Below are 56336 nucleotides of genomic sequence, written 5' to 3'. Positions count from 1 at the left end.
GCCGTGGCGCTCCTTGCGCACGACCCAGGCGTACATGTTCGCCGGCACGTGGCCGAGGGGCGGGACTTCGCCCAGCTCGTAAAGGTCTTTGCGCTCGGAGGAAGAGGCCATGTTCTCGTCTCTCGCAATCAAGAGAAAACCGTTCGATCCGCCGCGCAATATGACGCCGGCTCGAAAGGACGCAATGCGACGATGGCCTCATGTTGCGGCGCCAGATAGTCTAACGCCCGCGCCGCGCTAGTTTCGGCGCAATGCGGGAACAAGCCCCGCGGAACGCCTCAGGAGCGCGCCATGGAAGTCTTCGCCGGATACGGAATCCTCGCCATCCTGCTGATCGGCGGCGTCGCCGGATGGCTCGCGGGCCTTGTGGTCCGCGGCTACGGGCTCGGAATCATCGGCAACGTGATCGTCGGCATCCTCGGCGCGGTGATCGGCGCCTGGCTGCTGGCGAGGCTTGGAATTTTCGTCGGCCCCGGCGTGCTCGGCCAGATCATCGGCGCCACCATCGGCGCGATCGTTCTTCTGCTTATCATCGGGTTGTTCCGGCGCGCCTGACCGAAAGTCTGCTCGACGATCGGCCCATTGCGGCGCAGCATCGCTGGGCTAAAGACTGTCGCGGGCGGAGCGACCGCCTGCGACGAGGCGAGGCGAGCGCGGATCTATGGCGGACAAACCCTGGCTGATCCGGACCTATGCGGGCCATTCCACGCCTGCGGAGTCCAACCGGCTGTACAAGTCGAACCTCGCCAAGGGACAGACCGGCCTCTCGGTCGCCTTCGACCTGCCGACCCAGACCGGCTACGACCCCGACCACATCCTCTCGCGCGGCGAGGTCGGGAAGGTCGGCGTGCCCGTCTCCCATCTCGGCGACATGCGGGCGCTGTTCGACGGCATCCCGCTCGCCCAGATGAACACCTCGATGACGATCAACGCGACGGCGGCCTGGCTGCTGGCGCTCTACGCCGCGCTGGCCGAGGAGCAGGGCGCCGACAAGGCCGCGCTCAACGGCACGACGCAGAACGACATCATCAAGGAGTATCTGTCGCGCGGGACCTACGTGTTCCCGCCGGCCCCGTCGCTCCGGCTGATCCGCGACGTCATCACCTTCACCACGGCGGCGATGCCGAAGTGGAACCCGATGAACGTGTGCTCCTACCACCTGCAGGAGGCCGGCGCGACGCCGGTGCAGGAGCTCGCCTATGCGCTCGCGACCGGGATCGCGGTGCTCGACGAGGTCAAGGCGACCAATCCGAGCGAGGAGGTGTTCGCCCAGACGGTGCAGCGCATCTCGTTCTTCGTGAACGCCGGGATGAAGTTCATCACCGAGATCGCGAAGATGCGCGCCTTCGTCGACCTCTGGGACGAGATTACGCGCGACCGCTACGGCGTGACCGACGCCAAGAGCCGCCGCTTCCGCTACGGCGTGCAGGTCAATTCGCTCGGCCTGACCGAGCCGCAGCCCGAGAACAACGTCTACCGCATCCTGATCCAGACGCTCGCCGTGACGCTGTCGAAGGACGCGCGCGCCCGCGCCGTGCAGCTCCCCGCATGGAACGAGGCGCTCGGCCTGCCGCGGCCGTGGGACCAGCAATGGTCGCTGCGCGCCCAGCAGATCCTGGCCTACGAGACCGACATCCTCGAATACGCCGACATCTTCAACGGCTCCGAGGTCATGAACGCCAAGGTCGAGGCGCTGAAGCAGGAGGCGCGCGCCGAGCTCGCCCGCATCGACGAGATGGGCGGCGCGATCGCCGCGGTGCAGTCCGGCTACATGAAGGGCCGGCTGGTGGAGTCGAACGCCCGGCGGCTCGCGGCGATCGAAAGCGGCGAGCAGATCGTCGTCGGCGTCAACCGCTGGCGGGAGACCGAGCCCTCGCCGCTGTCGACCGGATCGGGCTCGATCCAGACCGTGCCGGAAAGCGTCGGACAGGAGGCGATCGAGCGGCTGAACGCCTGGCGCGCGCAGCGGGACGCCAAGGCGGTGGAGAAGGCGCTGGCCGACCTCGCCGCCGCCGCCAGGGAAGACCGCAACATCATGGAGCCGTCGATCGCCGCGGCGAAGGCCGGCGTCACCACCGGCGAGTGGGGCCAGACCCTGCGCGACATCTTCGGCGAGTTCCGCGCGCCGACCGGCGTCGGCCGCGCCGTCCGTCCGGACGCCGGCGGCGAGGAGATCGAGCGCGTGCGCAAGGAGGTCGAGGCCGCCTCGGACCGCCTCGGGCGCCGCCTGAAGCTGCTGGTCGGCAAGCCCGGCCTCGACGGCCATTCCAACGGCGCCGAGCAGATCGCGGTGCGCGCGCGCGACTGCGGCTTCGAGGTCGTCTACGAGGGCATCCGCCTGACGCCCGCCGAGATCGTCAACGCGGCGCTGGAAGAGGGCGTCCACGTCGTTGGCCTGTCGATCCTGTCCGGCAGCCACGTGCCGCTGGTCCGCGACGTGCTGGAGCGCATGCGCGCGGAAGGCATCGACGACGTGCCCGTGATCGTCGGCGGCATCATCCCGCCGGAGGACGAGACGCAGCTCAAGGCGATGGGGGTCGCGGCGGTCTACACGCCGAAGAACTTCGACCTGACCCGGATCATGGCCGACATCGTCCGCATCGCCGAAACCGCGCACAAGGAAGCGGCGTAAGCGGGCCGGGTCGCCTTCACCCTCAGCGCCGTCCTTATCCCGGCCTTGAGCCGGGACCCAGAATCCCGACGTTCGGCGCCCGCCCGCGCGCGGGCCCCCCATACTCGCAGCAGAGGTTGGCGTGTCTGGGTCCCGGCTCAAGGCCCGGACAAGATGAGGACGCTGTTCCGCGTCACTCCGCCGGAAGCGGCCGCGGCCGGCGATCGTCGTCGATCGCGACGAAGGTGAAGGTGGCCTCGGTCACCCGCTGCAGGTCGTCGCCCTCGCGCGGGCGGCGCCACGCCTCGATGTGGATGCGGATCGAGGTCCGCCCGCGGTTCACCACCGTCCCGTAGAAGCTGACCTCGTCGCCCACCAGCACCGGGCTCAGGAACGTCATCTGGTCGACCGCGACGGTGGCGCAGCGGCCGCGGGCGACGCGGGCGGCGACGTTGCCCGCGGCGAGGTCCATCTGCGCCATCAGCCAGCCGCCGAAGATGTCGCCCGCGGGGTTGGTGTCCGCGGGCATCGCGATCGTGCGGATGACCGGCGCGCCGGCAGGAGGCTGTTCCGCGCTCAAGACAACCCTCGCCCGAAGTTCAACTTTAGTTGAATTCCGATGTAGCAGCAGCCGCCCCGCTGCGCGACCAAATTCAGCGCCGGGGGCCGGCTTTCCGGATGCGCACATAGAGCGCGCCGACCCCGCCATGGACCGCGTCGGCCGTCTCGAAGCCGACCACGACGGAGCGCGCCGCCGGCGACGACAGCCACATCGGCACCGAGCGCCGCAGGACCCCGCGCTCCGGACCGAACCAGTCGCCGCCGTCTTCCGGCCGCCCCTTGCCCGTGATCACCAGCACGACGCGGCATCCGCCGGCCTGCGCGCTGGCGAGGAACGCGGCCAGCCGGCGGTGCGCCTCGTCCTGCCTCAGCCCGTGGAGATCGATGCGCGCGTCGATGGCGACGACGCCGCGGGTCAGGCGGCGGCGCAGCTTCGGCTCGAGCGGCGCGAGCGGCGGCGGGGCGGGAACCTTGGGCGCGGCGACGCCCCGCGGAGCCGCGGCGGCGGGGGGTGGCTTGGGCTCCGCCGCGGGTTTTGCCGCGGCCTCGACCGGCGGCGCCGGTTCGGGCTCCGGCGGGCGCGGCGCGAGCGGACGAACGGTCTTCGCGACCGCGTCCCACAACGCCCGCTCGCCCTCGCTCAGGCGGCGGGGGCGCCGGAAGCCGCGCCCGGTCATTGGTCCCGCCCGGACTCGCGCGGGATCAGCGCGAAGAAGCCCGTCTGTTCGCGCATGCCGCCGGCGATCGCGCCGGCGTCATCTCCTGAGCCGGCGAAATAATCGCCGCGCGCCTGTCCCAAGATCGCCGAACCGGTGTCCTGCGCGATCGTCAGCCGCCGGATCAGCCCGCCGCCGACCGTCGAGGGGAACCGGCCCTCGATCCAGAACGGCAGGCCGTAGGCCCAGAGCTGCCGGTCGACCGCGATGCTGCGGCCGGCGGTCAGCGGCGCGGCCTGCGCGCCGCGCGGGCCGTCCTCCGGCCGCAGCGCGTCGTCGACGCGGAAGAAGATGTAGGAGCGGTTCTCTCGCATGATGGCGCGGCCCTCGGCCGGACGCGCGGCGAGCCAGGCGCGCAAGGCCTGCATGGAGGCGACGTCCTTCGCCATCTCGCCCCGCTGCACCAGCAGCCGGCCGATCGGGGTGAACGGCTGGCCGTTGCGCCCGGCATAGGCGATGCGCACGATCCTTCCGTCGGGCAGCCGCACCCGCGTCGAGCCCTGGATGTGCACGAAGAAGGCGTCGACCCGCGACAGCCAGACGAGCGGCCGGGCGCGGGGCCCGAGCGCGCCGTCCTCGATCTCGGCGCGGGTCGGATAGGGCTCGAACCGTCCGCCGACCTGGCGCGCCGCCGTGAGGTTGTCGGGCACGCCGTCCGGCCGCGCCGCGCCGTCGGCGAGATCGACGAGATCGTCGGGCCGGGCGAGCAGCGGCGTGTCGAAGGTTTCGGTGCGTGTGAGCGCGCCCGCCGCCTCCGGCTCGTAGTAGCCGGTCAGGATCCCGCGCCCGGCGCGCACCGGCCGGAACCGCGTCTCGAAGAAGCGCCGCGCGTCCTCGGCCGTCGCTGGCGCGTCCTGCCCGAGCGCGTCGCGGCAGATCGGCTCGAGCGCGGGCGGCGGCGGCAGCGCGGCCCGCAGCGGCGGAACCCGGTCGATGAGGGCGCGGCAGGACTTTTGGAACGCGCCGAAGGCCGCGAGGTGGTCGTCCGCGGCCCAGCCGTCGAGCTCGGAATAGGCGACCGGCTCCAGCCCGTCGCCGATCTCCGCCCGCGGCGAGCCCGCGAACCACAAGCCGGCGAGGGCGGCCGCGACGACGGCGACGGCCGCCTTGGTGCGCGGAGCCATCCCCCGCCCCGAGGCCGCGGTCAGACCGCTTCGGTCGAGATCAGGCGCCAGTTCGGATCGCGGGAATTGATGTCGCGCGCGAAGGTCCAGACGTCGACGATGTCGACGATCGCGGTCGGATCGCCGTCGATCACCGTTCCGTCGCGGTCGCGGGTGGCGTTGATCAGCTTCGACACGAAACGCACGGTGAGCTGGGCGCTGCGGCCCACGACCTCGGCGCCGGTGAACTCGGCCTTCTCGATCGAGACGAAGTTCGATTCGACCGTCTCGCCGCGGCTCTCGCGCTCGGCGATCGCGGCGCTGAAATTGTCGAACACGTCCTTGGCGAGCAGCGGCTTCAGCGTCTTGCGGTCGCCGGCGGCGAAGGCGGTGACGATCATCTCGTAGGCGGCGCGGGCGCCGGTCAGGAACTGGCGGGCGTCGAAGCCGCGCTCGGCGGCCGCGATCTCGTCGAGGCCGCGCGCGACTGGGCTGTCCGGCGCCGCGACGCCGGCCCAGCGGTCGGCCGCAGGCTCGGCGGCGACCTCCGCCTCCCGGGCGGGATCGGACGGACGCTGCGGCAGATGCGTCACGTTGTCGGCTGGCGCGTCCGGCGCCGGCTGCGGCGAGCGCGGCGCGATGTCGGGACGCCGTTCGTTGCCCGTGCGCGTGCCGAGGACCGAGCGCAGGCGGACGAAGATGAACACGGCCAACACCAGAATGATGATCGTGTAGATGTCGAAGCCTTCGCTGCTCATCGGGTCTCGCGCTCGTGTGGCCTTGGCCGGCGGAGCCGCCGGCGCTTTCTATATGTGACGTCCGGCCGTTTCGATCCAGTCGCGCGGGGCGAATGCGACGACGTGACGGAGACGTGAGCCCGCAGGCCACGGAATCGTGCGAACGGCGGGAACCTTGGCGACTGGCCGAGGCGTTCCCACATGACGGATCGCGGCCCTTCCGCACAAGGACCCTCACGGACACGTCATGCCTCGACTTCTCGGACTTCTTCTCGCGCTTCCGGTGCTGGAGATCGTCGCCTTCGCGCTCGTCGCGTCGATGATCGGCGTCGGCAAGGCCATCCTGCTGCAGGTGGCGTTCTCCGCCATCGGCATCGCGATGCTCGGTTCGTTGATCACGGAAGCCCGCACCGAACTCAAGCGCGGCGGTCGGCTCACGACGCTGGCGCTCGACGGCTCCAGGGGCATGCGCGGCCTCGCCGGCCTGCTGTTCGCCGTTCCGGGCTTCATCACCGATGCGATCGCCGTGGCGGCGCTGGTGCCCGAGTTCCGCGGCCGCATCCGTCGGCTGTTCGCAGGCCCGCAGGTTCCGGCCGAAGCGCGCCCCCGCGCCGCGGCCCGTCCCGCAGGCGACGCCATGGTCGACCTCGACGCGCGCGAATGGCGCGAGGTCGAGCCGGCGCGACGCCCCGGCGCCTGAGGTCGTCCTACGACGGAAGACGGAGTCGGACGTCCGGCTCCGCAGGGTCCCGCGCGCTTGCCGCCTCGCGCGCCGCCATGGTACGCCGCCGCGTCTGAAACGCGGCTTGGTCGATCGGCCGGTCGAACTCATCACCGCCAGCGAGAGACCACCGACATGGCGAACACCAACGGCGCTCCGGATCCCAGCAAGCTGCCCGCGATCAACGTCCTCGCGCAGTACGCCAAGGACCTCTCCTTCGAGAACCCCAACGCGCCTCGCTCGCTCGCGCCGCGCCAGGGCTCGCCCAACATCGAGATCAAGGTCAACGTCAACGCGCGCAAGGTCGGCGACGCCGACTTCGAGGTCGAGCTCGCGATCGAAGGCCAGGCCAAGGACGGCGACGCCCAGATCTTCCGGGTCGACCTCTCCTACGGCGGCGTGTTCCGCGTGGTGAACATCCCCGAGGAGCAGCTCCATCCGGTCGTGATGATCGAGTGCCCGCGGCTTCTGTTCCCGTTCGCGCGCCAGATCGTGGCGGACGCCGTGCGCAACGGCGGCTTCCCGCCGCTGATGATCGACCCGGTCGACTTCGCCGCGCTCTACCGCGCCCGCGCCGAAGAGGCCGCCGCCCTGCAGGAGCAGGCGGGCGCTCCGAACTGAGCATGACGGCGTCCCGGTCCGCGGGAAGCGCGGGCCGGGCTCGCGCCTAAGTCGGTCTTAGAGAAGGCGCCGAGCGCCAGCGCGGAGATGGATGGTCCGGTCAAGCCGGACCATGACGGCGGGGCGGTAAGTGAGGGCGCTGGCCTCACTCCGCCGCGACGGCGTCCGGCGCCACGAGATATTCCCGCCAGATCGGCTCGCTCCCGAAGGTCGCGATGAACGCGAGGTGCTCCTCGACGTCCTTCGCCGACAGCCGCGGGGCGAGCGGCGTCGGGCGCGGGGCGAGCTTCTCGCGCGCCCCCATGCCGCGGCCGTCGAGCGGCGATAGGCCAAGCGAAGCCTGACGGCCCCCGAGCAGCTCCAGATAGACTTCCGCCAGGATTTCGCTGTCGAGCAGCGCGCCGTGCTTGGTGCGGCGCGAATTGTCGATGCCGTAGCGCTGGCATAGCGCGTCCAGCGAGTTCGAGCCGCCGGCGTTCTTGCGCCGCGCCAGCGCCAGCGTGTCGATAACGCGGTAATTGCCGATCTCGGGCTTGCCGACGCGCTTCAGCTCGGCGTTCAGGAAGCCGACGTCGAAGGCGGCGTTGTGGATGACGAGCGCGTCCTCATCGATGAAGGCGAGGAACTCGTCGACCACATCCGCGAACACCGGCTTGTCCGCGAGGAATTCTGACGACAGCCCGTGCACGCGGAACGCCTCCTCGGGCATGTCGCGCTCGGGATTGATGTAGATGTGGCAGTGCGATCCGGTCGGAATCCGGTTCAAGAGCTCGACGCAGCCGATCTCGACGATCCGGTCGCCCCTCAGCGGGTCGAGGCCTGTCGTTTCGGTGTCGAGCACGATCTCGCGCATTCGTGTCAGTCCTTCGGGCGGTCGTTGAGGCCGGCGAGCAGAGCGCGCACCTGCTCGCGCGCCGCCTCCACCCCGCGCGAGGTGTCGATCACCACGTCGGCGCGGGCGCGCTTCTCGGCGTCCGGCGTCTGGCGCGCGAGCACGGCTCGGAACGTCTCCTCGGTCATTCCCGGTCGCTCCAGAACTCTGCGCCGCTGCTCCTCGGCGCCGGCGCTCACCACCGCGACGAGATCCACGTCGCCAACGCGGCCGCTTTCGAACAGCAGCGGGATGTCCAGCACCACGGCTCCGGCGCCGCCGGCCCGTCGCGCAGCCAGAAACTCGGCCTCGGCCGCACGCACCAGAGGATGGACGATCCCTTCCAGCTTAGCGAGCGCTTCGGGCTTTCCGATGACCCTCGTCCCCAGCTCCTTGCGGTCGACCACGCCGTCGCGGGTCACGCCGGGGAACGCCGCCTCGACCAGCGGCGCCGCGGCGCCGGAGTAGAGCGCGTGCACGGTGGCGTCGGCGTCGTGCACGGGAACGCCCTCCTCCGCGAACAGCCTCGCGGTGGTGGACTTGCCCATGCCGATCGAGCCGGTGAGGCCGATGACGATCACCGTTCAGCCCCCGATGTCCGCCACGACCAGCGCGCGCAGTTCCGGGGTCACGTCGGGCCGCACGCCGAACCAGCGTTCGAAGCCCGGCGCCGCCTGGTGCAGCAGCATGCCGAGGCCGTCCACCGTCCGGAGCCCGCGGGCGCGGGCGTCCGCCAGGAACGGCGTTTCGAGCGGCACGTAGATGAGATCGGTCGCCACCGCCCGCTCCGGCAGCTCGCCGAGATGGACCTCCAGCGCGCCCTTTCCCGCCATGCCGAGAGAGGTGGCATTCACCACGAGGTCGGCGTCCGGAAGGAAGCGCCACAGATCGTCGAGCCCGCCGGCGACGCCCGCCCGGCCTGCGAGCGGGGCGATCGCCTCCGCCTTCTCGCGCGTGCGGTTGACCACGGCGACACGCTCGAAGCCCCGCGTCCCGAGGGCGTGCACCACCGCCCGCGCCGCTCCTCCTGCGCCGATGACCGCCGCGAGCTTCCGCTCTCCCTCCCAGCCCGGCGCCGCCTCGTCGAGATTGGCGACGAAGCCGACGCCGTCGGTGTTGCCGCCAACCAGACGGCCGTCCTCGAACCACAGCGTGTTCACCGCCCCGAGATCGGCGGCGCTGGCGTCCGCCTCGTCCACGAGCCGGAACGCGGCCTCCTTGTGCGGCACGGTGACGTTGCCGCCGACGAAACCGGCGCCGCCAAGGCCGCGGACGAAGCTTTCGAACTCGGCCGGCGCGATCTCGGCCCGCTCGTAACCCCCGGCGAGGCCGTAGGTCGCCAGCCAGTGGTTGTGGATCAAAGGCGAGCGCGACTGGCTGACCGGCCAGCCGAGCACGCAGGCGCGGGGGAAACCGCTCACGCCGCGACCGCTTTCGCCCGGCGGAGCGCCGCGAGCAGCGGCAGCAGCGGCAGGCCGAGGATCGTGAAGAAGTCGCCCTCGACGCGCTCGAACAGATTCGCGCCGACGCCCTCGAACTGGTAGCCGCCCACGCTGGTCCGCGCGCCCTCGCCCGCCGCGTCGAGGTAGCTCTCGATGAACGTCTCCGACAGGGTCCGCATCGTCAGCCGGGCTTCGTCGACCTCGGTCCAGAGCGCGACCCCGTCCATGGCGAGCGCGACGCCGGAGGACAGCGTGTGCGTGCGCCCGGACAGACGCGCGAGCTGGCGGCGCCCGGCCTCGCGATCCGCGGGCTTGGTGAAGCGCTCGGAGCCGAGCGAAAGCGTCTGGTCCGCCCCGACCACGAGCCGGCCGGGCGCCTTGAGCGAGACATTGACGGCTTTCGCCGCGGCGAGCGCGCCGGCGACGTTGGCGGGCGTCGCGCCGTCTCCGGTCAGCTCCGCCTCAACCGCGCGCTCGTCGATGTCGGCCGGCGTCGTCTCGACGGCGAGCCCGGCGTCGCTCAGCACCTTGGCGCGGATCGCGCTCTTCGACGCGAGCAGCAGCGGAGACGACGGCAACCAAAGGGTCATGAACGGGTCCGGATCAGAGAAACCAAACGCAGGCGGCGGAGCGCGGGTCAGGTGGTGGCGATCGACTCGGCGAAACGCTTCGCCCGGTGCTCGGTCAGCATCGCGATCACGGCGGCCGCGGTCTCCTCGATCGACCGCCGCGTCACGTCGATGGTCGGCCAGCCGTGCCGGGCGCAGAAGCGGCGGGAGGCGTTGAGCTCGGCCGCGACCGCTTCCGGGTCCACATAGGAGCCGTCCTGGAGCCGGCCGGGCATGGCGCCCTCAAGCCCGAGCACCCGGTTGTGGCGGATGGCGACGATCCGCTCGGGCGAAGCCACCAGCCCGACGATCAGCGGCTTCCGCAGGCCCTGCAGCCCGGGCGGCGGCGGAAGATCGGGGATGAGCGGGATGTTCGCGGTCTTCACCCCGCGATTCGCCAGATAGATGGAGGTCGGAGTCTTCGAGGTCCGGCTGACGCCGAGCAGCACCACGTCGGCGTCGCCGAGGTCGTCGGCGTACTGCCCGTCGTCATGGGCCATGGTGTAGTTGAGGGCGTCGATGCGCTTGAAATAGTCCGCGTTCAGCACGTGCTGCGCGCCCGGCAGCTTGTTCTGCTCGGCCCCGAGATAGGACCGGAGCAGGGTGAACACCGGCTCCAGCACCGAGAGGCAGGGGCAGCCGAGCTCGCGGCAGCGGGCCTCCAGCGTCCCGATCAGCTCCTCGTCCACCAGCGTGTAGAGCACGATGCCGGGCTCGTCGGCGATCTCGCCCAGCACCCGGTCGAGCTGTCGGGACGAGCGCACCAGCGGATAGACGTGCTCCAGGCTCGCGACGTCGGCGTATTGCGAGGCGGCGGCGCGGGCGACCGCGACCAGCGTTTCGCCGGTGGAGTCCGAGACGAGGTGGAAATGGAACGAACGGCGGTCCGGCGGCATGGGGCGGAACGGGCTTTCGCAAGCGGAGGAACCGGACGCGCGGAGCGGCGTTCGGACGGTGGCGGGCCGTGTGTGGAGCGGTGGACGACTGTGGATGATCCGGCCGCCGCGCTCGGGCTCACGCCGACTTTCGCCGAGACGGCCGAAATCATCAACACCGCTCGCATCCGGGACGGCGCCGGAGGTCGTTCGCGTGGAAATGGTGAAGAACTCGTTAACGCCCTGCTGGACGAGCGCCCGCCACAGGTCTTAACGGATGGTTAACGCGGGCCAAGATGTGGGCGGCTTGTGGACATGCCGGAACGGCTGTAATGCCCACCCCTAGAAAAAGAAGCAGAAGAGTCGATTCTAGAATCTAGAGAGGAGCAGGGCCGGTGGGCGGTGCTGTGATGAACCGGTCGGCGACCTCCGCCGCAGGCGCCGAATCCCGCTTCCTGAAAGCGCTCTCCGGCGAGGTCCAGACGGTTCCTCCCGTTTGGCTCATGCGCCAGGCCGGCCGCTATCTGCCGGAGTATCGCGAGCTTCGCGCCCGGGCCGGCAGCTTCCTCGATCTCTGCTACACGCCGGAGTTCGCGACCGAGGTCACGCTGCAGCCGATCCGGCGCTTCGCGCTCGACGCCGCGATCCTGTTCTCCGACATCCTCGTCGTGCCACACGCGCTCGGGCAGGAGGTCCGCTTCGTCGAAGGCGAGGGGCCGCGGCTCGACCCGGTGGCGTCGCTTTCCGAGTTCGCGCGGCTCCGCGAGGAGATCGACCTCGGCTTCCTCGCGCCGGTCTATGAGACCGTGGCGCGGGTGCGGGCCGCGCTCGACCCGGAGGTCGCGCTGATCGGCTTCTGCGGGGCCCCCTACACCGTCGCGACCTACATGGTCGGCGGCCGCGGCGGCGACGAGCAGGCCGCCGCCCGCAAGCTCGCCTACCGCGAGCCCGAGACGTTCCAGGCGCTGATCGACCGGCTGGTCGAGGCCTCCGTCGCGCATCTGCTGGCGCAGGTCCGGGCGGGCGCGCAGGCGGTTCAGGTGTTCGACAGCTGGAGCGGCGACCTGCCGCCGGCCGAGTTCGCGCGCTGGTCGACGGAGCCGATACGCGCGATCTGCGCCAAGGTGAAGGCGGCGGCGCCGGAGGTGAAGCTCATCGCCTTCGCCCGCGGCGCCGGCGCGAAGCTCGCCGATTTCGCCGCCGCCGTCCCGGCCGACGCCTTCGGGCTCGCCACCGCCGAGAACCGGATCGCCGCGCGCGCCGCCGTGCCGGCGGGCGTCGCGCTGCAGGGCAACGTGGACCCGATCGCGCTGGTCGCGGGCGGCGCGGCGCTGGACGCGGCCGTGGACGGCGTTCTGGCCGATCTCGGCCACGGGCCCCTGATCGTGAACCTCGGCCACGGCGTGCGGCAGGAGACCCCGCCGGAGCATGTCGCCCAGATGGTCGCGCGGGTGCGGCGAGGCTGACCCTCGACGCGCGGTCGCCTAAGGCCTAAGGACCTGGCGATGGACCTTTACCCCTGGATCAAGGCGCTCCACGTCGTCGCGGTGATCGCGTGGATGGCGGCGAGCCTCTATCTGCCGCGGCTGTTCGTCTACCATTCCATGGAGCCCGTAGGGTCTCCGACCTCCGAGACCTTCAAGGTGATGGAGCGCCGCCTGCTTAAGGCGATCGCGACGCCCGCCATGATCGTGACTTGGTTCGCGGGCCTCGCGCTGCTGTGGCTCGGCGGCTGGGGCGGTTCCGGCTGGCTGCACGGCAAGATCGCGCTGGTGCTGGCGCTGTCCGGCTTCCACGGCGCCATGTCGCGTTGGGTCAAGGATTTCGCGGCCGACCGCAACCGGCGCTCGACCCGGTTCTTCCGCATCGCGAACGAGGTCCCCACGCTGCTCATGGTCGCGATCGTCGTACTTGTGATCGTGAAGCCTTTCTAATCTCGCGCGGTCCGGCCGAATTCGCGCAGCCGCCTCTTGTCGCGGCCGCCGCGAATGGGTTAAGACGGTTGCGTTCCCACGCAGAGTCCAGGCGTTCGGTCCAGTCCAGCGGCCGGACAAACCCGCCTGCGGATACATGCCCGCCATTCGGCGAACGGCATGACGGCGAATGAGCGGCGACGTTTCGGCGCCGCGCGCCGGAAGCGCCTGAACTGATCCCCCTCCACGCGACTGCTCTCCGACCACCGCTTCCCGTCGGATTCAATCTCCCGAAGGCTCACGATGCCCGAAGTCAGGCTTTCCGATCTCAAGGCCAAGTCGCCGACCGAAATCCTCGTCCAGGCGGAGGAGCTCGAGGTCGAGAACGCCAGCACGCTGCGCAAGCAGGAGCTGCTGTTCGCGATCCTCAAGCAGCTCGCCGCGCGCGAGACCGACATCATCGGCGTCGGCGTGGTGGAGGTGCTGCAGGACGGCTTCGGCTTCCTGCGCTCGCCGGACGCCAACTATCTGCCCGGCCCCGACGACATCTACATCTCGCCCTCCCAGATCCGCCGGTTCTCGCTTCGCACCGGCGACACGGTGGAGGGCCAGATCCGCAGCCCGAAGGACGGCGAGCGCTACTTCGCGCTTCTCAAGGTCAACACGATCAACTTCGACGACCCGGAGAAGGTCCGGCACAAGGTCCATTTCGACAATCTGACGCCGCTCTACCCGGACGAGCGGCTGAAGATGGAGATCGACAATCCGACCAAGAAGGACATGTCGACCCGCGTGATCGACATCGTCGCGCCGCTCGGCAAGGGCCAGCGCGCTCTGATCGTGGCGCCGCCGCGCACCGGCAAGACGGTCATGATGCAGAACATCGCGACCGCGATCGCCGCCAACCATCCCGAGTGCTACCTCATTGTGCTGCTGATCGACGAGCGGCCGGAGGAGGTGACCGACATGCAGCGCTCGGTGAAGGGCGAGGTCATCTCCTCCACCTTCGACGAGCCGGCCCAGCGCCACGTGCAGGTCGCCGAGATGGTGATCGAAAAGGCCAAGCGCCTCGTCGAGCATGGCCGCGACGTCGTCATCCTGCTGGACTCGATCACCCGTCTCGGCCGGGCGTACAACACCGTGGTGCCCTCGTCCGGCAAGGTGCTGACCGGCGGCGTGGACGCCAACGCGCTGCAGCGCCCGAAGCGCTTCTTCGGCGCGGCGCGCAACATCGAGGAAGGCGGCTCGCTGACGATCATCGCGTCCGCCCTGATCGACACCGGCAGCCGCATGGACGAGGTGATCTTCGAGGAGTTCAAGGGCACCGGCAACTCCGAGATCATCCTGGACCGCAAGGTCTCGGACAAGCGCACCTTCCCGGCGATGGACATCACCCGCTCGGGCACGCGCAAGGAAGAGCTCATCGTTCCGGCCGACACCCTCAAGAAGATGTATGTGCTCCGCCGCATCCTGAACCCGATGGGCACCGTCGACGCGATGGAGTTCCTGCTGGACAAGCTGCGGTCGACGAAGACCAACGCCGACTTCTTCGAGTCCATGAACACCTGATCGGGCCTCCGGCGCGTCATCCCGGACGGCCGTAAGGCCGAGCCGGGATCGTTCTCCGGAGAAGACGCCACTGCGGAGTCTCATTTTTGGGGCGATCCCGGCTGTCCGCTCCGCTGCGGCCGGGATGACGGCTTGTCGGAAGCTTGCGGCCATGCTCCAGATGCGCTCATGGCGGCTCTGAGTTCCTTCGGTCGGCTGATCGCGGCATGTCTCGTCGGCGCCGCCCTGCTGCTGGCCGCGACGCCGGTCAGGGCTGAACTCTCGTTCCCGCCCTTCTCCGGCTACGTCGTCGACCAGGCCGACATCCTGCCGCCCGAGGCCGAGGCGGCGCTCACCGAGAAACTCAAGACGTTTCAGGACACGACCGGCCGCCAGCTCGCGGTCGCGACCGTGCCGTCGTTGCAGGGGACCTCGGTCGAGGATTTCGCCAACCGTCTGTTTCGGGCCTGGGGGCTCGGCGACAAGGCGCGCAACGACGGCGCGCTGCTGCTGGTGGCGCCGAACGACCGCAGGGTCCGGATCGAGGTCGGCTATGGGCTCGAGGGCGAACTCACCGACGCGGTCTCGCGCCTCATCATCGAGAACGCTATCCTGCCGCGCTTCCGCGCCGGCGATTTTCCCGGCGGCGTCATCCGCGGCGCGGACGACGTCATGGCGGTGTTCTCCGGCCATTCCGACGACTACAAGGCGCGCGCCGCCGCGCTCGAACGCGAGGACGAGACCGCATCGCTGATCTCGGCCGCGATCACCGTCTGCTTCATCCTCTTCTTCCTCTACGTGTTCTGGCGCGCGATCCGGAGCGGCGGAAGCGGCGGCGGCCGTCGCCGTCGCGCCGCGCCGTGGATCATCGGCGGACCGCCGATGGGCGGCGGCTCCTGGTCCGGCGGATCGTCGTCGGGCGGCGGGTTCTCCGGCGGGGGAGGCGGCTCCTCGGGCGGCGGCGGGGCCTCGGGCGGATGGTGACGCAGCCGGCTCTGTCCCCCGCCGACCGTGACCGGATCACGGCGGCCGTGCGCGCCGCGGAAGCGCGCACCTCCGCCGAGATCGTGGTGGTGGTCGAGACCGCGCCCTGCGAGGAGGCCGACGCCACCGTCGCGCTGATCGCCGCGGGCGGCGTCGCGATCGCGGCCGCCGGTCCGCTCGACTGGCTGGGCCTGCGGCTCGAGGCGATCGTGATCGGGCAGGCGCTCGTGTTCGCGTTGCTCGCGGCGCTGGCCTCGTCGTCAAGGGTTCGCCGCGCGCTTCGCGTCGGACGCATCGCCGCCCACAGTGCGGCCCATCGCGCCGCCGAGCAGGCCTTCGACGACCTCGGCCTCGGCCGCACGCTGGGGCGCACCGGCGTCCTGCTCCATGTCGCGGCAGCCGACCGGCGGGTCGAGGTCATCGCCGATTCCGGCGTGCACGACGCCGTCGCGCCGGAGACATGGCGCGAGGAAGTGGCGCTGGTGGTCGAGGCGGCGCGGGAAGGGCGGATCGCGGACGGGATCGTCGCCGCGGTGGCGCGCTGCGGCGAGGCCCTCGCCGACGCCCTGCCGCCGCAGCCCGGCGTCGGCGACGAACTGCCGGACGAACCGATCGTCCGCTGACGACGCCTGCGCCTCCAAATCGTCATGCCGACGCATGCGGCGGCCTGCGGGTTCGGGCGCGTTCCTCGCGCCGGCAGGTTCGGTACTGGCTCGCTCTCCGCCTGATCCTTCGTCATGGTCCGCCTCGACCGGACCATCCATCTCCGACGCGGAGCGTGACGTAGACGATGGGTCCTCCGGAAGCCGAAGGACGACGACGCGCGTTCGGCGCGTCTCTCATCCAGCCGGATTTCGCATTCGCAGCGCCGTCCCGAGCGCCGGGACCGCAGGCCGCCGGGTCGCATCTTTACGGAGCGCGACGCTTCCGCTATGAAATGCGAACGAACGTTCGCTCTCACTGGGATATCCGCCTTGAACGACATGAGCCCGGTGATCGGCCCGCGCGCGCGCCGGCAGCAGGACCAGCGGCGGCGGATTCTCGACGCGGCGGTGACGTGCTTCGCGCAAGGGGGCTTCCACGCCACCGGCATGCAGGCGATCTGCGCCGAGGCCGGCATGAGCCCGGGCGCGCTCTACCGCTACTTCCCGTCGAAGGAAGCCATCATCGAGGCGATCGTCGAGCGCGACCGCGCCGAGGCGCCGGCGATGCTGGCGCCGTTGCTTGAGGCCGACGACGTGGTCGGCGCGCTGGTGCAGGCGGGCAGGGATTTCCTGACCGGCAACCTGCAGACCGGCGGCATGCCGATCTTCATCGAGCTCTGCGCCGAAGCCGCGCGCAATCCGCAGGTCAACGCCATCACGCAGCGCTGCGAAGGCGAGATCCACGACCTGCTCGTCCGGGTGATCCAGCGCGGCCAGACGCTCGGGCAGGTCGATCCCGCCCTCGACGCGGCGGCGGCCGTGCGCCTACTGTCATCGCTCGCGGACGGCCTCCTTCTGCGCATGGGCCTGGAGGGGATCGCCGGCGTGGACGATCTGCTGGTCATGTTCGAGCGCGCGGTGCGCAGCTTCCTCGCCGCGCCTGCGGGGGCTCTGCGATGAACGCGCCGATGCGCCCGCGCCCGTCCGGCCAGCCAATGTCCGAGACGGCGCACGCCCCTCCGCCCGTTCGACGGCGGCGGCGATGGCCTTGGCTCGTGCTCGGCCTCGCCGTGGCGGTGGGGGCGGCCTTCCTGCTCAAGGACGAGTTCGCCCGCTACGCCGCCGAGCGGCAGACGCCGTCGCAAGCGGCCGAGTCCGCGGCGCCGGCGGCGAAGCCGATCTCCGTGACGGTCGCCATCGCCGCGCGGCGCGAGATCGCGCAGATCGAGACCGTCACCGGCACGCTCGTCGCCCGCGACGACGTGCTGGTGAGCCCGCAGATCGACGGGCTGAGGCTTGACGAATACCTCGTCGACGTCGGCGACCAGGTCGCCCAGGGCCAGGTGTTGGCGCGGCTTGATCGCGACATGCTGGAGACGCAAGCGCTCCAGAACGCCTCCGCGATCGCCAAGGCCGAAGCCGCCATCGCGCAGGTGGAGGCCGCCATCGCCGAGGCCGAGGCTTCGCAGGTGGAGGCGATCGCCGCGCTGAAGCGCGCCGAGCAGCTTCGGAGCTCGGGCAACGTCACCGGCGAGACGCTGCAGGCGCGCCAGACCGCGTCGGAGGTGGCCGCGGCGCGGGTGCGGGCGCAGAGGCAGAACCTCAAGGTGGCGCAGGCCGACAAGGCGCTGGCGGAGGCGCAGGGGCGCGAGATCGCGCTCAGGCTCGCCCGCACCGAGGTGAGGGCGCCGACCGCCGGCGTGGTGGCGAGCCGCACCGCGCGGGTCGGCCAGATCGTCGGCATGGGCGGAGAGCCGCTGTTCCAGATCGTGCGCGACGGCGAGATCGAGCTGAAGGCGGAGGCGACGGAGACGCGCCTTCACGCGATCAGCGCCGGCCAGCCGGCCTGGGTCATGGCGGCGGGATCGCCGAAGCCGTTCGAGGGCCGGGTGCGGCTGGTGGAGCCGACCGTCGACGCGGCGACGCGGCTCGGCGTCGTCCGCGTCGCGCTGCCGGTCGACGGCGTGCTGCGGCCGGGCCTGTTCGCGCGGGGCCGGATCGAGACCGCGCGCCGCCAGGGCGTGACCGTGCCGCAGTCCGCCGTGCTCTACGGCGCCGACAGCGCGATCGTGCAGGTGGTGACGGACGGCGCGGTGTCCGAGCGCCGGGTCACGCTCGGCCTGCAGGACGGCGACGGCGTCGAGATTCTCGAAGGCGTCTCCGCCGGCGAGGCGGTGATCGCCCGCGCCGGCGGCTTCCTGCGCGACGGCGACCGCGTGGCGCCGGTCGAGGCGCAAGGCGTGTCGGCCTCGGCGAGGAACTGACGGCGATGGCGCTCAACGTCTCAGCTTGGTCGATCCGCAAGCCGATCCCGCCGCTGGTGCTGTTCGTGGTGCTGACGGCGATCGGCCTGTTCTCGTTCGCGTCGCTGCCGGTGACGCGGATGCCCAACATCGACCTGCCGCTTGTCTCCGTCACGATCACGCAGACCGGCGCGGCGCCGACCGAGCTCGAGCTGCAGGTGACGAAACGCGTCGAGACCGCCGTCGCGGGGCTCGCGGGCGTCAAGCACATCACCTCGTCGATCAGCGACGGCGTCTCGCTGACGATGGTCGAGTTCCAGCTCGAGACCGAGGTCGACCGCGCGGTCAACGACGTCCGCGACGCCGTCACCAAGATACGCAGCGAACTGCCGCAGTCGATCGAGGAGCCGCTGATTCAGCGCATCGACGTCGAAGGCATGGCGATCGCGACCTACGCCGCCTACGCGCCGGCGATGTCGCCGGAGGAGCTGAGCTGGTTCGTGGATGACCGCATCGTCCGCGTGCTGCAGGGCGTGCGCGGCGTCTCGCAGGTGAGGCGCGAGGGCGGCGTCGACCGCGAGATCCGGGTGGCGCTCGATCCGGCCCGGCTTCAGGCGCTGGGAGTCACCTCGGCGGACGTCAACGCGCAGCTCCGCGCCACCAACGTCGATCTCGCGGGCGGCCGCGGACAGGTCGGCACGCAGGAGCAGACGGTGCGTACGCTCGCCGGCGCGCTGACCGTGGAGCGGCTCGCGGCCACGCGGATTTCGCTCCCCGGCGGGCGCGAGGTGCGGCTGTCCGACCTCGGCACGGTGCGCGACGGCGCCGCCGAGCCGCGCGCCGCGGCCCGTCTTGACGGCAAGCCGATCGTCTCCTTCGGCATCTACCGCGCCAAGGGCTTTTCGGACGTGGTGGTGGCGGAAGCGGCGCAGAAGAAGCTCGACGAGTTCGCCGCGGCGCATCCCGAGGTGGCGCTCACGCTGATCGACACCACGGTCCGCTACACCAAGGCGGACTATGAGAGCGCCATGCACACGCTGATCGAGGGCGCGGCGCTCGCGGTCGTGGTGGTGTTCCTGTTCCTGCGCGACTTCCGGGCGACCCTGATCTCCGCGCTTGCGATCCCGCTGTCGATCCTGCCGACCTTCTGGGTGATGGACGCGCTGGGTTTCTCGCTCAACGGCGTCAGCCTGCTCGCGATCACGCTCGTCACCGGCATCCTGGTCGACGACGCGATCGTGGAGATCGAGAACATCGTCCGCCACATGCGCACGGGCAAATCCGCCTACCGCGCCTCGATCGAGGCCGCGGACGAGATCGGCCTCGCGGTGGTCGCGACCACCGCCACCATCATCGCGGTGTTCCTGCCCGTGAGCTTCATGGGCGGCATCGCGGGGCAGTACTTCAAGCAGTTCGGCATCACCGTCGCGGTTGCGGTCGCGTTCTCGCTGCTGGTCGCGCGGCTCATCACGCCGCTGCTCGCGGCCTATTTCCTGCGCGACCACGAAGCGCAGGAGGAGCGCGACGGGCTGATCATGCGCTTCTACACGCGGCTGCTGGCCTGGTCGGTGCGGTGGCGCTTCGTGACGGTCGGGGCCGGCGTCGCGCTGTTCGTGGGGTCGATCATGCTGGCGGGCCTGCTGCCCTCCGGCTTCCTGCCGGAGAACGACACCTCGCGCTCGATCCTGAAGATCGAGCTGCCGCCGGGCTCGACCCTCGCCCAGTCGGAGGAGGTGGGCCAGCGCATCACCGCCCTGCTGAAGGCGCGGCCCGAGGTCGCCTCGGTCTACGCCGCGATCGGGTCGGAGGCGGCCGGCGGCATGGCCGTCGCGACCGGCGAGGTGCGCAAGGGCGTGCTGATCATCAACCTCAAGCCCCGCTCCGAACGCGACCTGACCCAGAAGCGGTTCGAGGCCACGATCCGCGACGACCTCGCGAAAATCCCCGACATCCGCACCAATTTCGGCAATGACGGCGGCCAGCGTGATTTCTCGCTGATCGTGTCCGGCGCGGACGGCGAAGCGGTGGAGAAGGCGGCGGTCGAGCTCGAGAAGCAGACGCGGGCGTCTGTGCCCGGCCTGCTCAACGTGGTCTCGACCGCGGCGATCGACCGGCCCGAGATCCGCATCGTTCCCAAGCTCGACGAGGCGGCGATGCTCGGCGTCTCCGTCGCGCAGATCGCGGAGACGGTGCGCATCGCCACCATCGGCGACATCGAGCAGAACCTCGCCAAGTTCTCGGCCGTCGACCGGCAGATCCCGATCCGGGTGCAGCTCGACGAGGCCGCCCGCACGGACATCTCGACCTTCGAGAACCTGCGGGTGCGGCGCGACGCCGGCGGCAGCGTGCCGCTCTCCGCGGTGGCGGAGGTGAGCTTCGGCAAGGGCCCGACCAGCCTCGACCGCTACGACCGCGACCGCCGCGTCGCGCTCGAGGGCGACCTCGCGCCGGGCGTCGCCCTCGGAACCGCGCTCGAGGCGGTGAAGGCGCTGCCGGCCGCCAAGAACCTGCCAGAAGGCGTGACGCTGAAGGAGTTCGGCGACGTCGAGATCATGAACGAGGTGTTCTCCGGCTTCGCGATCGCCATGGCGGCCGGCGTGCTGCTGGTGTTCGCGGTGCTGGTGCTGCTGTTCGCCGACGTGGTGCAGCCGGTGACGATCCTGATGTCGCTGCCGCTGTCGATCGGCGGCGCGTTCGTCGCGCTGCTGATCACCGGCAATTCGGTCAGCCTGCCGGTCGTCATCGGCTTCCTGATGCTGATGGGCATCGTCACCAAGAACGCCATCCTGCTGGTGGACTTCGCGATCGAGGAGATCGCGCGCGGCGTGGACCGAACGGCGGCGCTGGTCGACGCCGGCCGCAAGCGCGCCCGGCCGATCGTGATGACCACGGTCGCGATGGCCGCGGGCATGGTGCCCTCGGCGCTTGCGCTCGGCGAGGGCGGCGCGTTCCGCGCGCCGATGGCGATCGCGGTGATCGGCGGCCTGCTGGCCTCGACCGTGCTCAGCCTCGTGTTCGTGCCGGCGGTCTTCACCATCATGGACGATCTCCGCCGGATCTTCGTCCGCGTCTTCGGCCGTTTCGTCGGCCCGACGGACGAGCCCGGCGATGAGGCCGCCGCCGAAGCGCCCCCGAGGCTGCGCGCCGCGGAGTAGGCGGGGGCCGTCTTCGCGCCGGCTGATCTGGGGTCGAAGCGGGGCGTCGATTGCGATCGTCGCTCCCCCTCACCCGGAGGGCGTAAGCCCTCCGGGTGAGGGGGCTTGGTTCGCGTTGCAGGCGACGGACGTTCCGAACCGGATGGCGCGCATGCGCGGGCCTGATGGCGGTTCCGTGAAAACCCCGCGCTACGGCGTCAGCAGGCGCTCGAGATAGTCGAGCTCGTCGCGGGGGCGCTCGCTTTCGCCGAGCCGGCGGCGGAGCTCCTCCAGCACCCGGCGGGCGCGCTGGGCTTCGATCTCGCCGGGCACCTTGGTGGTGGTCCCGTCGCTCTCGCGGCGCCGCACCGGGCGGCCGAGCGGATCGTCGCGGCCGTCCTCGCCGTTTTCGGCGCCCTGCTGTCCCGGCTGGCCCTGCTGGCCGGGCTGGCCGCCCTGCTGGCCCTGCTGCTGCATCTGCTCGGCGAGCGCCTGCGCGCCCTTGCGGAGCTGCTCCAGCGCGCGGCCCTGATCGTCCAGCGCCTGGCCGGTCTGGCCCTGGCCGAGCGCCCCGCGGGCGTCGCCCATGCTGCGGCCGGCCTCGCCCAGCGCGTTCTCGCCCTGACCTTGGCCCTGGCCCTGCTGGCCTTGCTGACCCTGCTGGCCTTGGCCCTGGCGTCCCTGCTGGCCCTGACCCTGCTGGCCGGGCTGTTCGCCGTTCTGCCCCTGCTGGCCGGGCTGCTCGGCGCCCTGTTCGCCTTCGCCCTGCTGCGGGTCGCCCTGCTGGGGCATGTCGCGCATCATCTGGTCGAGCCGTTCGCGCAGCTCGCGCTGCTGCTCGGCGAGGGCCTGCATCTCCTCGCCGTTCTGGCCCTGCTGGTTCTGCTGCTGCTGCTGGCGGCGGCCGGGCTGGCGCTGGTTCTGCTGCGCCCGCTCCTGCTGGCGATACTGCTGGTAGGTCTTGTCCCTGAGCTTGTTCTGCTCGCGGATCATGTCCTGCAGCTTGTCCATCTGCTGCTGCTGCGCCTGCGCGTTGGGATCGGCCTGCTGGCGCTGCGCGGTCTGGAGGTTGTCGAGCATCTGCCGCAGCTCGTTCAGCGCCTGCTGCGCGGCCTCGCGGGAGCCGCTCTTCGCCATCTGCTCCATGCGGTCGATCATCTTGCGCAAGTCGTCCGGCCGGATCGCCTGCGCCCCGTTCGGGCTGCGCTGGGCCTGTTGGTTCGGCTGCTGCTGCGCCCGCTGGGCGAGCTCCTTCATGAACTTGTCGAGCGCCTGCCTGAGGTCCTGCGTGAGCTTGGCGATCTCCTGCTCGGAAGCGCCGTCCTCAAGCGCCTTGCGCAGCGCCTCCTCGGCCTGCCGCAGCTCCTTCTCGGCCTGCGGCAGGTCGCCGTCCTCGAGCCGGAGCGCCATCTCCCAGAGATAGTCGGCGACGTCGCGCAGCTCGTCGTCGCTGCGGGCGATGTCGAGCCGGCGGTAGGCGGTGCGCAGCCCGAGGTAGACCGAGGACTGCGGCGTGAACTCCTCGGGAAACAGCATCAGCGCCTGCAGCGCCTCGCCGACGCGCGGCTTGGCGTTGGCGTCGAGCGCGAGCTCGCGGCGCTGCTCGACCAGCGCGCGGGCGAGCGGATTGGCGAAGACCCGCGACGGGATCCGCAGCGGCTGCGGCGCGCTCGCGCCTTCCTGGCCCGCCTCGTCGCGCGCGTGAAGCGTCATCACCGCCTCGGCGCCGGCCCAGGGGTGCTCGGCGAGGTCGAGCGAGGTCTGCGCCTTGCCCTCGCGGGCGCGCGCCTTCGGCAGCGCGAGCCGCGGCTTCGGCGCCTCGTAGAGCGGGCGGCGCTCGGCCGGCTCCTCGCCCTCCGCCGTCTTCGCCGGGGCGGTCTCCTTCAGCGCGAAGCGCGCCTCGGCGGAGGCGACGCCGTAATCGTCCTTCACCTCGTAGGAAATGGTCGCGCTGCCGCGCGCGTTGCGCTGCGGCGGGCCGTCGAGCGCGATCGAAGGGGCGGCGTCCGGAATCGCGGAAAAGCGCCAGCTCCGCCCGGCCTCGCCGGCGGGTCCGGCCTTGAGCTCGGCGTCGCCGGCGAGGCGGTACCGGCGTTCGGTCACGCCGTCGGCGACCCGGCCCGGCAGCTCCACCGGCTCGAGCGCGCCCGCGGCCGAGACCTCGACCGGGCCGCCGGAGCCGCGCACCACCACGATCGAGCCCGTGGGCGCGCGCAGGGTCTCGCCGACCTCCGCGGCCGGGGGAACGGCCGCGGCCCGCGCGTCGGCGGGGCTCGCGCCGCCGGGGCGGCCTGCGGTCAGGAAGACGGGCGGGCGGCCGGTGTAGGCCGGGGGCGTCACCCAGGCGTCGATCCGGGCCGGAGCGGCCTCGGCCGCCGGCGTCGTCCAGTCGAAGGCGGCCGAGACGCGGGCGCCGCGGTCGGAGCCTGCGACGGCGAAGGCGACCACCAGCACGAGGCCGACCAGGAAGCGGACCGCGAACGGGTCGCGGGCCGCGAGCCGGGGCGCCGGCGCGCCGACCTTCAGCTTGCGGGCGTCGGCGTCGGCGCGTTCGCGATGCGCGCGCCACAGCGCCTGGGTGAAGGGATCGTCGCCGAGCGGCGCCAGCCGGTCGTCGAGGCTGGTGGCCGGCCGGTGGGCGAGGCCGGTCGCGCGGTCGATGCGCGCGAGCGAGGCCCGACGGCCGGGCGCGCCGACGCGCAGCAGCGGGGTGAGCGCGGCGAGGAAGGCGAGGCCGAACAGCGCCACGCCGGCCATGCGCCCGAGCGGCGGCAGCGCGTCCCACAGGCCGAACCAGGATACGCTCAGGAAGAGAAGCGCGACGCAGAGCGCGGCGGCGAGCGGCGGCCAGGCGCTCTCCCAGGCGAGCGCGAGGCCCGCCCGGCGGGCGAGACGGTCGATCAGAGGCCCGCGCGCGCCGCGCGGATCGGTCGGAGCATCGTTCAAACGCCGGTCTCCAGCGTGGTCCAGGCCCCCGCCTTTCGCGCGTCAGAGCATGAGACTACCACGCGGCGCCGGCTTGGCCAGCCTCCGCAGGTCGCGCCGCGTCACTCGGCCGTGAGCCAGTCCGGGACGCGGTCGAGCGCGACGAGGTCGTCGAGGCTCGGCCGGGGGCGCACCACGGCGTAGCGGGAGCCGTCGACCAGCACCTCCGGAACCAGCGGGCGGCTGTTGTAGGTGGTCGCCTGCACCGCGCCATAGGCGCCCGCCGACATCACCGCCAGCAGGTCGCCCGCCGCGGGCGCCGGCATGTCGCGGTCGAGCGCGAGGTAGTCGCCGGTCTCGCACACCGGCCCCACCACGTCGGCCCTCAGGCGCGGCGCGTCCGCGCCGGCTTCCGCCACCGGCCGGATCTCGTGATGGGCGTCGTAGAGCGTCGGCCGGATCAGGTCGTTCATGCCGGCGTCGACGATCACGAAGGTCTTGGCGGCGCCCTCCTTCACGTAGATCACGCGGGTGAGCAGGATCCCGGCGTTGCCAACGATCAGACGGCCGGGCTCGAACACCAGCTTGGCCTTGAGATCGGCGGTGAGGCGCTTCACCACCGCGGCGTAGGCGTCGGGGTGGGGCGGGGGCTCGTTGTCGTCGCGATACGGGATGCCGAGCCCGCCGCCGAGGTCCACATGGTCGATGGCGTGGCCGTCGGCGCGCAGCTCGCCCACGAAGGACACGAGCCGGGTGATCGCGCTGTCGAACGGGTCCAGCTCGGTGATCTGGCTGCCGATGTGCATGTCGACGCCGGCCACCTTAAGGCCCGGCAGCGTCGCCGCCTCGGCGTAGACCCGGCGCGCGTCGGCGATCGGCACGCCGAACTTGGTCTCGGACGACCCGGTGGAGATCTTGGCGTGGCTCTTGGCGTCGACGTCCGGGTTGACGCGCAGCGCGATGTGGGCGGTCGCGCCCTTGTCGGCCGCCACCTGCGACAGCAGCCTGAGCTCCGGCTCGCTCTCCACGTTGAAGGCGAGGATGCCGGCCTCGATCCCGGCCGCGAGCTCCGCGCCCGTCTTGCCGACGCCGGAGAAGGTGATGCGCTCGCCCGGCACGCCGGCCTTCAGCGCGCGATGCAGCTCGCCGCCGGACACCACGTCCATGCCGACGCCGAGCCGCGCCAGCGTGGTCAGCACCGCCTGGTTGGAGTTCGCCTTCAGCGCGTAGCAGACGAGGTGGTCCACGCCGGCGAAGGCTGAGGAGAACACCCGGACATGGCGCGTCAGCGTCGCGGTCGAATAGACGTAGACCGGCGTGCCGACCTCGGCCGCGATCTCGGCGAGGGACACGTCCTCGGCGTGGAGCGCGCCGTCGGCGTAGGCGAAATGGTGCATCGGGACTCCGCCGCCGCGAAGGCGGCGCTCAAGCTCAGTTCAGCAGGCCGTCGAGGACGAAGGGGCGGTTGGGCTTCACCACCTTCTTCTCGGTCGTGCCGTCCGCCTTGGTCACCGTGGTCGTGGGCGCGTCTGGCGGCGGCTCCAGCGGGCCGCGACGGCCGCAGGCGGAGAGGCCGACCGCCAGGACGAGCGTGGCGGCGATGGCGGCGGCGCGGATCGGGCTCGGCACGGATGCGGTTTCCTCAAGCTCTGGCGCGGGCGCCGCGGCCCGGTCGATGTCTCAGGCGTCGGGCGTCGCGCTGTTGTCGAGGGCGGCGGCCTCCTTGGCAAGCCTCTTCCGCCAGCGCGAGATCTGGCCGGCGACCTGGCGCGGCGAGGTGCCGCCGTAGCTGTTGCGGCTCGAGACCGACTTGTTGACGCCGAGCACCCCGAAAACCTCGTCGGTGATGCGCGGCTCGACCGCCTGCATGTCGGCGAGCGGCAGCCTCTCGAGCGGCAGCGCCTTCTCGGCCGCCACGGCGACGATCCGCCCGGTCACGTGGTGCGCCTCGCGGAACGGCATGCCGAGCACCCGCACCAGCCAGTCGGCGAGGTCGGTCGCGGTGGCGTAGCCGGAGTTCGCCGCCTGGCGCATCGCCTTCTCGTCGAACGTCATGTCCTGCACCATGCCGGTCATGGCGGCGACGCAGAGGTCGAGCGTGTCAAGCGCGTCGAACAGGCCTTCCTTGTCCTCCTGCATGTCCTTGGAATAGGCGAGCGGAAGGCCCTTCATGACGGTCATCAGCGCGACGAAGGCGCCGATCACGCGCCCGGTCTTGCCGCGCACCAGCTCCGCGGCGTCCGGATTCCGCTTCTGCGGCATGATCGAGGAGCCGGTCGAGAACCGGTCGGACAGCCGGGCGAAGCCGAACTGCGGCGTCGACCACAGCACGATCTCCTCCGCGAAGCGGGACAGGTGTCCCGCGCAGATCGAGGCGAAGGCGAGCGTCTCCAGCACGAAGTCGCGGTCGGAGACGCTGTCGATCGAGTTCGCGGTCGGGCGGTCGAAGCCGAGCCCGCGAGCCGTCATGTAGCGGTCGATCGGGAACGAGGTGCCGGCGAGCGCGGCGGCGCCCAGCGGGCACTCGTTGAGCCGCTTGCGGGCGTCGGCGAGCCGGCCGCGGTCGCGGGAGATCATCTCGACATAGGCGAGCAGGTGGTGCCCCAGGATGACGGGCTGGGCGCTTTGTAGATGCGTGAAGCCAGGCATCACCGTGCGGGCGTGCTCCCCGGCCTTCTCCACCAGCACGTGCTGCAGCGCGAGCAGGCTGACGTCGATGCCGTCGAGGGCGTCGCGCACGAACATCTTGAAGTCGGTCGCGACCTGGTCGTTGCGCGAGCGTGCGGTGTGCAGCCGCCCCGCCACGGGACCGATCAGCTCGGCGAGCCGGCTCTCGATATTGAGATGGATGTCTTCGAGCGCTCGCGAGAAGGTGAAGTTTCCCGACTCGATCTCGACCAGGATGTCGTTCAACCCCTTGAAGATCGCCGCGGCGTCCTCCTTCGCCACGATGCCGGTGGCGGCGAGCATGGCGATGTGGACCTTGGACCCGCGGATGTCCTGGGCGTAGAAGCGGCGGTCGAAATCGATCGAGGCGTTGATGGCCTCAAGCAACGCGTCGGGCCCTTCGGCGAAGCGCCCGCCCCACATCGAATTGCTCATTCCGTCGGTCCAATCCCAAGGCCGCGCCCGTCGCGGCGTCCTGCAAGGTCGAGAAGCATGTCCGAACCGTCGCCCGCTCCGCGCCGATCCTGGCTCCGCTTCGGCGTTCCCGGCGTGCTGGCGCTCACGGGCGTCGCCGCGCTCGCCCTATACGGGATCGGCGGCGGCGACAAGGCTGAAGCCGCCTGCGCGGCCTCGCCCGCGACGCTTCGCGCGCTGAAGCAGGCGGCGACCGGCGAGGTCGCCGCGGTGGTCACGCCGGACCGGCCGCGCCCCCTGCCGGCGCTCGCCTTCCGGGACGCCGACGGCGCCGAGGTCGGGCTCGACCGCTTCCGGGGCAAGGTCGTGCTGCTCAACCTCTGGGCCACCTGGTGCGCGCCCTGCCGGAAGGAGATGCCCGCGCTCGACGAGCTGAAGGGCGTGCGCGGCGGCGACCGTTTCGACGTGGTGGCGGTATCGATGGACCTCGGTTCGGCCGACAAGCCGAAGGCCTTCCTGAAGGAGACCGGGGTCGAACGGCTGGCCTTCTACGCCGACCCCACCAACAAGGCGTTCCGCGACCTGCGCGCGGTCGGCCGCGGCGCCGGTCTGCCGACCACGCTGCTGATCGACGAGGCGGGCTGCGAGATCGCCTATCTGCCGGGGCCGGCGGAATGGGCGAGCCCCGACGCGCTGAAGCTGATCGACGCAGCGCTGGCGGAGTAGGCGAGCCCGTCCTTCAAGCCGAGGGCGACGGCTGGGTCGCAAGCGTCACGTCCGGGTCCTCGGGCGCGGGCTCCGGCGTCGCGATCTCGCGCGCTCCGCCTCTGAGCGCCTCCGCCGTCATGCGGCGGACCTCGCGCTCGGCCTGGCGCGCCACCGCCTTGCGGTCCGCGGCGCCGTCGACCCGGATCGGCTCGCCGAAGGTCACGGTCACGTCGATCGCGCCGTCGCGCAGGATCGACCACATGTGCGGCAGGATCTCGATGTCGCCGTACCAGGCGACCGCCGGCCGCGTCCGCAGCCCGAGCGGCAGACCGTTGCGGTGGGTGTAGGCGATCGAGACCGGCTGCACGTAGACCGCCTCGGCGCCGCCCTCCGCGATCGCCTTGCCGGCGGCCCCGAGCAGGGCCGAACGGAACGGCAGCACCCGGTTGCCGTCGCTGGAGGTGCCCTCGCCGAACAGCACCACCGGATGGCCCGACGTCATCCGCTCCGCCATCTCGCGGCTCACCGCGCGGGTCGCGGTGCGGCGCGAGCGGTCGACGAAAATCGAGCGCTGCAGCTTCGAGAACAGGCCGAACAGCGGCCAGTCCGCGATCTCGGATTTCGCCACGAACGACACCGGCGCTATGGCCCCCAGCACCACGATGTCGAGCCAGGAGGCGTGGTTCGCGGTGATCAGCAGCGGCCGGGCGTCGGCGGGGCGTCCGACGACGCGCCGGCGGACGCCAATCACCCGCAGCGCGTAGCGGTGAAACAGCATCGGAATCGCGCCGCCGTCGCCGAGGCCGGCCTTCAACGCGAGGAGCTGCGCCGGAACGCCGACGGCGGCCGCCCCGGCCAGCGCCGCCACGCTCGCCGCCGCCCGCATGGCTTTCAGCGCCAAGTCAGTTCTCGCGATCGTCGAGCGGGACGACGTAGAGCTCCAGCCGGTGATCCACCAGCCGGTAGCCGAGCCGCCGCGCGATCTCGGCCTGCAGCCGTTCGATCTCCTCGTCCCGGAACTCGATGACCTTGCCCGAGCGCAGGTCGATCAGATGATCGTGATGCTCGTCCGACGCCGGTTCGTAGCGCGAGCGGCCGTCGCGGAAGTCGACGCGGGCGATGACGCCGGCGTCCTCGAACAGCTTCACCGTGCGGTAGACGGTCGAGATCGATATGCGGGGATCGACCGCCGCCGCGCGCCGGTAGAGCTCCTCCACGTCGGGATGGTCGTCCGCGCTCTCGACGACGCGCGCGATGACGCGGCGCTGCTCAGTCATGCGCATGCCCTTGGCGGCGCACAGGCGTTCGAGCGGTTCGGCCTTGAGGTCTGTCACGTTCCCGAAATCTCCGGTCGCGGCGCGACGGTGTCCGACCGCTTATAGGAGCGCGCCGCCCGGCCGTAAACGATCCGCGGCCGGCTCAGCGCATCTCGAGCGCCAGCACCTTCGCCGACCCCCGGCCGCCGTCCGCCCGCGCGTAATAGGCCTTGCGCTTGCCGACCTGCACGAAGCCGAAGCGGGCGTAGAGCGCGATGGCGGGGGCGTTGTCCTCGTCGACCTCCAGCACCACGCGCCGCACGCCCCTGGCCGCGAGCCGCCCGAGGTGGCGCCCGAACAGGGCGGAGCCGCCGCCGCCCTGGCGGAAGCGCGGGCGGATCGCGACCGACAGCACCTCGGCCTCGTCCGCGGCGATCCGGGACGCGGCGAAGCCCACCGGCCGGCCGCGGCCTTCCATGTTGAGCGCGCAGGCGACCACGGCGTCGTCGCTCAGAAGCTGGTCCATCTCCTGCACGCTCCAGCCGCGGGCGAAGCAGGAGGCGTGGATCGCGGCGAGTTCGTCGGCGAGGCCCGCGTCGGCCGGTTCGCAGGCCCAGATCCGCTCGCGGGGCGCCCACACGTTCCAGGGCCAGAACAGATACCAGTACATCGCGCGCAGGCCTTACGGAGCGGCGTCCGCTCCGCCTTCTTCAGCTCTCGTCAAGGCGGCGCGCGATGCGTCCGCCCGTCTGGGGATGCGCGTCCGCGGCCTTCAGGTAGAGCGGCCGCGGCGGCGCATCGTCAGGATCGCACGCCGCGCCGCGCCGCGCGACAACGATCACGTTCGGCGCGTGGTGCGGCCCGTCAGCCTTTCGCAGCGGGCGGTCGCCCGCGGCCGCGATCACGGCGTCCGCGCCGGAGCCGACCACCAGCGCGTTCTCGGGCAGCGCGCGGGCGAACGCCTCCGCCGGCAGCAGCGCCGGCGCCGCGAGCGGCGCGCCGGCGGCGTCGAAGCCTTGAGCGAACACCCGGCCATGGCGCGCGTCGATCGCCGCCGCGACCGCGGCCCCGCGCCCGAACGACGGCGCCGCCAGCGCCTCCAGCGTCGAGACGCCGACGATCGGCGTCGCGCCTGCGAGCGCGAGCGCCCGCGCGCAGGCGAGGCCGACCCTGAGCCCGGTGAAGCTGCCGGGCCCGACCGTCACCGCGATGCGGTCGATCGCGCTGAGCCCGCCGGCGCTTTCGAGCGCCTGCGCCACCAGCGGCATCAGCGCCTCGGCGTGGCCGCGCGCCATATCCTTCGAGAACACGAGCGCCGGCGCGGCCCCGTCGCCGGTCTCGACGACGGCGGCCGACGCCGCGCCGAGGGCGGTGTCGATCGCGAGGACGCGCATGGCGGGACCGTCAGACGATCCGGCAGAACTCATCGAACTCCGGCCGCGGCAGGCGCTCGAACAGCTTCTCGCCGTCGCCGTAGCCGATGTTGACGAGGAAGTTCGAGCGCCAGGTCGTGCCGGCGAAGAAGGCCTCGTCCACCGCCTTGCGGTCGAACCCGGCCATCGCGCCGATGTCGAGGCCGAGCGCCCGGGCGGCGAGCATCAGATAGGCGCCCATGAGGCTGCCGTTGAGCAGGGCGGCGCTTTCGATCGCGGCGTCGTCGCCCTCGTACCAGGCCTTCGCGTTCGCGTGCGGGAAGAAGCGCGGCAGATGGTCGATCCAGCGCAGGTCGTAGGCCACGATCGCGGTCACAGGGGCGGCCGCGGTCTTGTCGCGGTTGCTCGCCGACAGCGTCGGCAGCAGCTTGGCCTTGCCCTCCTCCGAGGTGACGAACACGAAGCGGCCCGGCAGGCCGTTCGCGCTGGTCGGGCCCATCTTGAGCAGCTCGAACAGCGCCCGCAGCGTCACCTCCGAGACCGGCTCGGCCCGGAAGCTGTTGTGGGTCCGGGCCGTGCGGAACAGCGTGTCGAGCGCGTCGTCGTCGAGCGGGGGGCGGTGGGGTCCGGACACGGTTGCCATCCTGCGGTCTGGGGTGGAGCAATCTCCCCCTCATAGCAGAGCCGCCCCCCCGCCGCGCCAGCCCTTAAGGCCTCAGATCGTGTCGACCGTGCCGCCGTCGACGCGCAGCGCGGCGCCCGTGGTGGCCGAGGCCTCCTTCGAGCAGACGTAGACCACCATGTTGGCGACCTCCTCGACGGTGGCCGCGCGCTGGATGATCGAGGACGGCCGATGCGCCCGCACGAACGCCGCCCCGGCCTCCTCGAGGCTCTGGCCGGTCTTCGCGACCTCGTCCCTCAGCATTTCGGCGACGCCCTCCGACAACGTCGGGCCGGGCAGCACCGAGTTGACCGTGACGCCCGTGCCGGCGAGCCGCTTGGCGAGGCCGCGCGCGATGGCGAGCTGGGCGGTCTTGGTCATGCCGTAGTGGATCATCTCGACCGGGATGTTGAGCCCGGACTCCGACGAGATGAACACGATCCGGCCCCAGCCGCGCTCGGCCATTGCGGGCGCGTAGGCGCGCGACAGCCGGACGCCGGACATGACGTTGACCTCGTAGAACCGGAACCACTCCTCGTCCGGGACCTTGAAGAAGTCCTGCGGGTTGAAGATGCCGACATTGTTGACGAGCACGTCGACGGACGGCAGCGCCGCGACCAGCTCCGCCACGCCCTCGGCGGTTCCGAGATCGGCGGCGATCCCCTCGACCTTCGCGTCCGGAACCTCGGCGCGGATGGCGGCGACGGCCGTGTCGACCGCCTCCTGGCGGCGGCCGTTCACCACCACCGTGGCGCCGGTCCGGGCGAGGCCGAGCGCGATCGCCCGCCCGATGCCGAGCGTGGAGCCGGTGACGAGGGCGGTCTTGCCCGTGAGGTCGATGCGCATCGGCGTGGTCCTTGGATCGGCCGGGCGCGGGGATTGAGGCGCTGCGGCGTTGAGGGCTTGCGGTCGTCCTGAGATGTGGTTCGTCGCGTTTTGCAGTAAAGAGTGCGCCGCCGCATGGCCCGCCCGCCCGCCGGGCCGCCCGGCCCCCTCCGGACCGACGCATGACGCCCGACCAGACCGCCGAAGAGCCCGCAGCCGACCTCGCCTATCTCCAGAAGATCAACGACGTCTTCTACGACCAGCTCAAGGTCGCCGACCAGAAGGCGACCTACATCATGACGATCATCGTCTTCCTGCTGGTGTGGTCGCCGGACGTGCGCAAGCTGTTTTTCTGGCGCGGCCATGGGGTGGAGCTCACCGCCGCCTCGCTGCTGTCGCTCGCGCTGGTGGCGGCGCTGCTGACGGCCCTCGCCGCCGCGCTCGCGGTGGTGACGCCGCGTCGTCGCCGCGGGGGCGCGGCGCTGTTCTGGGGCGCCTGGCCGCAGGCGCGCGCCGAGGTCGAGCGCATCACGGCGACCGCCGACCGCGCCGCGATCGCCGCGAGCTACGCCGACAACGCCCAGAACCTCGCCGCCCTCTGCCGGCTGAAATACCGCTTCGTCACGCTCGCCTTCGGTGCGCTGATCGTGGCGCTCGCGGCCCATGGCGGGCTGGTGGTGCTGGGCTGAGGGCGGCTCAGGCCGCCTGCGCCTCCGCGGCCTCGAGCGCCGCGACCTCGGCGTCGGAGAAGATGCGCGAGCGGATGTGGAACCGCACCTCGCGGCCGTTCTCCAGGCTGAACATGCCGCCGCGGCCGGGCACCACGTCGAGGGTGAGCGCCGTGTGCCGCCAGTACTCGAACTGCGACGGACTCATGTAGAAGCCCGCGCCGCCGACCTCCCCGAGCTTCACGTCGGCGTCGGAGAGCATGTAGTCCCCGACCGCGTAGCACATGGGCGAGGAGCCGTCGCAGCAGCCGCCGGACTGGTGGAACAGCACCTCGCCATGCTCGGCCTGAAGCGTCGCGATCAGCGCGAGCGCGGCGTCGGTCGCGACCACGCGGGTGGGGATGTTTTGGGTCATGGGCGGTTTCCTCCGAGAGGGAAGATAGCGCGGGAGCGGCCGCGCGCGAAGGTGTCGCGCCCGGCCGTTCCGGCGGGTCACCGCTCGCTGTCGAGCGCCGCCATGTGCTGGGCCGGATAGCGCTCGCCCGCGGCGGAGCCCCTAGGGACGGCGCGCTCGATCGCCGCGAGGTCGTCCGCCGACAGGGCGAGATCGCCGGCCCCCAGCGCTTCGGCGAGCCGGTCGCGGGAGCGGGCGCCGATCACCGGGACGATGTCGCCGCCCTGCGCCAGCGCCCAGGCGATCGCGATCTGCGCGACGCTCGCGCCGCGCTCGTCCGCGACCGCGCGCAGGGCCTCGACGAGCTCGAGGTTGCGGTCGAGGTTCTCGCCCTGGAAGCGTGGGCTCATGCCGCGGAAGTCGCCCGCCTGCCCGAGCTTCGCCCGGTCGTAATGGCCGCTGATCAGTCCGCGCGCCAGCACGCCGTAGGCCGTCACGGCGACGCCGAGCTCGCGCGCCGCGGGCAGGACCTTGTCCTCGATCCCGCGCGAGAGCAGCGAGTATTCCAGCTGGACGTCGGCGATGGGGTGAACCTGGGAGGCGCGCCGCAGCGTTTCGGCCCCGACCTCGGAGAGGCCGATATGGCGGACATAGCCCGCCCTCACCATGTCGGCGATCGCGCCAATCGTATCCTCGATCGGTACGTCGGGGTCGAGCCGGGCTGGGCGGTAGATGTCGACATGATCGACGCCAAGCCGGTTCAGCGAATAGGCAAGAGACGTCTTCGCCGCCTCCGGCCGCCCGTCGAAGCCAAGCATGCTCCCGTCGGGACCGCGCAACGCGCCGAACTTGACGCTGAGCTGGTAGCTGTCGCGCGGCCGCCCCTGGAGGGCCTCGGCGAGCAGCAGTTCGTTGTGCCCCATGCCGTAGAAGTCGCCGGTGTCGAGGAGGGTGACGCCGGCGTCGAGCGCGGCGTGGACGGTGGCGACGCTCTCCCGCCGGTCGGCGGGGCCGTAGGCGCCGGACATGCTCATGCAGCCGAGGCCGATCGCCGAGACCTCCGGTCCGGCGGTTCCGAGTTTGCGGGTCTTCATCGGGTCGTCTCCGTTCGGTTGCGACGGACGCGATGTGGACCGGATGAAGCTGTGCGATAATCCCGTCTCCATCAGACAGACTGTGCGGGATTTCGAACGATGGCCCGGATCGACCTGAACGACGCCGCCTGCCTGGTCGCCGTGGCGGACGCCGGCGGTTTCCGCGCGGCGGCCCAGAGCCGCGCGGCGTCGGCTTCCAGCCTGAGCGAAGCCGTCCGGCGGCTGGAAGAGGCGCTTGGCGCGCGCCTGTTCAACCGGACCACCCGCAGCGTGACGCTGACCGAGGCCGGGGCCCGGCTCGTGGAGCGGGTTCGTCCGGCTCTCGTCGAAATCGCGGCCGCGCTCGACGGCGCGCCCGGGGATCCCGCCCGCCCGACCGGGACGTTGCGGCTCAACGTGCCGACGATTTTCGCAAGCCACATCCTGCCGCCGATCGCGGCCGCGTTCCTGAAGCGCTGCCCGGGCGTGCGGATGGAGGTGATCGCCGACGACAGCTTCGTCGACGTGCTCGCGCAAGGCTGCGACGCCGGCGTCCGCTACGAGGAGAGGCTGGCGCTCGACATGATCGCGGTTCCGATCGGTCCGCGCCGCCAGCGTTTCGAGATCGGCGCGGCCCCCGCATATCTTGCGGCGCGCGGAATCCCGTCCCATCCCCGCGACCTGCTTGCGCACGCCCGGATCGGACACCGCTTTCCCGGCAGCAAGGCGCTGGCGATCTGGGAGTTCGAGAGCGAGGAAGGCCCCATTCTCGTGCCGCCCGAGGGGCCGCTGGTCGCCTCGAACCTGGAGCTGCAGATCGCCGCGGCGGTCGCGGGCCTCGGGATCGTCGGGCATTTTGGAGAGGCGCTGGCCGCGCCGTTCGCGAGCGGCGCGCTCGCGCCCGTGCTCGAGGACTGGTGGCAGGAGTTTTCCGGACCGCAGCTCTATTACCATGGCCGCCGCCACATGCCCCCGCCGCTGCGGGCGTTCGTGGACTTCGTGAAGGGCGGTGAGGGCATAGAAAAAGGGCGGCCGGAGCCGCCCTTTCCCTTATCCCGCCGTGAGCGCGTCGAGGATCAGAAGAACCCGAGCTTCTTCGGGTTGTAGCTGACCAGCATGTTCTTGGTCTGCTGGTAGTGGTCGAGCATCATCTTGTGGGTCTCGCGGCCGATGCCGGACTGCTTGTAGCCGCCGAAGGCCGCGTGGGCCGGGTAGGCGTGGTAGCAGTTCGTCCACACGCGGCCGGCCTGGATCGCGCGGCCGAAGCGGTAGGCGCGGGTGCCGTCGCGGGTCCAGACGCCGGCGCCGAGGCCGTAGAGCGTGTCGTTGGCGATCGAGAGCGCCTCGTCGTCGTCCTTGAAGGTCGTGACCGAGAGCACCGGGCCGAAGATCTCCTCCTGGAAGATCCGCATCTTGTTGTGGCCCTTGAACACCGTCGGCTTGACGTAGTAGCCGCCGGCGAGGTCGCCGCCGAGCTCGCTGCGGCCGCCGCCGGCCAGCAACTCGGCGCCTTCCTGCTTGCCGATGTCGATGTAGCTCAGGATCTTCTCAAGCTGCTCCGACGAGGCCTGCGCGCCCACCATGGTGGAGGGATCGAGCGGCGAGCCGAGCTTGATCGCGTTCACGCGCTGGATCGCGCGCTCGATGAAGCGGTCGTAGATCTTCTCATGCACCAGCGCGCGGCTCGGGCAGGTGCAGACCTCGCCCTGGTTGAGGGCGAACATGACGAAGCCCTCGATCGCCTTGTCGAAGAAGTCGTCGTCCTCGGCGGTCACGTCGGAGAAGAAGATGTTCGGCGACTTGCCGCCGAGCTCCAGCGTCACCGGGATCAGGTTCTGGCTGGCGTACTGCATGATCAGGCGGCCGGTCGTGGTCTCGCCGGTGAAGGCGATCTTGGCGATCCGGTTGGAGGAGGCCAGCGGCTTGCCGGCCTCGAGACCGAAGCCGTTGACGATGTTCAGCACGCCGGGCGGCAGGATGTCGGCGATCAGCTCGGCCACCACCATGATGGAGGCGGGGGTCTGCTCGGCCGGCTTCAGCACCACGCAGTTGCCGGCGGCGAGCGCGGGCGCGAGCTTCCACACCGCCATCAGGATCGGGAAGTTCCACGGGATGATCTGGCCGACGACGCCGAGCGGCTCGTGGAAGTGGTAGGCGACGGTGTCGTGGTCGATCTCCGACAGCGCGCCTTCCTGCGCGCGCACGCAGCCCGCGAAGTAGCGCCAGTGGTCGATGGCGAGCGGAATGTCGGCCGCGGTCGTCTCGCGGATCGGCTTGCCGTTGTCCCAGGTCTCGGCCAGCGCGATGAGGTCGAGGTTCTCCTCCATCACGTCGGCGATCTTGAGCAGCATCGAGGCGCGCTCGGCCGGCGAGGTGCGGCCCCAGGCGTCCTTGGCCTTGTGGGCCGCGTCGAGGGCGAGCTCGACGTCCTCCTTCTGCGAGCGGGCGATCTCGCAGATCTTCCCGCCCGTGATCGGGCTGGTGTTCTCGAAGTAGCGCCCGCCGACGGGCGCGACGAAGCGGCCGCCGATGAAGTTGTCGTAGCGCTCCTTGAACGGGTGCTTGGTGAAGGCTTCCAGGCGTTCCGGCTTATTCACGTCGTTTCTCCCTGAAGAGGTGGTCTTATCGCCGCCCCTCTTGACGCAGGGACCGTGCCACCCGCCTGCATTGCGCCGCAGCACGCCAGCGCGGTCGCGGCAAGCGCCTGAGCAGGGCCATGGATTCCCGCGGAAGGCTGGGGCCGCCCGAAGGTGGGATGGACGGGCTACGGCCGCCTGTGGAAAACTGTCGCGAAAAGCAACAGAACGGGACGCGGCGCCTGTCGCATCCTGCGTCGCAAGGGAGAGCAGACGTCCATGGAGTCCGACGCTCCGCGCGCCGACGTGCTCGCCGCGCGCCACGCCTTCTTCGGCCGCCGCGCCACCCCGTCCGGGCTCGTGCCGCCCGCGATCCTCAAGTCGTGGCAGCGCTGCGCCGAGCGGGGCTTCGACAGCCATCACGGGCCCCTGATCGAGCCGGAGCCGATGGAGCGGCTCAAGGAGCACCGCGAGCGCAACGAGCGGCTGCTGCGCGCCAGCCGGCCGGAGCTCGCGGCGCTCAGGCGCGAGGCGCGTGACAGCGGCGCGATCGCGATCCTGACCGACGCCGCCGGCGTGGTGCTGGACGCCGCCGGCGACGCCGGTTTCGCCGGCAAGGCCGCCGGCGTCGCGCTCAGGCCGGGCGTCGCCTGGAGCGAGGCCGCCACCGGCACCAACGCCATCGGCGCCGCGCTGCTGGAGCGCCGTTCGATCGAGGTGCGCGGTGCGGAGCATTACTTCGAGCCGCACCGCATCCTCACCTGCGCGGCCACCCCGATCTTCGACCCCTACGGAGCGCTGCTGGGGGCGATCGACCTGTCCGGCCCGGCCGCGGCGCCGCCGGCCCACGCGCTGGAGCTCACGCGCCTCGCCGTCGACCAGATCGAGCGGCGCATGTTCGAGGAGAGCCTCGCCGACGCCGAGGTGATCCGCCTGCACGCCGATCCGGCGCTGCTCGGCACCGCGCAGGAGGGGCTGCTCGCGTTCCGCGGCTCGCGGCTGGTGGCCGCCAACCGCCATGCGCTGCGGCTGCTCGGGATCGACTGGTACGCGCTCGGCGCGCGCTCGTTCCGCGACCTGTTCGACGGCGCGCCGCAGCGCTTCGACCAGGTCTCCCGGCTGCGGTCGCGCGAGGGCGTCGAGCTGCACGCGCGGCTGCGGCCGAGCCCGAAGCCAGTCGGCGGGGTCACGCTCGACGCGCCGCCGAAGCCGGCCCCCGCCGCGACGCTGGAGCCCGCACGGCCCGAGGAGGGCCCCGCCTTCGACGCCGTCACCCGCGCCGACCTCGCCCGCGCGGCGCGGCTGGTCGACGGCGACGTGCCGGTGCTGATCCGCGGCGAGACCGGCGCCGGCAAGGAGGTTTTCGCGCGCGCGGTCCACGCGCTGAGCCGCCGGGCCGACAGGGCGTTCGTCGCGGTGAACTGCGCCGCCCTGCCGGAGACGCTGATCGAGGCGGAGCTGTTCGGCTACGAAGAGGGCGCCTTCACCGGCGCGCGCCGGGCCGGGTCCAAGGGCCTGCTGCGCGAGGCCGACGGCGGCGTGCTGCTGCTGGACGAGATCGGGGACATGCCGCTCGGGCTGCAGGCGCGCCTGCTGCGCGCGCTGCAGGAGCGGGCCGTCACGCCGCTCGGCGGGACCCGGCCGCACCCGATCGACGTGCGGCTCGTCTCCGCGACCCATCAGGACCTCGCGGCGATGGTCGCGGACGGCCGGTTCCGGGCCGACCTCTATTACCGGATCGCGCAATACGCCTTCGAGCTGCCGGCCTTCCGCCAACTGCCCGATCGCCGCGCCGCGCTCGCCGCGCTCTGGGCGACGCTGCCGACCGGCGGGCGCCGGCTCGCGCCCGAGACGGTCGAGCGCATGGCGGCCTTCGCCTGGCCCGGCAACCACCGCGAGATCGTGGGCGCGATGCGGGCGATGATCGCGCTGTCGGAGCCGGGTGAGACGGTGGGTCCCGACCTGCTTCCGCCGGCGGCGCGCGACGCCGGTTCGGTCGCGGCGCCGGCTTCGGCCCCGGCCGAGGGCGGGCTCGACGCCGCCCGGCAGGCGGCGATCGACGCCGCGCTCGCGGCGGCCGGCGGCAACGTGGCGGAGGCGGCGCGCCGGCTCGGCGTCAGCCGCTCGACGCTCTACCGGCGCGGCCTCGCCCGCCGGCGCTGAGGGCTCAGACCTTAGCTCTCGCCTCCGGCGTGCAGGAAGGCCGGCGCGTCCATCACGATGCGCTCGTCATTGCCGCCGATCGCCTTCAGGTCGCGGCCGCGATAGGGGATGTGGAGCAGCAGGTGGCGGATGCAGGCGAGCCTGAGCCTGCGCTTGTCGTTCGCGTGCACCACGGTCCAGGGCGCTGCGGCGGTGTGGGTCGCGGCCAGCATCTGCTCGATCGCGTGGGAGTACGGCTCCCACAGGCTCAGCCCGGCGTAGTCGATCGGCGACAGCTTCCAGCGCTTGAGCGGGTCGTGCCGGCGGTCGTGCAGCCGCTTGATCTGCATCTCGCGGCCGATGGTGAGGAAGAACTTGAACAGCCGCACGCCGTCGTCGACCAGCAGCCGCTCCACCCGCGGCGCCTCCTCCAGGAAGCGCGCGGACTGCTCCGCGGTGCAGAAGCCCATCACCGGCTCCACCACGGCGCGGTTGTACCAGGAGCGGTCGAACAGGGTGATGTCGCCGGCTGTCGGCATGTGTTTGATGTAGCGCTGAAAATACCATTGGCCGGCCTCGTCCGGCGACGGCTTTCCGAGCGCGATCACATGGGCGCTGCGCGGGTTCATGTGCTCGGTCACGCGCTTGATGACGCCGCCCTTGCCGGCGCTGTCGCGGCCCTCGAACACCACGACGATGCGCTCCCCCGACTGCTTCGCCCAGGCCTGCAGCTTGAGCAGCTCGATCTGGAGCCGGACCAGCGGCTCCTCGTACTCTTCGGCCTTGAGCTTCTTGGCGTAGGGGAAGCCGCCGCTCGCGAGCGCCGCGTCCTCGATCTCAGGCGGCAGCTCCGGCTCGTCGAGATCGACCACGATCCCGGAGATTTTCACCTTCGGCGCATCGCCCATGCTTTCGGGAACGACGCTGTCGAGGATGGCCCCTTCCATCTCCGCGGCCGCGACGAGAGGCTTGCGGCGGGCGCTCGGCTTGGCTTTCTTCGTCACGGGAACGCGTCTCCTGCTGCGCCGCGGACGTCGCGGGGGCGTCATGAAGGTGGCGTCTGTTTCCGGTTTGGCCAGCGTCGCCGGCGCCCGCGTCCTCACCCCTTCTGTCTCCGGAGCATCATGACCGACGCCGACCCGCCCCGACCCGACCGCGCGCCCTCGCGCGCGGCCATGCGCCTGCGCCGGGCCGGCTGGACCCTGGCCGCGGTCGCGGCCGCGCTTGCGGCTTTCACGGCCGCCCGGCGGCTCGGGCCGATCGAGGCGCTGCTCGCCTTCGTCTTCGTCGCGCTCGCGACCATCGTGGCGCCGGCCCGGCGGGCTCAGCCGGAGGCGTCGCGGAGCCGCGCAGCCCCCGCCGACGTCATCGTCGGGCCGCAGACGCTCCTGCTGCTGCAGGGCCTGCCCGGTCCGACGCTGGTGCTCGATCCGCGCGGCGTCGTGCTCGCCTTCAACGCCCATGCCGGCGCAGCGCTGCCGACCATCCGCGTCGGCGACCCGGTGTCGTTCGCGCTGCGCGTGCCCGAGGTGCTGGCGGCCGTGAAGGAGGCGGCATCGCTCGGCCGCCCGGCGCTCGTCAGCTATTCCGAGCGGGTGCCGGTCGAGCGCTGGATCGAGGCCCATGTGGCGCCGGCGGCGATCGGGCCGCAGGGGCCCCGCGCGATCGTGCTCGCGCTGCGCGACCTGACCGCCCAGCGCCGGGCGGAGCGCACCCGCGTCGACTTCGTCGCGAACGCCAGCCACGAGCTCCGGACGCCGCTCGCCTCGCTGCTCGGCTTCATCGAGACGCTGCAGGGCCCCGCCCGGAACGACGAGAAGGCGCGCGACCGGTTCCTCGAGATCATGCGCTCTCAGGCCACGCGGATGTCGCGGCTGATCGACGACCTGCTGTCGCTGTCGCGCATCGAGTTGAAAGCCCATGTGCGGCCGGACGCGCTGGTCGAGCTCGGCCCGATCGCGCGCAACGTGGCGGACGCGCTGGGGCCGCTCGCCGCCGACCGCGGGGTCGAGATCGCGGTGGCGCTGCCCGAGACGCCGGTCTGGGTTTTGGGCGACCGCGACGAGCTGATCCGCGTGGTGGAGAACCTCGTCGAGAACGGGGTCAAGTACGGCCGCTCCGGCGGGCGCGTCGACGTCGCGGTCGAAGGCGGCGAGGGGCCGCAGGCGGCGCGCATCGTGGTGCGAGACTACGGTCCCGGCATCCCGCCGGAGGACCTGCCTCGGCTGACGGAGCGCTTCTACCGCGGCGACGTGCAGGCGAGCCGCGAGGCCGGCGGCACGGGGCTGGGGCTCGCGCTCGCCAAGCACATCATGACGCGGCACGCCGGCCAGCTTCTGATCGAGAGCCGTCTGGGCGAGGGCGCCCGCTTCACCGTCACGCTCGACGGCGCCGCCCCGCCGAAGCCGGCGCCGGAGGGCGCGCGGCTGGCCGGCTGACTCGCGCGCCCGGAATTCTGAGGTGTTCGCCCTGTCATCCAACCGTCACGCAAGAGTCATAGAAGCGAGATGAGGCGAGGCTAGGTTCCGGCCGAACCCGCGCAAGACGCGGGTCGGGACGGCTGGATCGTTCCTCCGACGCCGTCTTTGACGACACCGCATTAACGACGATCATGACGATCAAAAGGAGAGGCCGCGTGAAGCTCTTCACGATGTCCAGCACCATCGCGCTCGCGTTCGCCGGCGTGCTCGCCGCGGGCGCCGCCAGCGCCCAGTCCCGCGACCAGATCCGCATCGTCGGGTCGTCGACGGTGTATCCGTTCACCACCGCGGCCGCCGAGCAGTTCGGCAAGTCCGGCCAGTTCAAGACCCCGGTCGTCGAGTCGACCGGCACCGGCGGCGGCCTCAAGCTGTTCTGCGCCGGCGTCGGCGCCGGCCATCCGGACGGCGCGAACGCCTCGCGCGCGATCAAGAAGTCCGAGTTCGAAGACTGCAAGAAGAACGGCGTCACCGAGATCGTCGAGCTGAAGGTCGGCTTCGACGGCATCGTGGTCGCGAACTCCAAGAAAGGTCCGGACTTCAAGCTGACCCGCCAGCAGCTCTTCCTGGCGCTCGCCAAGGAAGTGCCGGGCCCGGACGGCAAGCCGGTCGCGAACCCCTACAAGGCCTGGAACGACATCGACCCGTCGCTGCCGGCCGAGAAGATCGAAGTGCTCGGCCCGCCCCCGACCTCGGGCACCCGCGACGCCTTCCTCGAACTCGTGATGGAGAAGGGCGCCGAGAAGGTCGAAAGCCTCGCCGCGCTGAAGAAGTCCGACGCGAAAGCCTTCGACAAGGCCTGGAAGACCATCCGCGAGGACGGCGCCTACATCGACGCCGGCGAGAACGACAACCTCATCGTCCAGAAGCTCGAGGCCAACCCGAAGGCGGTCGGCATCTTCGGCTACTCGTTCCTTGAAGAGAACGCGTCGCAGATCAAGGGCGCCTCGGTCGAAGGCAAGGCCCCGACCTTCGAAGCGATCGCCGACGGCTCCTACAAGGTCTCCCGCCCGCTCTACGTCTACTTCAAGAAGCAGCACGTGGGCGTGATCCCGGGCCTCAAGGAGTTCATCGCCGAATACGCCTCCGATAAGGCGATGGGCGAGGAAGGCTATCTCTCCGAGAAGGGCCTCGTGCCGCTCCCGGAGAGCGAGGCGCAGAGCGCCGAGAACGCCGCCAAGAACCTCGCCACCATCGGCGCGCCGGCCTCCTGATCGGCTGACATGACGACGCGGCGCCGCGGGCTCGACGCCCGCGGCGCCGTCCGCCTGTCAGGCGGGCGCCGCCTGGCGCGGTCCGGGCTCAGAGCGGGCGGAGCGCTCAGCGGATGACATTGATCTACATCGTCGCAATGGTCCTCGTGGGCGTCGGCGCCTACCTGACCGGACGCCAGAAGGGCGTCGCTTTCGCGGTCGCGGGCGTCGCGCCCGGCGGCGCGCGGATGCACTCGCTGCCGAGCTATCACGGCTTCTACGTCGCGGTGGCGGCGGTCGCGCCGATGCTGCTTCTGCTGCTGCTCTGGCAGCCGTTCGCGCCGCGCTTCGTCGAGATGCAGGCGCTGTCGTCGCTGCCGCAGCACCTCGTCCCGACCGATGAGCTGCAGCGCTCGACCCGGATGCGCGAGATCGTGACGCTCGCCAACGGCGGCCAGGTTCCGGACGCGCCCGCCGGCGTGCAGGCCGGCGCCGACGCCTTCGTCCTGTGGCGCGGGCTGGCCGACTGGGCCCTGCTCATCTTCGGCGGCGCGCTCGCGCTCGTCGGCTTCGGCTGGGCCACGCGCCAGCTTTCCCCCGAGTTCCGCGCCCGCAACCGCGTCGAGCGGGTGGTGAAGGTGGTGCTGCTGGCCTGCTCCGCGGTCGCGGTGCTGACCACGGTCGGCATCGTGTTCTCGGTGCTGTTCGAGACGCTGCGCTTCTTCTCCAAGTACCCCTGGTACGACTTCCTGTTCGGGCTTCAATGGTCGCCCCAGACCGCGATCCGCGCCGACCAGGTCGGCGCCTCGGGCAGCTTCGGCGCCGTGCCGCTGTTCGCGGGCACCACGCTGATCATGCTGATCGCGATGACGGTCGCGGGGCCGATCGGCCTGTTCTCCGCGATCTACATGGCGGAATACGCGAGCCCCCGGGTGCGCGGGATCGCGAAGCCCGTGCTGGAGGTGCTGGCCGGCGTGCCGACCGTGGTGTTCGGCTTCTTCGCGGCCCTCACCGTCGCGCCCTTCATCCGCAACACCGGCGAGATGCTCGGCCTCAACGTCGCCTCCGAGAGCGCGCTCGCGGCCGGCCTCGTCATGGGCGTGATGATCATCCCCTTCGTGTCGTCGCTGTCCGACGACGTGATCAACGCGGTGCCGCAGTCGCTGCGCGACGGCTCCTACGGCATGGGCGCCACCAAGTCGGAGACCATCAAGAAGGTCATCCTTCCCGCGGCGCTGCCGGGCATTGTGTCGGCCTTCATGCTCGCCATCTCCCGCGCCGTCGGCGAGACCATGATCGTGGTGATGGCGGCGGGCCTCGCCGGCAACCTGACGTTCAACCCGCTCGAGGCGGTCACCACCGTCACCGTGCAGATCAAGACGCTGCTCGTCGGCGATCAGGAGTTCGACAGCGCCAAGACGCTGTCGGCCTTCGCGCTCGGCTTCGTGCTGTTCTTCTTCACGCTGGTGCTGAACTTCATCGCGCTCCGCATCGTCCAGAAGTACCGAGAGCAGTATGACTGAGATGACCGCAACCGCCGCCGGCTCCTCCCGCGGGTTCAGCGACGACGCCTCGCGCGCCCGGGTGCGCAAGCGCTACCGCGCCGAAGCCCGCTTCAAGGCCTATGGGATCGCCGCGCTGGCGTTCTCCGCCGCCTTCCTGGTGGTGCTGATCTCCGACATCCTCGTGAAGGCGTGGCCCGCCTTCACCGTGACGCATCTGACGATCGACGCGCGGCCGACCGCCGACAAGGTCGATCCGGACGGCGACCGTTCGCCGTCGTCGCTCGCCCGCGGCGACTACACCGCGGCGATCCGCGAAAGCTACGGCGCGCTGTTCCCTCAGGTGTCGGCCCGCGCGGAGCGCCGCAAGCTCAACGGCCTGCTGTCGAGCGGGGCGGCCGACGAGCTCCGCGCCGCGGTGATGGCCGACCCGAACCTGATCGGCCAGACCGTCCGCACCCGCGCGCAGTTCTCCGACGACGCCGACCTCTACTTCAAGGGCGTCGTCACCACGGTCGAGGAGGAGCAGGGCGACGGCGTCGCGACGCCCTCCGGCGTGACCGGACCGATCGTGATCGAGACCACCGCGCCGGCGTTCGCCGACGACCTCGCCGAGATCAAGAACGACCTCTCCGAGACGGCGCGCGCCCGCCGGTTCGAGGTCGAGCGCATCAAGACGCTGCGCGACGGCGTGCTGGCCGACCGCCCCGCGGCCGATCAGGCGCTCGCCGCCGCCAACGGCGCGGGCGACGAGACCGGGATCACGGTGGCGCGCAACGCGCTCGCCAAGATCGACTCCGACTCCGAAAGCCTGCGCGCGCAGATGGAGACGCTCGCCGGCGAGGCCGCCGATTTCGAGAACCGCTTCAAGGACTCGTCCGGCGCCGAGACGCTGGACGAGAAGCTGCCGAGCCGGCTGGTCGCGATCAACGGCGGCCTCGTCAAGGTGCGCAGCCTGTCGGCGAACCGGGTCGAGGGCGACGTGCTCGTGCCGCTCGAGAACCAGAACGCGGCGCAGCCCGACGCCTGGAAGATGCTGGCCTACGCCACGCCCGAGAGCGAGCGGCGCCTCGGCGACCAGGAGATCGCCTGGCTCGAGACGCTTAAGGCGAAGGGCCTGGTCGAGACGAGCTTCAACGTCGACTTCTTCACCTCCGGCGACTCGCGCGAGGCCGAACAGGCCGGCATCCTCGGCGCGCTGGTCGGCTCGATCTTCACGATGTTCGTGACGCTGGTGATCTGCCTGCCCATCGGCGTCGGCGCCGCGGTTTATCTCGAGGAGTTCGCTCCGAAGAACCGCATCACCGACATCATCGAGATCAACATCAACAACCTCGCCGCGGTGCCCTCGATCGTCTACGGCCTGCTCGGCCTCGCGGTGTTCCTGAACTTCTTCGGCATGCCGCGGTCCTCCGCGGTGGTCGGCGGCTTCGTGCTGGCGCTCCTGGTGCTGCCGACGATCATCATCGCGAGCCGCGCCGCGCTGAAGGCGGTGCCGCCCTCGATCCGCGAGGCCGCGCTCGGCGTCGGCGCCTCGCACCAGCAGGCGGTGTTCCACCACACCCTGCCGCTCGCGATGCCCGGCATCATGACCGGCACCATCATCGGCATGGCCCACGCCCTCGGCGAGACCGCGCCGCTGCTGCTGATCGGCATGGTGGCGTTCATCGTCGACGTGCCGACCGGCCTGACCTCGGCCACCACGGCGCTGCCCGTCCAGATCTACCTCTGGTCGGACCTGCCGGAAGTCGCCTTCCAGGCCAAGACCTCGGCGGCCATCATCGTGCTGCTGCTGTTCCTCTTCCTCATGAACGGGCTCGCGATCCTGCTGCGCAAGCGCTTCGAGCGGCGGTGGTGAGAGCGTGACACACGGAGTTTCGACCATGGACGCGACCGCAGCCCTCACCACGCCGTCCGCGACGGGCGCCGCTTCCGCCGACGCGGTGGCGAACCCCAAGATCGTCGCCAAGAACGTCAACGTGCACTACGGCGAGAAGCACGCCCTCAAGGACGTCTCGGTCGACATCGCCGAGCGCGCCGTCACCGCCTTCATCGGCCCGTCGGGCTGCGGCAAGTCGACGTTCCTGCGCTGCATCAACCGCATGAACGACACCATCTCGATCTGCCGGGTCACCGGGCGGATCACCATCGACGAGCAGGACATCTACGACCCGTCGCTCGACGTGGTGCAGCTCCGCGCCCGCGTCGGGATGGTGTTCCAGAAGCCGAACCCGTTCCCGAAGTCGATCTACGAGAACGTGGCTTACGGCCCGCGCATCCACGGCTTCGCCCGCTCCAAGGCCGAGCTCGACGAGATCGTCGAGGACTCGTTGCGCAAGGCGAGCCTCTGGAACGAGGTTAAGGACCGGCTCGACGACAGCGGCACCGGCCTCTCCGGCGGCCAGCAGCAGCGCCTCTGCATCGCCCGCGCCATCGCGGTCAGCCCCGAGATCATCCTAATGGACGAGCCGTGCTCGGCGCTCGACCCGATCGCGACCGCGAAGATCGAGGAGCTGATCGACGAGCTGCGCCAGAACTTCACGATCGTGATCGTGACCCATTCGATGCAGCAGGCCGCGCGCGTGTCGCAGCGCACCGCGTTCTTCCATCTCGGCGTCCTCGTCGAGGGCGGGCCGACGGAGCGCATCTTCACGAGCCCGAACGACCGCCGCACCCAGGACTACATCACCGGCCGCTTCGGCTGAGCCCGCGCGTTCCCCGGGGAGACCCCGCCATGACCCTGATGACCGACCACATCGTCAGCGCCTTCGACGCCGACCTGAAGGAGCTGGGCGACAAGCTCGCCGAGATGGGCGGGCTTTGCGAGAAGCTCGTCGCCGAATCCGTCGGCGCCCTGCTGAAGCGCGACAGCCCGCTCGCCCGCCGCGTGATCGAGTGGGACCGCTCGATCGACCGGCTGCAGCATGAGATCGAGGAGCGCGCCATCCTCACCATCGCCAAGCGCGCCCCGGTCGCGATCGACCTGCGCGAGGTGGTGGCGGCGCTGCGCATCGCGAACGACCTCGAGCGCATCGGCGATCTCGCCAAGAACATCGCCAAGCGCGTGATCGCGCTCGACGGCCAGTTCCAGCCGCCGAAGCTCGCCCACGGCGTCGAGCACATCTCCGACCTGACGCTCGGCCAGCTCAAGGAGGTGCTCGACGCCTACACCCAGCGCGACGAGGCCCGCGCGATGGACGTGTGGCGCCGCGACGGCGAGATCGACTCGCTCTACACCTCGCTGTTCCGCGAGCTGCTGACCTACATGATGGAGGACCCGCGCAACATCGGGTTCTGCGCGCATCTGCTGTTCTGCGCCAAGAACGTCGAGCGCATCGGTGACCACGCAACCAACATCGCCGAAACCATCTACTACCTCGTCAACGGCGAGCCGCTGCTGGACGATCGTCCGAAGAGCGACACCACGAGTTCGACCAAGATCGAGTATCAGGGGTGAGCCGATGACCCCACGGGTGATGATCGTCGAGGACGAGGAGGCGCTGTCGCTGCTGCTGCGCTACAACCTCGAGGCCGAGGGCTACGCCGTCGAGGCGGTGGCGCGCGGCGACGAGGCGGAGACGCGGCTGCGCGAGGCGACGCCGGACCTCATCCTGCTCGACTGGATGCTGCCGGGCCTGTCCGGCATCGAGCTGTGCCGGCGGCTGCGCACGCGGCCCGAGACCGAGCGGCTGCCGATCATCATGCTGACCGCGCGCGGCGAGGAGGCCGAGCGCGTGCGCGGCCTCGCCACCGGGGCGGACGACTATGTGGTCAAGCCGTTCTCGGTGCCGGAGCTCGTGGCGCGGGTGCGGGCGCTGCTGCGAAGGGCGAAGCCCGAGCATGTGGCCAACGTGCTCAAGGCCGGCGACATCGAGCTCGACCGTCAGTCGCACCGTGTGCACCGGCAGGCGCGCGAGGTCCATCTCGGCCCGACCGAGTTCAAGCTGCTCGAGTTCCTGATGCAGTCGGCCGGCCGGGTGTTCTCGCGCGAGCAGCTTCTCGACGGCGTCTGGGGCCATGACGTCTACATCGACGAGCGCACGGTCGACGTCCATGTCGGCCGGCTGCGCAAGGCGATCAACCGCGGCCGCCAGCTCGATCCGATCCGTACGGTCCGCGGCGCCGGCTACTCCTTCGACGAGACTTTCGCCCGCACGCAGTGACGCCGGCGACGCTTCGAAAAAAAGGCCCCGGCGCCTGCGCGTCGGGGCCTTTTTTTGGAGCTGCGCCAGGACGCCGAACCGCCGCGAACGAAAAGCCCCCCGGCGCGGACGCCGGGGGGCGGAGTGGCCGCGGGAGACGGGCGTGGGAGAGCGCCCGTCCGGGGTCCGCAGCGATCAGATCACTCGGCCGGCACGCCGTGCGGGCCGGAGGCCGCGACCGGAGCCTCGGCGCGGGCGTTCGCCACCACGCTGCGCCGCCAGGGCTTCAGCACGGTGATGGCGAGCAGCGAGGCGAGGATGTTGGCCCCGGCGGCGATCAGGAACACGCCGTCCCACACGCCCTGCGCCTGCTGCAGGTAGTTCGCGAGCGGCACGAGCAGCGCCGCGGTGCCCTTCGCCGTGTAAAGCATGCCGGCGTTGGTGGCGGCGAATTTCGAGCCGAAGGTGTCGGTGCAGGTCGCCGGGAACAGCGAGTAGATCTCGCCCCAGGCGAAGAACACGAAGCCCGAGAGCAGCACGAACCACACCGGGTCGTGCCCCCAGAGGTAGAGCATGTAGATGCCGACGCCTTCCATGGCGAAGGCCACGAACATGGTGTTCTCGCGGCCGATCTTGTCGGAGATCCAGCCGAAGAACGGGCGGGTGAGGCCGTTCAGGACGCGGTCGATGGTGGCCGAGAAGGTCACGACCGTCATGGTGAGGCCGACCAGCGTGACGGGGATCTTGTCGATGTGCAGGTCGGCCGCGATCGGCTTCAGGTTCGCGGTGATCATCAAGCCGCCGGCGCCGACGATGACGAACATGAAGTACATCAGCCAGAAGATCGGCTGACGGGCGACCTCGCCGGGACGGTAGTCGCGGCGGCTCTGGATGTTGGCGGCGTTGACCGCGACCGGCGGCGTCTGGCCGGCCTTCGGGCCGCGCAGCAGCATCGACATCACGCAGATGACCACCGCCTGGCCGATGCCGAACCAGATGAAGGCGGCCTGATAGCCGGCGTTGGCGATCGTGGACTGGATCGGCGCCACGGTCAGGGCCGCGCCCGCGCCAAAGCCCGCCGCGGTGATGCCGGCGGCGAGGCCGCGCTTGTCCGGGAACCACTTGAGCGCGTTGCCGACGCAGGTGCCGTAGACCGCGCCCGCGCCGACGCCGGCGATGACCTGGCCGACATAGAAGCCGGTCAGCGAGGTGGCGAAGCCATTGACGACCCAGCCGACGCCGCACAGCACGCCGCCGAAGGCGACCACGACCAGCGGGCCGTACTTGTCGACGAACCAGCCCTCGACCGGCACCAGCCAGGTCTCGAACAGCACGAACAGGGTGAAGGCCCACTGGATCGCGGCGCGATCCCAGCCGAACTTCGCCTGAATGTCGGGGACGAAGAACGTCCAGCCGTACTGGAGATTGGCGATCATCACCATGCAGACGACGCCGATGACGAGCTGCGTCCAGCGATAGGCGTCGCTGACGCGTTGGCCGGGTTCGCCGGCTCCAAGCGCTGATGTCATTTCCTTCCCTCGTGTTTTCTTGTTCGCGTGGGCGCTCATCACGGGCCGCTCACGAGTTCGTCATCCTGGTGTCCGAAATGCCAGAGACGCAAGAGGGCGTGCGCCGCAGCGCATTCATACCGCAGCGCAACACAAAATCGGGCGATCGAGCTAGGCTATTGCAATATCGGTAAAAGGTGCGACGCAATGTCTGATGCGCGCTGCTGCCGCATACGACGAAAGAATAAGTCACATTGGCATCTGGCATGCCAATGCCCCGCTGGGCGCCGGTTCGTTGCGCAAGAACCCCATGGCGTTCTTGCGGTGCAGCAACGATCGTAACGGTCCGGACCGTTGATTTCGTTGACAGCTTTGTATCTGGCATGCCAGTTTTTGCCCGACCTTAGAGCCGGCGCGACCGGCCGGAGCGGATGGGATCGTGGGCGAGGCGCGCAGAGCCGCCGCCCCCTTCCATCCGTGATCCGGCTGAACGGCGGCGCGGAAAAGCGGGGACTTCAGGGCCGAAGAGCCACGTCCGCGCCAAGCGAAGCGAGCGGCCCCGCAAGACGGCCGCATCGGCACTGCGGGCCGCCCGGCGGCCGGAAGCGGCAAAAAAAGCACTCTGGAGGAACACGTCCCATGTCCACTGCCACGGCATTGAAGGTCCACCCGGAAGAGGCGGCTCTCGCCCCCATCCCGGACGCGGCGGTCCAGGCCGAGCCTGAGCTCACCGACGGCTTCCACCTCGTCATCGACGCGCTGAAGCTGAACGGCATCGAGACCATCTATGGCGTGCCGGGCATTCCGATCACCGACCTCGGCCGCATGTGCCAGGCCGAGGGCATCCGCGTGATCTCGTTCCGCCACGAGCAGAACGCCGGCAACGCCGCCGCGATCGCGGGCTTCCTCACCAAGAAGCCGGGCATCTGCCTCACGGTCTCGGCGCCGGGCTTCCTGAACGGCCTGACGGCGCTCGCCAACGCCACCACCAACTGCTTCCCCATGATCCTGATCTCCGGCTCCTCCGAGCGTGAGATCGTCGACCTGCAGCAGGGCGACTACGAGGAGATGGACCAGCTCGCGATCGCGAAGCCGCTGTGCAAGGCCGCTTTCCGCGTGCTGCACGCCGAGGACATCGGCATCGGCGTCGCGCGCGCCATCCGCGCCGCGGTTTCGGGCCGTCCCGGCGGCGTCTATCTCGACCTGCCGGCCAAGCTGTTCGGCCAGGTGCTCGACGCGGCCAAGGGCGAAGCCTCGCTGGTCAAGGTGATCGACGCCGCGCCCGAGCAGATCCCGGCGCCGTCGGCGGTCAAGCGCGCGCTCGACCTGCTCAAGAGCGCCAAGAAGCCGCTCATCATTCTCGGCAAGGGCGCGGCCTACGCGCAGGCCGACGACGACATCCGCGAGCTCGTCGAGCGTTCGGGCATCCCGTACATCCCGATGAGCATGGCCAAGGGCCTGCTGCCCGACAACCATCCGCTCTCGGCCGGCGCCGCGCGCTCGACCGTGCTGAAGGACTCGGACGTCGTGCTGCTGCTCGGCGCCCGCCTGAACTGGCTGCTCAGCCACGGCAAGGGCAAGCAGTGGGGCGAGCCCGGCTCGAAGAAGTTCATCCAGGTCGACATCGAGCCGCGCGAGATGGACTCGAACGTCGAGATCGCGGCGCCGCTCGTCGGCGACATCGGCTCGGTGGTGAAGGTCCTGCTCGCCGGCATCGATTCGAGCTGGCCGGGCGTCCCCTCCGACTGGACCTCGACGATCAACGCCAAGAAGGAAGCCAACATCTCCAAGATGGCGGCGAAGCTCGGCAAGAACGCCTCGCCCATGGACTTCCACGGCGCGCTCGGCGCGCTGAAGCAGGTCATCAAGGAGCGTCCGGACGCGATCCTCGTCAACGAGGGCGCCAACACGCTCGACCTCGCCCGCGGCGTCATCGACATGTACCAGCCGCGCAAGCGCCTGGACGTCGGCACCTGGGGCGTGATGGGCATCGGCATGGGCTTCGCGATCGCGGCCGCGGTCGAAACCGGCAAGCCGGTGCTGGCGGTCGAAGGCGACTCGGCCTTCGGCTTCTCCGGCATGGAGGTCGAGACGATCTGCCGGTACAACCTGCCGGTCTGCATTGTGATCTTCAACAACAACGGCATCTACCGCGGCACCGACGTCGACCCGACCGGCCGCGATCCGGGCACCACGGTGTTCGTGCCGGGTTCGCGCTACGACAAGATGATGGAGGCCTTCGGCGGCGTCGGCGTCAACGTCACGACCCCGGACGAGCTGAAGCGCGCGGTCGACGCCGCGATGGACAGCGGCAAGCCGACGCTCATCAACGCCGAGATCGATCCGGAAGCCGGCAGCGAGAGCGGCAACATCGGCAGCCTGAACCCGCAGAGCGTCGTCAAGAAGAAGAAGTGAAGCCTCAAGCTTGAGGCTTAGCGTTCGCGCCCGTCCCGACGGCTTCGGCCCTCGGGGCGGGCGCATCTCCATGTATAACTAATACCAGAGCCGCATTGACGACCGGCCCGCCGCTCCGTCATCTGGGCTCATGGCGTCGAGGCGCCGACGGGCCACGCCCGCGCGCCCGCATATGTCTCGCAAGGGGAACATGACATGAGCAAGGCTCTTGAGGGCGTCCGCGTCCTGGACTTCACCCACGTTCAGTCCGGCCCGACCTGCACCCAGCTCCTCGCCTGGTTCGGCGCCGACGTGATCAAGGTGGAGCGCCCCGGCGCCGGCGACGCCACGCGCCAGCAGCTCCAGGACATCCCGGACGTGGACAGCCTCTATTTCACGATGCTGAACCACAACAAGCGCTCCATCACGCTGGACAGCAAGAACGCCAAGGGCAAGGAAGTGCTCTGGCGGCTCGTGAAGGAATGCGACGTGCTGGTCGAGAACTTCGCGCCGGGCGCGCTCGACCGGATGGGCCTGACCTGGGAGAAGATCCAGGAGGCCAACCCGCGCATGATCCTCGCGTCCGTGAAGGGCTTCGGCCCCGGCCGCTACCAGGACTGCAAGGTCTATGAGAACGTCGCGCAATGCGCCGGCGGCTCGGCCTCGACCACCGGCTTCCGCGACGACATCCCGATGGTGACGGGCGCCCAGATCGGCGATTCGGGCACCGGCCTGCACCTCGCGCTCGGCATCGTCACCGCCCTGTTCCACCGCACCCATTCCGGCGTCGGCCAGCGCGTCGACTGCGCCATGCAGGACGCGGTGCTGAACCTCTGCCGCGTCAAGCTGCGCGACCAGCAGCGCCTCGAGCGCGGACCCTTGCGCGAGTACAGCCAGTTCGGCGAGGGCGTGCCCTTCGGCGACGCCGTGCCGCGCGCCGGCAACGACTCGGGCGGCGGCCAGCCGGGCCGCATCCTGAAGTGCAAGGGCTGGGAGCACGATCCCAACGCCTATCTCTACTTCATCACCCAGGGCCCGGTCTGGGAGCCGATCTGCGACATCATCGGCGAGCCGAGCTGGAAGACCGACCCGAACTACGCCACGCCGAAGGCCCGCCTGCCGCACCTGAACGAGATCTTCACGCGCATCGAGGCGTGGACCATGAAGCACGACAAGTTCGAGGCCATGGACATCCTCAACAAGTACGACATCCCCTGCGGCCCGATCCTTTCCATGAAGGAGATCGCCGAGGACCAGAGCTTGCGCGACAGCGGCACGGTGGTCGAGGTCGACCACCCGACCCGCGGCAAGTACCTGACGGTCGGAAGCCCGATCAAGCTCTCGGGCAGCCCGGTCGAAGTCGCGCGCTCGCCGCTGCTGGGCGAGCACACCGACGAGATTCTGCGCTCCGTGCTCGGCTACTCCGACGCCGAGATCGCCGAGATCGAGGGCTCGGGCGCTGTCGGCCAGATCCAGAAGCTCGCCGCGGAGTGAGTTTCGCCTGATCGACGCCTTGCGACCCCGCCGTCGGCCGACGGCGGGGTTTTGCGCTCACCCGAACCGTCGGGCGCTTCGCGGCCTTGAGGGCCGTTTCGGATTTCGTGATATCTCCTCCACGTCATGCCGCCGTACGGCGGGCATCCACGACTTGGGCGTCGAGCGTCATAGCTCAGAAAATCGTGGATACCCGGCTCCGCCGGGCATGACGGGTCGCCGCATTCGGCTACGGACGTCGCGACCCGGCCGCACGACAACACAACGGAGAGAGCCCCCATGCGCATCGTCGTCCACGGCCAGCAGGCCTTCGGCAAGGCGGTCCTCGAGGCGCTGCTCGCCCGCGGCGACGAAGTCGTCGCGGTCTATGTCGCGCCGGAGAAGGACGGCCAGAAGGCCGATCCCCTGAAGGAGGCGGCGATCGCCGCCGGCCTCGAGGTGCGCCAGCCCTCGTCCTACCGCGACGAGGCGGTCGCCGAAGCGTTCCGGGCGCTCAAACCCGACCTGCAGGTCATGGCCTTCGTCACCCTGTTCGTGCCGTCGAGTTTCCTGAACATCCCGACCCACGGCTCGATCCAGTACCATCCGTCGCTGCTGCCGGCCTATCGCGGCGCCTCCGCCATCAACTGGCCGATCATCAAGGGCGAGACCGAGACCGGCCTGTCGATCTTCTGGCCCGACGACGGCCTCGACACTGGCGACGTGCTGCTGACCAAGACCACGCCGATCGGCCCGAAGGACACGCTCGGCTCGGTCTATTTCGACCGTCTGTTCCCGATGGGCGTCGAGGCCATGCTGGAGGCGGTCGACCTGGTGAAGGCGGGCAAGGCTCCGCGCACGAAGCAGGACGAGGACAAGGCCAGCTACGAGGGCATCTGCCGCGCGGCCAACGCGAAGATCGACTGGGGTAAGCCTTGGAGCCAGATCGACCGGCTGATCCGCGGCTGCAACCCGTCGCCCGGCGCCTGGACCACGCTCGATGGCCAGACGCTCAAGATCCTCGACGCGACCCCGCTGCCGGCCAAGACCCCGAAGGACATCGCCGGCAAGCTCGGCGAGGTGGCGGGCGTCGGGCCGGACGGCTTCCTCGTGGTCTGCGCCGACGGCCGCTTCCGGGTCACGCGCGTGCAGCCCGAGGGCGGCGCCAAGGTCGCCGCCGGCGAATGGGCGACCGCCGCCAACCTCGCGGTCGGCGTGCGGCTGGGCGTCTGACGCGGGCTCGGGCGTATCCGCCGCCGTCATGCCCGGCGGATCCGGCGCCTGGAACCGCTGAGCGCTTGTCCCGGCCTTGAGCCGGGACCCAGAGCCGCTGGCGGCTTGGAAAGAGGCGCGGGGGCGTTGCGTTCGTTGCGGAAATCTCGACGTTTCCGGGTCCCGGCGCACGGCCGGGACAAGAGCGTGAACCCGGTCACGCGCCCCGTCTTCTAAACCCTACAGAAACCCACGCCGGGCTTTGCTCTCGTCTGAGGACCGATCTCCCCGAGCGAAAGCGCGCCCATGACTCCCTCGGCATCTCCGCCCCCGCCGGAAGGCCGCAGCCCGCTGGCCGCCTGGGGCGGCCGGCTGCTCAGCGGCCTCGCCATCCTGTTCCTGCTGGCCGACGGCGCGATCAAGTTGATCCCGCTGCAGCCGGTGACCGACACGATGCAGGCGCTCGGCTGGCCGACCGACCCGTGGCTGCTGCGCACGCTCGGCGTGATCCAGATCGCGGCGACGCTGATCTACGCCAACCCGCAATCCGCCGTGTTCGGGGCGATCCTGCTCACCGCCTATCTCGGCGGCGCGGTCGCGAGCCATCTCCGGATCGGCAGTCCGCTTCTCACCCACACGCTGTTCGGCGTCTATGTCGGCGCCGTTCTGTGGGCCGGGCTCTGGGTCCGCAGCCCGGCGCTGCGCGAGGTGCTCTACGGCAAGCGCTGACGCCGTGCGCCGGTCACGTTACAACCTCGTCGGCCCGATGCGTTCGCGCTGAAACGCGCCGTCATGGTCCGGCTTGACCGGACCATCCATGTCCAGCGTCGCGCTCGACGCCGCAGATGGGTCCTCCGGTCAAGCCGGAGGACGACGGGGGAGCGTGGGAGGATGGACACGCGCCCTTCGAAAACACGTCTCCTGACCGCTCCCCGCCAGCCGCGATCATGCTGCGTCGCCGCGACGAATGACGCGGCGCGGCAGGGGCGTTTCGCTTGACAGCCCAGGGCCATGGCATTCCAAATGCCAGCGAAACCGGAAGTCCCGTGGGGGGACGCTGGAGCGTTCCGGCGGCGGCGGTCCGGCCGTCGCCGCCGGCGCGCCTTGGTCGAAAAGATGATCGAGCTTCGGCCGGATATGCGGCAGTAGTACGCCCCGATCGTCTCTGCCCGCGCCGCTTCGGACTTCGGTCGAAGCGCCGCGCATGCGCCTGCTTCTGGGCGCGCCGCCGGCCTTCGGAAAGGCTGACGGCCGCCTCCTCCATCGGCCGATCGGGTCGGCGTCCTTCGCCCGCGAAAGCGTGGCGGGGGACGTTCGCCCGGCTCGCCGCCGTCCTGACGTCGTCCAAATCGAGAGCCGCCGATGAACATTCACGAATACCAGGCCAAGGGGTTGCTGCGGGGGTTTGGGGCTCCTGTGCC

At 70.8% G+C, this 56336-nt stretch carries 51 protein-coding genes and 2 pseudogenes (1 of these 53 running past the window's edge); 28 read left to right on the top strand and 25 right to left on the bottom strand.

What is annotated here, in order from left to right; genetic code table 11:
- On the bottom strand, positions 1 to 111 hold the 5' end (the start) of the coding sequence (gene ccrA / locus PKE78_RS16675) for a crotonyl-CoA carboxylase/reductase (protein WP_271202059.1). 1179 nt of this gene lie to the left of the window's left edge; the window shows 111 of its 1290 coding nt (coding positions 1-111); it begins with the start codon at positions 109 to 111; the stop codon falls past the left edge of the window.
- Between the two features lie 180 nt (positions 112 to 291).
- Here ccrA and PKE78_RS16670 point away from each other — a divergent pair, with 180 nt between their 5' ends.
- Together PKE78_RS16670 and PKE78_RS16665 are read left to right on the top strand one after the other, a co-directional pair.
- Entirely contained in the window at positions 292 to 555 is a 264-nt protein-coding gene (locus tag PKE78_RS16670) for a GlsB/YeaQ/YmgE family stress response membrane protein (protein WP_271202058.1), read from the top strand.
- Between the two features lie 55 nt (positions 556 to 610).
- On the top strand, positions 611 to 2632 hold the full coding sequence (locus PKE78_RS16665; protein WP_271202116.1) for a protein meaA: 2022 nt from the start codon (positions 611 to 613) through the stop codon (positions 2630 to 2632).
- Positions 2633 to 2804: 172 nt separating this feature from the next.
- On the opposite strand, the gene PKE78_RS16660 is transcribed toward PKE78_RS16665, so the two are convergent.
- The 4 genes from PKE78_RS16660 to PKE78_RS16645 form a co-directional block, all read right to left on the bottom strand.
- On the bottom strand, positions 2805 to 3140 hold the full coding sequence (locus PKE78_RS16660) for an acyl-CoA thioesterase (protein ID WP_271202115.1): 336 nt from the start codon (positions 3138 to 3140) through the stop codon (positions 2805 to 2807).
- A 124-nt stretch (positions 3141 to 3264) separates the two neighbouring features.
- A complete protein-coding gene (locus PKE78_RS16655) occupies positions 3265 to 3849 on the bottom strand; it encodes a Smr/MutS family protein (protein WP_271202057.1) in 585 nt (194 codons plus the stop codon).
- Entirely contained in the window at positions 3846 to 5012 is a 1167-nt protein-coding gene (mltA, locus tag PKE78_RS16650; protein ID WP_271202056.1) for a murein transglycosylase A, read from the bottom strand. Before mltA ends, PKE78_RS16655 begins: the two co-directional genes overlap by 4 nt.
- A gap of 20 nt (positions 5013 to 5032) precedes the next feature.
- Positions 5033 to 5749, bottom strand: a complete 717-nt coding sequence (locus PKE78_RS16645; RefSeq protein WP_271202055.1) for a Tim44/TimA family putative adaptor protein — start codon at positions 5747 to 5749, stop codon at positions 5033 to 5035.
- Positions 5750 to 5975: 226 nt separating this feature from the next.
- On the opposite strand from PKE78_RS16645, the gene PKE78_RS16640 reads away from it, so the two are divergent.
- Positions 5976 to 6428 (top strand): FxsA family protein, encoded by a 453-nt coding sequence (locus PKE78_RS16640; RefSeq protein ID WP_271202054.1) that lies wholly within the window; start codon positions 5976 to 5978, stop codon positions 6426 to 6428.
- Between the two features lie 156 nt (positions 6429 to 6584).
- A complete protein-coding gene (secB, locus tag PKE78_RS16635; RefSeq protein ID WP_271202053.1) occupies positions 6585 to 7070 on the top strand; it encodes a protein-export chaperone SecB in 486 nt (161 codons plus the stop codon).
- A 145-nt stretch (positions 7071 to 7215) separates the two neighbouring features.
- Here secB and dnaQ read toward each other — a convergent pair whose 3' ends face one another.
- From dnaQ to PKE78_RS16610, 5 genes are read right to left on the bottom strand one after another with little or no spacing between them, the layout of a single operon-like run.
- A complete protein-coding gene (gene dnaQ / locus PKE78_RS16630; protein WP_271202052.1) occupies positions 7216 to 7923 on the bottom strand; it encodes a DNA polymerase III subunit epsilon in 708 nt (235 codons plus the stop codon).
- A 5-nt stretch (positions 7924 to 7928) separates the two neighbouring features.
- On the bottom strand, positions 7929 to 8522 hold the full coding sequence (gene coaE / locus PKE78_RS16625) for a dephospho-CoA kinase (RefSeq protein WP_271202051.1): 594 nt from the start codon (positions 8520 to 8522) through the stop codon (positions 7929 to 7931).
- Positions 8523 to 8525: 3 nt separating this feature from the next.
- Positions 8526 to 9362, bottom strand: a complete 837-nt coding sequence (locus tag PKE78_RS16620; RefSeq protein WP_271202050.1) for a shikimate dehydrogenase — start codon at positions 9360 to 9362, stop codon at positions 8526 to 8528.
- Positions 9359 to 9973, bottom strand: a complete 615-nt coding sequence (locus PKE78_RS16615; protein ID WP_271202049.1) for a Maf family protein — start codon at positions 9971 to 9973, stop codon at positions 9359 to 9361. The genes PKE78_RS16620 and PKE78_RS16615 overlap by 4 nt, the downstream gene beginning before the upstream one ends.
- Positions 9974 to 10020: 47 nt before the next feature.
- Entirely contained in the window at positions 10021 to 10887 is an 867-nt protein-coding gene (locus tag PKE78_RS16610; protein ID WP_271202048.1) for a pyruvate, water dikinase regulatory protein, read from the bottom strand.
- A 389-nt stretch (positions 10888 to 11276) separates the two neighbouring features.
- Here PKE78_RS16610 and hemE point away from each other — a divergent pair, with 389 nt between their 5' ends.
- From hemE to PKE78_RS16570, 8 genes are all read left to right on the top strand, one after another.
- The gene (hemE, locus tag PKE78_RS16605) at positions 11277 to 12332 is read left to right on the top strand and encodes a uroporphyrinogen decarboxylase (RefSeq protein WP_271202047.1); all 1056 of its coding nucleotides are present in this window, start codon (positions 11277 to 11279) and stop codon (positions 12330 to 12332) included.
- Positions 12333 to 12371: 39 nt separating this feature from the next.
- The gene (hemJ, locus tag PKE78_RS16600) at positions 12372 to 12800 is read left to right on the top strand and encodes a protoporphyrinogen oxidase HemJ (protein ID WP_271202046.1); all 429 of its coding nucleotides are present in this window, start codon (positions 12372 to 12374) and stop codon (positions 12798 to 12800) included.
- Positions 12801 to 13082: 282 nt separating this feature from the next.
- Entirely contained in the window at positions 13083 to 14348 is a 1266-nt protein-coding gene (rho, locus tag PKE78_RS16595) for a transcription termination factor Rho (protein ID WP_271202045.1), read from the top strand.
- Positions 14349 to 14516: 168 nt separating this feature from the next.
- Positions 14517 to 15311, top strand: coding sequence for a TPM domain-containing protein (locus PKE78_RS16590; protein WP_271202044.1), 795 nt, complete (start codon positions 14517 to 14519; stop codon positions 15309 to 15311).
- On the top strand, positions 15305 to 15934 hold the full coding sequence (locus PKE78_RS16585) for a TPM domain-containing protein (RefSeq protein ID WP_271202043.1): 630 nt from the start codon (positions 15305 to 15307) through the stop codon (positions 15932 to 15934). The genes PKE78_RS16590 and PKE78_RS16585 overlap by 7 nt, the downstream gene beginning before the upstream one ends.
- A gap of 360 nt (positions 15935 to 16294) precedes the next feature.
- Complete coding sequence (locus PKE78_RS16580; RefSeq protein WP_271202114.1) at positions 16295 to 16915, top strand: TetR/AcrR family transcriptional regulator; 621 nt, start codon at positions 16295 to 16297, stop codon at positions 16913 to 16915.
- Complete coding sequence (locus tag PKE78_RS16575) at positions 16912 to 18219, top strand: efflux RND transporter periplasmic adaptor subunit (protein ID WP_428981287.1); 1308 nt, start codon at positions 16912 to 16914, stop codon at positions 18217 to 18219. The genes PKE78_RS16580 and PKE78_RS16575 overlap by 4 nt, the downstream gene beginning before the upstream one ends.
- A gap of 5 nt (positions 18220 to 18224) precedes the next feature.
- Complete coding sequence (locus PKE78_RS16570; RefSeq protein WP_271202041.1) at positions 18225 to 21353, top strand: efflux RND transporter permease subunit; 3129 nt, start codon at positions 18225 to 18227, stop codon at positions 21351 to 21353.
- A 189-nt stretch (positions 21354 to 21542) separates the two neighbouring features.
- Here the strand turns inward: PKE78_RS16570 and PKE78_RS16565 are convergent, their stop codons facing one another.
- The 4 genes from PKE78_RS16565 to argH form a co-directional block, all read right to left on the bottom strand.
- Positions 21543 to 24278: a TIGR02302 family protein gene (locus tag PKE78_RS16565; protein ID WP_271202040.1), complete on the bottom strand. Its 2736-nt coding sequence runs from the start codon at positions 24276 to 24278 to the stop codon at positions 21543 to 21545.
- Positions 24279 to 24379: 101 nt separating this feature from the next.
- On the bottom strand, positions 24380 to 25654 hold the full coding sequence (lysA, locus tag PKE78_RS16560; RefSeq protein WP_271202039.1) for a diaminopimelate decarboxylase: 1275 nt from the start codon (positions 25652 to 25654) through the stop codon (positions 24380 to 24382).
- A 34-nt stretch (positions 25655 to 25688) separates the two neighbouring features.
- Positions 25689 to 25886, bottom strand: a complete 198-nt coding sequence (lptM, locus tag PKE78_RS16555; RefSeq protein ID WP_271202038.1) for an LPS translocon maturation chaperone LptM — start codon at positions 25884 to 25886, stop codon at positions 25689 to 25691.
- 51 nt (positions 25887 to 25937) lie between these two features.
- Complete coding sequence (gene argH, locus PKE78_RS16550) at positions 25938 to 27359, bottom strand: argininosuccinate lyase (RefSeq protein ID WP_271202037.1); 1422 nt, start codon at positions 27357 to 27359, stop codon at positions 25938 to 25940.
- 57 nt (positions 27360 to 27416) lie between these two features.
- Between argH and tlpA the strand changes: the two genes are divergently transcribed.
- On the top strand, positions 27417 to 28064 hold the full coding sequence (gene tlpA / locus PKE78_RS16545) for a thiol:disulfide interchange protein TlpA (RefSeq protein WP_271202036.1): 648 nt from the start codon (positions 27417 to 27419) through the stop codon (positions 28062 to 28064).
- A gap of 13 nt (positions 28065 to 28077) precedes the next feature.
- On the opposite strand, the gene olsA is transcribed toward tlpA, so the two are convergent.
- The 6 genes from olsA to PKE78_RS16515 form a co-directional block, all read right to left on the bottom strand.
- Entirely contained in the window at positions 28078 to 28947 is an 870-nt protein-coding gene (gene olsA / locus PKE78_RS16540; RefSeq protein ID WP_271202035.1) for a lyso-ornithine lipid O-acyltransferase, read from the bottom strand.
- A gap of 1 nt (position 28948) precedes the next feature.
- A complete protein-coding gene (locus PKE78_RS16535; protein WP_428981286.1) occupies positions 28949 to 29380 on the bottom strand; it encodes a Fur family transcriptional regulator in 432 nt (143 codons plus the stop codon).
- Between the two features lie 85 nt (positions 29381 to 29465).
- Positions 29466 to 29972, bottom strand: coding sequence for a GNAT family N-acetyltransferase (locus PKE78_RS16530; protein ID WP_271202034.1), 507 nt, complete (start codon positions 29970 to 29972; stop codon positions 29466 to 29468).
- Positions 29973 to 30012: 40 nt separating this feature from the next.
- Positions 30013 to 30696 carry a tRNA (adenosine(37)-N6)-threonylcarbamoyltransferase complex dimerization subunit type 1 TsaB gene (gene tsaB / locus PKE78_RS16525; protein ID WP_271202033.1) on the bottom strand — a complete coding sequence of 228 codons (684 nt, stop codon included), beginning with the start codon at positions 30694 to 30696 and terminating at the stop codon, positions 30013 to 30015.
- A gap of 10 nt (positions 30697 to 30706) precedes the next feature.
- Positions 30707 to 31318: a malonic semialdehyde reductase gene (locus PKE78_RS16520; RefSeq protein WP_271202032.1), complete on the bottom strand. Its 612-nt coding sequence runs from the start codon at positions 31316 to 31318 to the stop codon at positions 30707 to 30709.
- A 72-nt stretch (positions 31319 to 31390) separates the two neighbouring features.
- Positions 31391 to 32182 (bottom strand): SDR family NAD(P)-dependent oxidoreductase, encoded by a 792-nt coding sequence (locus PKE78_RS16515; RefSeq protein ID WP_271202031.1) that lies wholly within the window; start codon positions 32180 to 32182, stop codon positions 31391 to 31393.
- A 161-nt stretch (positions 32183 to 32343) separates the two neighbouring features.
- On the opposite strand from PKE78_RS16515, the gene PKE78_RS16510 reads away from it, so the two are divergent.
- On the top strand, positions 32344 to 32850 hold the full coding sequence (locus tag PKE78_RS16510; protein ID WP_271202030.1) for a Pycsar system effector family protein: 507 nt from the start codon (positions 32344 to 32346) through the stop codon (positions 32848 to 32850).
- 7 nt (positions 32851 to 32857) lie between these two features.
- Here PKE78_RS16510 and PKE78_RS16505 read toward each other — a convergent pair whose 3' ends face one another.
- Positions 32858 to 33244, bottom strand: coding sequence for a DUF779 domain-containing protein (locus tag PKE78_RS16505; protein ID WP_271202029.1), 387 nt, complete (start codon positions 33242 to 33244; stop codon positions 32858 to 32860).
- A gap of 77 nt (positions 33245 to 33321) precedes the next feature.
- Positions 33322 to 34317 (bottom strand): aldo/keto reductase, encoded by a 996-nt coding sequence (locus PKE78_RS16500; protein WP_271202028.1) that lies wholly within the window; start codon positions 34315 to 34317, stop codon positions 33322 to 33324.
- Positions 34318 to 34416: 99 nt separating this feature from the next.
- Between PKE78_RS16500 and PKE78_RS16495 the strand changes: the two genes are divergently transcribed.
- Complete coding sequence (locus PKE78_RS16495; protein ID WP_271202027.1) at positions 34417 to 35403, top strand: LysR substrate-binding domain-containing protein; 987 nt, start codon at positions 34417 to 34419, stop codon at positions 35401 to 35403.
- Here the strand turns inward: PKE78_RS16495 and adh are convergent.
- Positions 35373 to 36893: an aldehyde dehydrogenase gene (adh, locus tag PKE78_RS16490; protein WP_271202026.1), complete on the bottom strand. Its 1521-nt coding sequence runs from the start codon at positions 36891 to 36893 to the stop codon at positions 35373 to 35375. The two genes, PKE78_RS16495 and adh, sit on opposite strands and share 31 nt — an antisense overlap.
- A 258-nt stretch (positions 36894 to 37151) precedes the next feature.
- On the opposite strand from adh, the gene PKE78_RS16485 reads away from it, so the two are divergent.
- The gene (locus PKE78_RS16485) at positions 37152 to 39035 is read left to right on the top strand and encodes a sigma-54-dependent Fis family transcriptional regulator (protein WP_271202025.1); all 1884 of its coding nucleotides are present in this window, start codon (positions 37152 to 37154) and stop codon (positions 39033 to 39035) included.
- Between the two features lie 11 nt (positions 39036 to 39046).
- Here PKE78_RS16485 and ppk2 read toward each other — a convergent pair whose 3' ends face one another.
- Positions 39047 to 40018, bottom strand: a complete 972-nt coding sequence (ppk2, locus tag PKE78_RS16480; protein WP_271202024.1) for a polyphosphate kinase 2 — start codon at positions 40016 to 40018, stop codon at positions 39047 to 39049.
- A 120-nt stretch (positions 40019 to 40138) separates the two neighbouring features.
- On the opposite strand from ppk2, the gene PKE78_RS16475 reads away from it, so the two are divergent.
- From PKE78_RS16475 to phoB, 8 genes and pseudogenes are all read left to right on the top strand, one after another.
- On the top strand, positions 40139 to 41452 hold the full coding sequence (locus PKE78_RS16475) for a sensor histidine kinase (protein WP_271202023.1): 1314 nt from the start codon (positions 40139 to 40141) through the stop codon (positions 41450 to 41452).
- A gap of 212 nt (positions 41453 to 41664) precedes the next feature.
- Entirely contained in the window at positions 41665 to 42705 is a 1041-nt protein-coding gene (locus tag PKE78_RS16470) for a PstS family phosphate ABC transporter substrate-binding protein (RefSeq protein WP_428981290.1), read from the top strand.
- Positions 42706 to 42818: 113 nt separating this feature from the next.
- Positions 42819 to 44207, top strand: a complete 1389-nt coding sequence (gene pstC, locus PKE78_RS16465; protein ID WP_271202021.1) for a phosphate ABC transporter permease subunit PstC — start codon at positions 42819 to 42821, stop codon at positions 44205 to 44207.
- Positions 44200 to 44685, top strand: a pseudogene (locus tag PKE78_RS18515) (DUF3333 domain-containing protein); the annotation flags it as partial. The gene pstC and the pseudogene PKE78_RS18515, both read left to right, overlap by 8 nt.
- 555 nt (positions 44686 to 45240) lie before the next feature.
- Positions 45241 to 46044 (top strand): annotated as a pseudogene (gene pstA, locus PKE78_RS18510) (phosphate ABC transporter permease PstA); the annotation flags it as partial.
- Between the two features lie 25 nt (positions 46045 to 46069).
- Positions 46070 to 46891, top strand: coding sequence for a phosphate ABC transporter ATP-binding protein PstB (pstB, locus tag PKE78_RS16455; protein ID WP_271202019.1), 822 nt, complete (start codon positions 46070 to 46072; stop codon positions 46889 to 46891).
- 38 nt (positions 46892 to 46929) lie between these two features.
- Positions 46930 to 47643 carry a phosphate signaling complex protein PhoU gene (phoU, locus tag PKE78_RS16450; RefSeq protein WP_271202112.1) on the top strand — a complete coding sequence of 238 codons (714 nt, stop codon included), beginning with the start codon at positions 46930 to 46932 and terminating at the stop codon, positions 47641 to 47643.
- 4 nt (positions 47644 to 47647) lie between these two features.
- On the top strand, positions 47648 to 48349 hold the full coding sequence (phoB, locus tag PKE78_RS16445) for a phosphate regulon transcriptional regulator PhoB (RefSeq protein ID WP_271202018.1): 702 nt from the start codon (positions 47648 to 47650) through the stop codon (positions 48347 to 48349).
- A gap of 179 nt (positions 48350 to 48528) precedes the next feature.
- On the opposite strand, the gene oxlT is transcribed toward phoB, so the two are convergent.
- Positions 48529 to 49857 (bottom strand): oxalate/formate MFS antiporter, encoded by a 1329-nt coding sequence (gene oxlT, locus PKE78_RS16440; protein WP_271202017.1) that lies wholly within the window; start codon positions 49855 to 49857, stop codon positions 48529 to 48531.
- A gap of 618 nt (positions 49858 to 50475) precedes the next feature.
- Here oxlT and oxc point away from each other — a divergent pair.
- The 4 genes from oxc to PKE78_RS16420 all read left to right on the top strand — a co-directional run bounded on the left by oxc (position 50476) and on the right by PKE78_RS16420 (position 55644).
- On the top strand, positions 50476 to 52251 hold the full coding sequence (gene oxc, locus PKE78_RS16435; protein WP_271202016.1) for an oxalyl-CoA decarboxylase: 1776 nt from the start codon (positions 50476 to 50478) through the stop codon (positions 52249 to 52251).
- Between the two features lie 195 nt (positions 52252 to 52446).
- Positions 52447 to 53724, top strand: a complete 1278-nt coding sequence (gene frc, locus PKE78_RS16430) for a formyl-CoA transferase (RefSeq protein ID WP_271202015.1) — start codon at positions 52447 to 52449, stop codon at positions 53722 to 53724.
- A 279-nt stretch (positions 53725 to 54003) separates the two neighbouring features.
- Positions 54004 to 54936 (top strand): methionyl-tRNA formyltransferase, encoded by a 933-nt coding sequence (locus PKE78_RS16425; protein WP_271202014.1) that lies wholly within the window; start codon positions 54004 to 54006, stop codon positions 54934 to 54936.
- Positions 54937 to 55221: 285 nt separating this feature from the next.
- A complete protein-coding gene (locus tag PKE78_RS16420; protein WP_271202013.1) occupies positions 55222 to 55644 on the top strand; it encodes a DoxX family protein in 423 nt (140 codons plus the stop codon).
- The last annotated feature ends 692 nt before the right edge of the window (positions 55645 to 56336 follow it).

The sequence above is a fragment of the Methylopila turkensis genome (genome assembly GCF_027922325.1).
Classification (GTDB): domain Bacteria; phylum Pseudomonadota; class Alphaproteobacteria; order Rhizobiales; family Methylopilaceae; genus Methylopila; species Methylopila turkensis.
The sequence above is the reverse complement of the archived record's forward strand: the minus strand, read 5'-3'. Positions and strand labels throughout refer to the sequence as shown.

Excerpts from the sequence above, each read along its gene's own strand:
- PKE78_RS16670 (WP_271202058.1), top strand. The coding sequence starts at position 292 with ATGGAAGTCTTCGCCGGATACGGAATCCTCGCCATCCTGCTGATCGGC.
- PKE78_RS16660 (WP_271202115.1), bottom strand. The coding sequence starts at position 3,140 with ATGCCCGCGGACACCAACCCCGCGGGCGACATCTTCGGCGGCTGGCTG.
- PKE78_RS16655 (WP_271202057.1), bottom strand. The coding sequence starts at position 3,849 with ATGACCGGGCGCGGCTTCCGGCGCCCCCGCCGCCTGAGCGAGGGCGAG.
- mltA (WP_271202056.1), bottom strand. The coding sequence starts at position 5,012 with ATGGCTCCGCGCACCAAGGCGGCCGTCGCCGTCGTCGCGGCCGCCCTC.
- PKE78_RS16645 (WP_271202055.1), bottom strand. The coding sequence starts at position 5,749 with ATGAGCAGCGAAGGCTTCGACATCTACACGATCATCATTCTGGTGTTG.
- PKE78_RS16640 (WP_271202054.1), top strand. The coding sequence starts at position 5,976 with ATGCCTCGACTTCTCGGACTTCTTCTCGCGCTTCCGGTGCTGGAGATC.
- secB (WP_271202053.1), top strand. The coding sequence starts at position 6,585 with ATGGCGAACACCAACGGCGCTCCGGATCCCAGCAAGCTGCCCGCGATC.
- dnaQ (WP_271202052.1), bottom strand. The coding sequence starts at position 7,923 with ATGCGCGAGATCGTGCTCGACACCGAAACGACAGGCCTCGACCCGCTG.
- PKE78_RS16615 (WP_271202049.1), bottom strand. The coding sequence starts at position 9,973 with ATGACCCTTTGGTTGCCGTCGTCTCCGCTGCTGCTCGCGTCGAAGAGC.
- PKE78_RS16610 (WP_271202048.1), bottom strand. The coding sequence starts at position 10,887 with ATGCCGCCGGACCGCCGTTCGTTCCATTTCCACCTCGTCTCGGACTCC.
- hemE (WP_271202047.1), top strand. The coding sequence starts at position 11,277 with ATGAACCGGTCGGCGACCTCCGCCGCAGGCGCCGAATCCCGCTTCCTG.
- hemJ (WP_271202046.1), top strand. The coding sequence starts at position 12,372 with ATGGACCTTTACCCCTGGATCAAGGCGCTCCACGTCGTCGCGGTGATC.
- rho (WP_271202045.1), top strand. The coding sequence starts at position 13,083 with ATGCCCGAAGTCAGGCTTTCCGATCTCAAGGCCAAGTCGCCGACCGAA.
- PKE78_RS16590 (WP_271202044.1), top strand. The coding sequence starts at position 14,517 with ATGGCGGCTCTGAGTTCCTTCGGTCGGCTGATCGCGGCATGTCTCGTC.
- PKE78_RS16585 (WP_271202043.1), top strand. The coding sequence starts at position 15,305 with ATGGTGACGCAGCCGGCTCTGTCCCCCGCCGACCGTGACCGGATCACG.
- PKE78_RS16580 (WP_271202114.1), top strand. The coding sequence starts at position 16,295 with ATGAGCCCGGTGATCGGCCCGCGCGCGCGCCGGCAGCAGGACCAGCGG.
- PKE78_RS16575 (WP_428981287.1), top strand. The coding sequence starts at position 16,912 with ATGAACGCGCCGATGCGCCCGCGCCCGTCCGGCCAGCCAATGTCCGAG.
- PKE78_RS16570 (WP_271202041.1), top strand. The coding sequence starts at position 18,225 with ATGGCGCTCAACGTCTCAGCTTGGTCGATCCGCAAGCCGATCCCGCCG.
- lysA (WP_271202039.1), bottom strand. The coding sequence starts at position 25,654 with ATGCACCATTTCGCCTACGCCGACGGCGCGCTCCACGCCGAGGACGTG.
- argH (WP_271202037.1), bottom strand. The coding sequence starts at position 27,359 with ATGAGCAATTCGATGTGGGGCGGGCGCTTCGCCGAAGGGCCCGACGCG.
- tlpA (WP_271202036.1), top strand. The coding sequence starts at position 27,417 with ATGTCCGAACCGTCGCCCGCTCCGCGCCGATCCTGGCTCCGCTTCGGC.
- PKE78_RS16530 (WP_271202034.1), bottom strand. The coding sequence starts at position 29,972 with ATGTACTGGTATCTGTTCTGGCCCTGGAACGTGTGGGCGCCCCGCGAG.
- tsaB (WP_271202033.1), bottom strand. The coding sequence starts at position 30,696 with ATGCGCGTCCTCGCGATCGACACCGCCCTCGGCGCGGCGTCGGCCGCC.
- PKE78_RS16520 (WP_271202032.1), bottom strand. The coding sequence starts at position 31,318 with ATGGCAACCGTGTCCGGACCCCACCGCCCCCCGCTCGACGACGACGCG.
- PKE78_RS16515 (WP_271202031.1), bottom strand. The coding sequence starts at position 32,182 with ATGCGCATCGACCTCACGGGCAAGACCGCCCTCGTCACCGGCTCCACG.
- PKE78_RS16510 (WP_271202030.1), top strand. The coding sequence starts at position 32,344 with ATGACGCCCGACCAGACCGCCGAAGAGCCCGCAGCCGACCTCGCCTAT.
- PKE78_RS16505 (WP_271202029.1), bottom strand. The coding sequence starts at position 33,244 with ATGACCCAAAACATCCCCACCCGCGTGGTCGCGACCGACGCCGCGCTC.
- PKE78_RS16500 (WP_271202028.1), bottom strand. The coding sequence starts at position 34,317 with ATGAAGACCCGCAAACTCGGAACCGCCGGACCGGAGGTCTCGGCGATC.
- PKE78_RS16495 (WP_271202027.1), top strand. The coding sequence starts at position 34,417 with ATGGCCCGGATCGACCTGAACGACGCCGCCTGCCTGGTCGCCGTGGCG.
- PKE78_RS16485 (WP_271202025.1), top strand. The coding sequence starts at position 37,152 with ATGGAGTCCGACGCTCCGCGCGCCGACGTGCTCGCCGCGCGCCACGCC.
- PKE78_RS16475 (WP_271202023.1), top strand. The coding sequence starts at position 40,139 with ATGACCGACGCCGACCCGCCCCGACCCGACCGCGCGCCCTCGCGCGCG.
- PKE78_RS16470 (WP_428981290.1), top strand. The coding sequence starts at position 41,665 with ATGTCCAGCACCATCGCGCTCGCGTTCGCCGGCGTGCTCGCCGCGGGC.
- pstC (WP_271202021.1), top strand. The coding sequence starts at position 42,819 with ATGACATTGATCTACATCGTCGCAATGGTCCTCGTGGGCGTCGGCGCC.
- pstB (WP_271202019.1), top strand. The coding sequence starts at position 46,070 with ATGGACGCGACCGCAGCCCTCACCACGCCGTCCGCGACGGGCGCCGCT.
- phoU (WP_271202112.1), top strand. The coding sequence starts at position 46,930 with ATGACCGACCACATCGTCAGCGCCTTCGACGCCGACCTGAAGGAGCTG.
- phoB (WP_271202018.1), top strand. The coding sequence starts at position 47,648 with ATGACCCCACGGGTGATGATCGTCGAGGACGAGGAGGCGCTGTCGCTG.
- oxlT (WP_271202017.1), bottom strand. The coding sequence starts at position 49,857 with ATGACATCAGCGCTTGGAGCCGGCGAACCCGGCCAACGCGTCAGCGAC.
- oxc (WP_271202016.1), top strand. The coding sequence starts at position 50,476 with ATGTCCACTGCCACGGCATTGAAGGTCCACCCGGAAGAGGCGGCTCTC.
- frc (WP_271202015.1), top strand. The coding sequence starts at position 52,447 with ATGAGCAAGGCTCTTGAGGGCGTCCGCGTCCTGGACTTCACCCACGTT.
- PKE78_RS16425 (WP_271202014.1), top strand. The coding sequence starts at position 54,004 with ATGCGCATCGTCGTCCACGGCCAGCAGGCCTTCGGCAAGGCGGTCCTC.
- PKE78_RS16420 (WP_271202013.1), top strand. The coding sequence starts at position 55,222 with ATGACTCCCTCGGCATCTCCGCCCCCGCCGGAAGGCCGCAGCCCGCTG.